Annotated in this window: 54 protein-coding genes (2 of these 54 only partly in view); 28 read left to right on the top strand and 26 right to left on the bottom strand. The window is 60.6% G+C overall.

What is annotated here, in order from left to right; all coding sequences use genetic code 11:
• The 6 genes from J5M72_RS18695 to J5M72_RS18670 form a co-directional block, all read right to left on the bottom strand.
• On the bottom strand, positions 1–725 hold the 5' portion of the coding sequence (locus tag J5M72_RS18695) for an ABC transporter ATP-binding protein (protein WP_207866749.1). The gene continues 331 nt to the left of window position 1, outside the view; 725 of the gene's 1,056 nt are visible here — the first part of the coding sequence; it begins with the start codon at positions 723–725; its stop codon lies beyond the left edge, outside the window.
• Positions 726–742: 17 nt separating this feature from the next.
• On the bottom strand, positions 743–1,591 hold the full coding sequence (locus tag J5M72_RS18690) for an ABC transporter permease (RefSeq protein WP_064599073.1): 849 nt from the start codon (positions 1,589–1,591) through the stop codon (positions 743–745).
• Positions 1,588–2,496: an ABC transporter permease gene (locus J5M72_RS18685; RefSeq protein WP_207866748.1), complete on the bottom strand. Its 909-nt coding sequence runs from the start codon at positions 2,494–2,496 to the stop codon at positions 1,588–1,590. The genes J5M72_RS18690 and J5M72_RS18685 overlap by 4 nt, the downstream gene beginning before the upstream one ends.
• Positions 2,497–2,668: 172 nt before the next feature.
• Positions 2,669–3,772: an ABC transporter substrate-binding protein gene (locus J5M72_RS18680; RefSeq protein WP_207866747.1), complete on the bottom strand. Its 1,104-nt coding sequence runs from the start codon at positions 3,770–3,772 to the stop codon at positions 2,669–2,671.
• 216 nt (positions 3,773–3,988) lie between these two features.
• Positions 3,989–5,437, bottom strand: a complete 1,449-nt coding sequence (locus J5M72_RS18675; RefSeq protein ID WP_169431666.1) for an aldehyde dehydrogenase family protein — start codon at positions 5,435–5,437, stop codon at positions 3,989–3,991.
• Complete coding sequence (locus tag J5M72_RS18670) at positions 5,437–7,074, bottom strand: 5-guanidino-2-oxopentanoate decarboxylase (protein WP_207866746.1); 1,638 nt, start codon at positions 7,072–7,074, stop codon at positions 5,437–5,439. The genes J5M72_RS18675 and J5M72_RS18670 overlap by 1 nt, the downstream gene beginning before the upstream one ends.
• A gap of 139 nt (positions 7,075–7,213) precedes the next feature.
• Here J5M72_RS18670 and J5M72_RS18665 point away from each other — a divergent pair, with 139 nt between their 5' ends.
• Positions 7,214–8,092, top strand: a complete 879-nt coding sequence (locus J5M72_RS18665; protein WP_207866745.1) for a LysR substrate-binding domain-containing protein — start codon at positions 7,214–7,216, stop codon at positions 8,090–8,092.
• Between the two features lie 228 nt (positions 8,093–8,320).
• Here J5M72_RS18665 and J5M72_RS18660 read toward each other — a convergent pair whose 3' ends face one another.
• Positions 8,321–8,935, bottom strand: a complete 615-nt coding sequence (locus J5M72_RS18660) for an NAD(P)-dependent oxidoreductase (RefSeq protein ID WP_207866744.1) — start codon at positions 8,933–8,935, stop codon at positions 8,321–8,323.
• 46 nt (positions 8,936–8,981) lie between these two features.
• Positions 8,982–9,860 (bottom strand): MBL fold metallo-hydrolase, encoded by an 879-nt coding sequence (locus J5M72_RS18655; protein WP_207866743.1) that lies wholly within the window; start codon positions 9,858–9,860, stop codon positions 8,982–8,984.
• Between the two features lie 115 nt (positions 9,861–9,975).
• Here J5M72_RS18655 and J5M72_RS18650 point away from each other — a divergent pair, with 115 nt between their 5' ends.
• Both J5M72_RS18650 and J5M72_RS18645 read left to right on the top strand, forming a co-directional pair.
• Positions 9,976–10,881, top strand: coding sequence for a LysR family transcriptional regulator (locus J5M72_RS18650; RefSeq protein WP_207866742.1), 906 nt, complete (start codon positions 9,976–9,978; stop codon positions 10,879–10,881).
• A gap of 86 nt (positions 10,882–10,967) precedes the next feature.
• Positions 10,968–11,144: a hypothetical protein gene (locus J5M72_RS18645; protein WP_007953274.1), complete on the top strand. Its 177-nt coding sequence runs from the start codon at positions 10,968–10,970 to the stop codon at positions 11,142–11,144.
• 8 nt (positions 11,145–11,152) lie between these two features.
• Here the strand turns inward: J5M72_RS18645 and J5M72_RS18640 are convergent, their stop codons facing one another.
• Complete coding sequence (locus J5M72_RS18640) at positions 11,153–12,049, bottom strand: helix-turn-helix domain-containing protein (protein WP_169431671.1); 897 nt, start codon at positions 12,047–12,049, stop codon at positions 11,153–11,155.
• A 180-nt stretch (positions 12,050–12,229) separates the two neighbouring features.
• Between J5M72_RS18640 and pobA the strand changes: the two genes are divergently transcribed.
• A complete protein-coding gene (gene pobA / locus J5M72_RS18635) occupies positions 12,230–13,423 on the top strand; it encodes a 4-hydroxybenzoate 3-monooxygenase (protein WP_207866741.1) in 1,194 nt (397 codons plus the stop codon).
• A gap of 79 nt (positions 13,424–13,502) precedes the next feature.
• Positions 13,503–15,020, top strand: a complete 1,518-nt coding sequence (locus J5M72_RS18630) for an MDR family MFS transporter (protein WP_207866740.1) — start codon at positions 13,503–13,505, stop codon at positions 15,018–15,020.
• Positions 15,021–15,138: 118 nt separating this feature from the next.
• Here the strand turns inward: J5M72_RS18630 and J5M72_RS18625 are convergent, their stop codons facing one another.
• The 4 genes from J5M72_RS18625 to J5M72_RS18610 form a co-directional block, all read right to left on the bottom strand.
• Positions 15,139–15,984, bottom strand: a complete 846-nt coding sequence (locus J5M72_RS18625; protein ID WP_207866739.1) for a cache domain-containing protein — start codon at positions 15,982–15,984, stop codon at positions 15,139–15,141.
• 132 nt (positions 15,985–16,116) lie between these two features.
• A complete protein-coding gene (locus tag J5M72_RS18620) occupies positions 16,117–16,974 on the bottom strand; it encodes an ATPase (RefSeq protein ID WP_207866738.1) in 858 nt (285 codons plus the stop codon).
• A gap of 117 nt (positions 16,975–17,091) precedes the next feature.
• Positions 17,092–18,084, bottom strand: a complete 993-nt coding sequence (locus tag J5M72_RS18615; RefSeq protein ID WP_169431675.1) for an NAD-dependent epimerase/dehydratase family protein — start codon at positions 18,082–18,084, stop codon at positions 17,092–17,094.
• A 54-nt stretch (positions 18,085–18,138) separates the two neighbouring features.
• Positions 18,139–19,032, bottom strand: coding sequence for a LysR family transcriptional regulator ArgP (locus J5M72_RS18610; RefSeq protein ID WP_169431676.1), 894 nt, complete (start codon positions 19,030–19,032; stop codon positions 18,139–18,141).
• Positions 19,033–19,128: 96 nt separating this feature from the next.
• On the opposite strand from J5M72_RS18610, the gene J5M72_RS18605 reads away from it, so the two are divergent.
• From J5M72_RS18605 to J5M72_RS18560, 10 genes are all read left to right on the top strand, one after another.
• On the top strand, positions 19,129–19,530 hold the full coding sequence (locus J5M72_RS18605) for an ACT domain-containing protein (protein WP_207866737.1): 402 nt from the start codon (positions 19,129–19,131) through the stop codon (positions 19,528–19,530).
• Between the two features lie 5 nt (positions 19,531–19,535).
• Positions 19,536–20,138, top strand: coding sequence for a LysE/ArgO family amino acid transporter (locus J5M72_RS18600; protein WP_207866736.1), 603 nt, complete (start codon positions 19,536–19,538; stop codon positions 20,136–20,138).
• A gap of 176 nt (positions 20,139–20,314) precedes the next feature.
• Entirely contained in the window at positions 20,315–20,911 is a 597-nt protein-coding gene (locus J5M72_RS18595) for a Fe-Mn family superoxide dismutase (protein ID WP_016773431.1), read from the top strand.
• Between the two features lie 353 nt (positions 20,912–21,264).
• Positions 21,265–23,316, top strand: coding sequence for a bifunctional diguanylate cyclase/phosphodiesterase (locus J5M72_RS18590; RefSeq protein WP_085709556.1), 2,052 nt, complete (start codon positions 21,265–21,267; stop codon positions 23,314–23,316).
• Between the two features lie 190 nt (positions 23,317–23,506).
• Positions 23,507–24,847, top strand: a complete 1,341-nt coding sequence (locus J5M72_RS18585) for an imelysin family protein (protein WP_207866735.1) — start codon at positions 23,507–23,509, stop codon at positions 24,845–24,847.
• Positions 24,848–25,124: 277 nt separating this feature from the next.
• The gene (locus J5M72_RS18580) at positions 25,125–26,552 is read left to right on the top strand and encodes a di-heme oxidoredictase family protein (RefSeq protein WP_169431681.1); all 1,428 of its coding nucleotides are present in this window, start codon (positions 25,125–25,127) and stop codon (positions 26,550–26,552) included.
• 26 nt (positions 26,553–26,578) lie between these two features.
• Positions 26,579–27,643: an imelysin family protein gene (locus J5M72_RS18575; protein ID WP_207866734.1), complete on the top strand. Its 1,065-nt coding sequence runs from the start codon at positions 26,579–26,581 to the stop codon at positions 27,641–27,643.
• Between the two features lie 14 nt (positions 27,644–27,657).
• Complete coding sequence (locus J5M72_RS18570; protein ID WP_207866733.1) at positions 27,658–28,758, top strand: DUF1513 domain-containing protein; 1,101 nt, start codon at positions 27,658–27,660, stop codon at positions 28,756–28,758.
• Positions 28,759–28,904: 146 nt separating this feature from the next.
• Positions 28,905–30,053, top strand: coding sequence for an efflux RND transporter periplasmic adaptor subunit (locus J5M72_RS18565; protein ID WP_169431683.1), 1,149 nt, complete (start codon positions 28,905–28,907; stop codon positions 30,051–30,053).
• A gap of 13 nt (positions 30,054–30,066) precedes the next feature.
• Positions 30,067–33,102 (top strand): multidrug efflux RND transporter permease subunit, encoded by a 3,036-nt coding sequence (locus tag J5M72_RS18560; RefSeq protein ID WP_207866732.1) that lies wholly within the window; start codon positions 30,067–30,069, stop codon positions 33,100–33,102.
• A 67-nt stretch (positions 33,103–33,169) separates the two neighbouring features.
• Here J5M72_RS18560 and J5M72_RS18555 read toward each other — a convergent pair whose 3' ends face one another.
• The 5 genes from J5M72_RS18555 to colR all read right to left on the bottom strand — a co-directional run bounded on the left by J5M72_RS18555 (position 33,170) and on the right by colR (position 36,892).
• A complete protein-coding gene (locus J5M72_RS18555; RefSeq protein ID WP_169431685.1) occupies positions 33,170–33,394 on the bottom strand; it encodes a hypothetical protein in 225 nt (74 codons plus the stop codon).
• 2 nt (positions 33,395–33,396) lie between these two features.
• Positions 33,397–34,110, bottom strand: a complete 714-nt coding sequence (locus tag J5M72_RS18550; protein ID WP_169431686.1) for a lipopolysaccharide kinase InaA family protein — start codon at positions 34,108–34,110, stop codon at positions 33,397–33,399.
• 4 nt (positions 34,111–34,114) lie between these two features.
• Positions 34,115–34,783, bottom strand: a complete 669-nt coding sequence (locus J5M72_RS18545) for a class I SAM-dependent methyltransferase (RefSeq protein WP_169431687.1) — start codon at positions 34,781–34,783, stop codon at positions 34,115–34,117.
• A gap of 125 nt (positions 34,784–34,908) precedes the next feature.
• On the bottom strand, positions 34,909–36,219 hold the full coding sequence (locus J5M72_RS18540) for a HAMP domain-containing sensor histidine kinase (protein WP_169431688.1): 1,311 nt from the start codon (positions 36,217–36,219) through the stop codon (positions 34,909–34,911).
• Positions 36,209–36,892 (bottom strand): two-component system response regulator ColR, encoded by a 684-nt coding sequence (gene colR / locus J5M72_RS18535; protein WP_085709546.1) that lies wholly within the window; start codon positions 36,890–36,892, stop codon positions 36,209–36,211. The genes J5M72_RS18540 and colR overlap by 11 nt, the downstream gene beginning before the upstream one ends.
• A gap of 203 nt (positions 36,893–37,095) precedes the next feature.
• Between colR and J5M72_RS18530 the strand changes: the two genes are divergently transcribed.
• A complete protein-coding gene (locus J5M72_RS18530; RefSeq protein ID WP_207866731.1) occupies positions 37,096–39,045 on the top strand; it encodes an LTA synthase family protein in 1,950 nt (649 codons plus the stop codon).
• Between the two features lie 52 nt (positions 39,046–39,097).
• Entirely contained in the window at positions 39,098–39,841 is a 744-nt protein-coding gene (locus J5M72_RS18525) for a phosphatase PAP2 family protein (protein ID WP_169431690.1), read from the top strand.
• Between the two features lie 90 nt (positions 39,842–39,931).
• On the opposite strand, the gene groL is transcribed toward J5M72_RS18525, so the two are convergent.
• The 4 genes from groL to J5M72_RS18505 all read right to left on the bottom strand — a co-directional run bounded on the left by groL (position 39,932) and on the right by J5M72_RS18505 (position 43,456).
• On the bottom strand, positions 39,932–41,578 hold the full coding sequence (gene groL, locus J5M72_RS18520; protein ID WP_039765873.1) for a chaperonin GroEL: 1,647 nt from the start codon (positions 41,576–41,578) through the stop codon (positions 39,932–39,934).
• A gap of 51 nt (positions 41,579–41,629) precedes the next feature.
• Positions 41,630–41,923, bottom strand: a complete 294-nt coding sequence (locus J5M72_RS18515) for a co-chaperone GroES (protein WP_011335724.1) — start codon at positions 41,921–41,923, stop codon at positions 41,630–41,632.
• 259 nt (positions 41,924–42,182) lie between these two features.
• Positions 42,183–42,659, bottom strand: coding sequence for an FxsA family protein (locus J5M72_RS18510; RefSeq protein WP_169431692.1), 477 nt, complete (start codon positions 42,657–42,659; stop codon positions 42,183–42,185).
• Between the two features lie 65 nt (positions 42,660–42,724).
• On the bottom strand, positions 42,725–43,456 hold the full coding sequence (locus J5M72_RS18505; protein ID WP_169431693.1) for a HugZ family protein: 732 nt from the start codon (positions 43,454–43,456) through the stop codon (positions 42,725–42,727).
• 162 nt (positions 43,457–43,618) lie between these two features.
• Here J5M72_RS18505 and J5M72_RS18500 point away from each other — a divergent pair, with 162 nt between their 5' ends.
• Positions 43,619–44,377, top strand: a complete 759-nt coding sequence (locus tag J5M72_RS18500) for an SDR family oxidoreductase (protein WP_011335726.1) — start codon at positions 43,619–43,621, stop codon at positions 44,375–44,377.
• Positions 44,378–44,506: 129 nt separating this feature from the next.
• Here J5M72_RS18500 and apbC read toward each other — a convergent pair whose 3' ends face one another.
• Entirely contained in the window at positions 44,507–45,601 is a 1,095-nt protein-coding gene (gene apbC, locus J5M72_RS18495; protein ID WP_207866730.1) for an iron-sulfur cluster carrier protein ApbC, read from the bottom strand.
• 159 nt (positions 45,602–45,760) lie between these two features.
• Between apbC and metG the strand changes: the two genes are divergently transcribed.
• From metG to J5M72_RS18455, 8 genes are all read left to right on the top strand, one after another.
• Positions 45,761–47,812 carry a methionine--tRNA ligase gene (gene metG / locus J5M72_RS18490; protein WP_207866729.1) on the top strand — a complete coding sequence of 684 codons (2,052 nt, stop codon included), beginning with the start codon at positions 45,761–45,763 and terminating at the stop codon, positions 47,810–47,812.
• A gap of 131 nt (positions 47,813–47,943) precedes the next feature.
• Positions 47,944–48,513 carry an Rnf-Nqr domain containing protein gene (locus J5M72_RS18485; protein ID WP_207866728.1) on the top strand — a complete coding sequence of 190 codons (570 nt, stop codon included), beginning with the start codon at positions 47,944–47,946 and terminating at the stop codon, positions 48,511–48,513.
• Positions 48,510–49,724: an electron transport complex subunit RsxB gene (gene rsxB, locus J5M72_RS18480; RefSeq protein ID WP_207866727.1), complete on the top strand. Its 1,215-nt coding sequence runs from the start codon at positions 48,510–48,512 to the stop codon at positions 49,722–49,724. Before J5M72_RS18485 ends, rsxB begins: the two co-directional genes overlap by 4 nt.
• A complete protein-coding gene (locus J5M72_RS18475; protein ID WP_207866726.1) occupies positions 49,711–50,694 on the top strand; it encodes an RnfABCDGE type electron transport complex subunit D in 984 nt (327 codons plus the stop codon). The genes rsxB and J5M72_RS18475 overlap by 14 nt, the downstream gene beginning before the upstream one ends.
• Positions 50,691–51,296: an RnfABCDGE type electron transport complex subunit G gene (locus tag J5M72_RS18470; protein WP_207866725.1), complete on the top strand. Its 606-nt coding sequence runs from the start codon at positions 50,691–50,693 to the stop codon at positions 51,294–51,296. The genes J5M72_RS18475 and J5M72_RS18470 overlap by 4 nt, the downstream gene beginning before the upstream one ends.
• Positions 51,293–51,871, top strand: coding sequence for an Rnf-Nqr domain containing protein (locus J5M72_RS18465; RefSeq protein WP_207866724.1), 579 nt, complete (start codon positions 51,293–51,295; stop codon positions 51,869–51,871). Before J5M72_RS18470 ends, J5M72_RS18465 begins: the two co-directional genes overlap by 4 nt.
• The gene (gene nth / locus J5M72_RS18460; RefSeq protein ID WP_169431701.1) at positions 51,868–52,506 is read left to right on the top strand and encodes an endonuclease III; all 639 of its coding nucleotides are present in this window, start codon (positions 51,868–51,870) and stop codon (positions 52,504–52,506) included. Before J5M72_RS18465 ends, nth begins: the two co-directional genes overlap by 4 nt.
• 107 nt (positions 52,507–52,613) lie before the next feature.
• On the top strand, positions 52,614–52,793 hold the full coding sequence (locus J5M72_RS18455; protein WP_169431702.1) for a hypothetical protein: 180 nt from the start codon (positions 52,614–52,616) through the stop codon (positions 52,791–52,793).
• Positions 52,794–52,881: 88 nt separating this feature from the next.
• Here the strand turns inward: J5M72_RS18455 and J5M72_RS18450 are convergent, their stop codons facing one another.
• Positions 52,882–53,508, bottom strand: coding sequence for a response regulator transcription factor (locus tag J5M72_RS18450; RefSeq protein WP_169431703.1), 627 nt, complete (start codon positions 53,506–53,508; stop codon positions 52,882–52,884).
• 396 nt (positions 53,509–53,904) lie between these two features.
• Between J5M72_RS18450 and J5M72_RS18445 the strand changes: the two genes are divergently transcribed.
• A complete protein-coding gene (locus J5M72_RS18445) occupies positions 53,905–54,489 on the top strand; it encodes a hypothetical protein (RefSeq protein WP_207866723.1) in 585 nt (194 codons plus the stop codon).
• Positions 54,490–54,650: 161 nt separating this feature from the next.
• On the opposite strand, the gene J5M72_RS18440 is transcribed toward J5M72_RS18445, so the two are convergent.
• Both J5M72_RS18440 and J5M72_RS18435 read right to left on the bottom strand, forming a co-directional pair.
• Positions 54,651–55,868, bottom strand: a complete 1,218-nt coding sequence (locus J5M72_RS18440; protein ID WP_007963976.1) for an argininosuccinate synthase — start codon at positions 55,866–55,868, stop codon at positions 54,651–54,653.
• A 129-nt stretch (positions 55,869–55,997) separates the two neighbouring features.
• Positions 55,998–56,906, bottom strand: coding sequence for an OmpA family protein (locus tag J5M72_RS18435; RefSeq protein WP_169431705.1), 909 nt, complete (start codon positions 56,904–56,906; stop codon positions 55,998–56,000).
• 160 nt (positions 56,907–57,066) lie between these two features.
• On the opposite strand from J5M72_RS18435, the gene pyrC reads away from it, so the two are divergent.
• Positions 57,067–57,193, top strand: partial view of a dihydroorotase gene (gene pyrC / locus J5M72_RS18430; protein WP_207866722.1) — the 5' portion only. Its footprint extends 920 nt past the window's final position; only the first 127 of its 1,047 coding nucleotides appear in the window; the start codon lies at positions 57,067–57,069; its stop codon lies off the right edge, out of view.

The following is a 57,193-nucleotide window of genomic DNA, read 5'->3' as shown; positions in this document are numbered from 1 at the left end:
GCCGGGAAGATGTTGCCGGAGCCGATAAAATCCGCGACGAATTCGTTGGCCGGGTGCCGATAGATTTCAATCGGCGTACCCACCTGCTGCACCCGATGCTCACCGAGGACCACCACGATGTCGGCCATGGTCATGGCTTCGCGTTGATCGTGGGTCACCATGATCGTGGTGATGTTCAGGCGTTGTTGCAGCTGGCGGATTTCCACCTGCATCGACTCGCGCAACTTGGCGTCCAGCGCCGACAGCGGTTCGTCGAGCAGAAGGATTTTCGGATGCGATGCAATCGCCCGGGCAATCGCCACGCGCTGACGCTGGCCACCGGAGAGTTTCGCTACCGGACGGTCGATCATCGGTTGCAGCTGGATCAGTTCCAGCAATTCCACCACCCGCGCCTGTTGATCGGCCTTGCTCACGCCGCGCAATTTCAATGGATAGGCGATGTTCTCGCCCACGGTCATGTGCGGAAACAGCGCCAGCGACTGGAACACCATGCCGAAGTTGCGCAGGTGCGCCGGGGTGTGGCCGATGTCCTCGCCGTCCAGGCGGATCTCGCCGCCGGTGAGGGTTTCCAGCCCGGCGATCATTCGCAGCAACGTGGTCTTGCCGCAACCCGACGGGCCGAGGAAGCACACCAGTTTGCCCTCGGGCAAATGCAGGTTGACGTCTTTTACCGCGCAGGCCGAGCCGTAGTGTTTCTCGACGTTTTCCAGAATCAGACCAGACATAAAATCACCTCAAGAAATCAAAAGGACACGCCACCCTCGCCCACCAGCTTCTCCAGCGCCCAGATCAGGACGAAGTCGATCAGCACGATCAGCACGGCAAACGAGAACACGGTAGGGTCGAGCGATGACACGGTGCGGCTGTACATCCAGATCGGCACGGTCATGACGTCGATGGTGTAGAGAAAATAGGTCACGGTGAATTCGTTGAACGAGACGATGAACGCCAGCAGCATCCCCGCCAGAATCCCCGATTTCATCAACGGCACCACCACGTCGACGATGGCCCGTAGCGGCGAGGCGCCGAGCATCTGCGCGGCCTCTTCGACTTCACTGCCGATGGAAAGCATGGCCGCCGTGCAGTTCTTCACCACGAAGGGCAGCGCGAGAATCACGTGGGCAATGACCAGCCGCGAAGTCGTCATGTGGAACGGCAGGCTGTCGAACACCAGCAGCAAAGCCAGCCCCAGCACCACCATCGGAAACACCAGCGGCAGCGACATCAGTTGCAGCGCCACACCCTTGCCACGGAACTCGCAACGGGTCAGCGCGTAGGCCGCCGGCACCGCGATCAGCGTGGCGAAAATCATCGTCAGGCACGCCACCAGCAAACTGGTGCCCATGGCCTGGCCGAGGCTCAACACATCGCTGGCGTCCGGCGAGACAAAGGTGTGCCACGCCGCCTTGTACCACTGCAGGCTGTAGCTGCTCGGCGGGAAGTCGAGGTTCGACGCACCGCTGAACGACATCACGATCATGGTCAGGATCGGCAACACGGCCAGGAACAAAATGATCCCGGAGAGGATGCCGGCAAACTTGCCGGTGTCGCCCGGCAGCAGCGACTGACGCTTCTTGATCAGGGCACTCATTGCGAAGCCTCCAGCAGACGGCGACGGCGGCCGGTGATGTATTCGGACAAGGTCATGATGGCGAGCGTAGTGACGATCAGCACCACCCCGGCGGCGGATGCGGCGGGCCAGTTCATCAGCGGTGCGATCTGGTCATGCACCATCACTGCGAGCATCGGCACGCGCCGACCGCCGAGCAACAACGGCACCACGAAGCTGCTGGCGTTGTAGGCGAACACCAGGGTCGCGCCGGTGATGATCCCCGGCAGGCTCATCGGCAACACCACCTGGCGGAACACTTGAAAGCGACTGGCGCCCAGCGTCGCGGCGGCTTCTTCGTAGCTGCGGGCGACACCGCGCATGGCGCTGGCAATCGGCAGCACGGCCAGCGGGAACGCGGTCTGCACCAGGCCCATCAGCACGCCGTTCTGGTTGTACAGCAACATGATCGGGCGCTTGATCAGACCGAGGCCCATCAGGGTCTGGTTGAGCATGCCGCCGGGGCCGAGGATCACCAGCCAGCCGTAGCTTTGCAGCAGCAGGTTGACCAGCAGCGGCAATAACACCGCCGCCAGAAAAATCCGCCGCACGAATGGCGAGGTCAGGCGCGACATGGTGTACGCCACCGGGATCGCCAGCACCACCGCGATCACCGCGCTGATCAGCGCCAGACGCAAGGTCAGCAGCAACGATTTGAGGTAGTAGGGTTCGAGCAACTGGGCGTAACTGGCCAGGCTGAAACCGGACCATTCCGCGCCCTTGGTGCCGACACTCATGCGCAGCACGAGCAGGCTGGCGGCAATCAGCACGCCGAGAAACAGCATCGACGGCGTGAGAAAAAACCACGCCCGGGCGGTCGGCGAAACACCGCGCGCCGAGCGCACGTCACCCGCGCCGACCGGTTGGGTCAGGGATTGATGTTCCATAGCAATGATCTCGTCAATGGAAAAACAACGGCTTCAAGCTCACCTTGGCCCTCTGTGGGAGCGAGCCTGCTCGCGAAAGCGGCGGGTCAGTCAACCCATGAAGCGACTGACAGATTGCATTCGCGAGCAAGCCCGCTCCCACAAGGTTTCTGTGGTGTCTGGAAGTACGGCGTCAGGAAGAAAAGATTTCCGTGTAGCGACGAATCCACTGGTCATGCACGGTCGCCAGGAAGGCGTTGTCGTGCATGATCGCCTTCTCCGAGATCTGCTCCGGGGTGAGGATGAACGGGCTCTTGCGCGCTTCGGCGGAGATGATCGCCTTGGCGTTGACCGGGCCGTTGAAGATGTCTTCGGCCATCTTGCCCTGCACCAGCGGGTCGAGGGAGTGGTCGATGAAGGCGTAGGCCAGGTCAGTGTCGCCCGGACGGTTCTTCGGCATCACCGAGAGCATCAGGTCGGTGTAGAAACCTTCCTTCATGCCGAACGTGGCGCCCAGGCCGTAGTTCGGGTCGCGGATCTGCTTGGGGAAAAACGCCGGGGCGTAGAGGCCGCCCATGTCCAGGGAACCGGTGCGGAACAGCTCGGCGATCTGGTTCGGGTTTTCGCCCAGGGTCACCACGCGGTCTTTCAGTTCGGCGAGTTTCTTGAAGCCCGGCTCGATGTTGTGCTCGTCACCACCGGCCAGTTTGGCGGCGATGATGATCAGGTCCATCGCCTCGGTCCAGTTCGGCGGCGGCAGGAAAATGTTCGGCGCAAGGTCAGCATCCCACAGCGCAGCGTAACTGTCCGGCGCTTCCTTCTGGGTGCGGGTGCTGTAGACCAGACTGTTGCACCACAGCAGGTAACCGATGCCGTGACCGTTGGCCCCGGTGCGGTATTTTTCCGGGACGTCGATCAGGTTGGGAATGCGGTTGAGATCGGGTTTTTCCAGCAGCCCGGCAGCGGCCAGACCTTCGGCGCCAACGCCGGCCAGGGTGATGATGTCGTACTGCGGACGGTCACCGCCGGCCTTGAGTTTGGCGACCATTTCCGAAGTGCTGCCGGTGCGGTCGGCAATCACTTTGGCGCCAGTCTTGGCTTCGAACGTTGCGGCGATATTGCGCAGTGCGGCGAGGCCCGTGTCATCGGACCAGGTCAACAGGCGCAGGGTCTTGCCGGCAAAGCGGGTGTCGCTGGCACTGGCCCGGATGAAGGGCATGCTCATGGCCGCCGCAGCCACCGAGGCCACGCCGACGGTTTTGATGAATTGACGCCTGTTCAGATCGTGCTCGCCCATTTAGGACTCCCATTTTTTTGTAAGTATGAGACTGATCGCAACCCTTGCATCTGCGTGACCGGAATTGCTCAAGCGCCCGGTTTCAAAGGGCTTGAGCGTGGTCTGCGGGTTCATCCTGAGGTCGTGCAAAACACCTGACTATCGATAAAAACTCATTGAAGCCATGACGCCGGCGCATGCCTCGTTGCGAGGCATGCGCTCACCTTTTTCGGGCATTCAGAGCGCGCGGATCACGTGCTTGATTTCCTGGAACGCCGCCAGGCCCCACGGCCCCAACTCGCGGCCGATGCTGCTCTGCTTGTAGCCGCCCCACGCCGTCTGCGGGAAGATCACCTGCGGCGCGTTGAGCCACACCAGCCCCGCCTGCAAGGCGTTGGCGACCCGATCCGCGGTCTCGGCATTACGCGTGACCACGCTGGCCACCAGACCGAACTGACTGTCGTTGGCCAGGGCAATCGCCTCGGCTTGCGTAGCGAAACTGCGAACGCAGATCACCGGCCCGAAGATCTCTTCACACCACAGCGCACTGTCGAGGGGCACTTCGGTGAAGATCGTCGGTTGCAAGAAATAGCCGCGCGGCAGATCTGCAGGACGATTGCCGCCACAGATCAACTTGGCACCGGCGCTCAATCCACGGTCGATATGACCGAGCACGCGTTGGTATTGCGCCTGATTGACCAGCGCGCCCATCTCGACTTCCGGATCGAACGGGTCGGCCACACGAATTTTTTCCGCGCGGGCCTTCAGACGAATCAGGAATTCATCGGCGATTTCATCGGCAACCAGCACTCGGCTGGTGGCCGAGCACATCTGCCCGGCGTTGAAGAAACCGCCACCGCAGGCCAGCTCCACCGCCAGATCCAGGTCGGCGTCTTCCAGGATCAGCAGCGAGGATTTACCGCCCAGTTCCAGACTCACGCCCTTCACGGTTTCAGCGGCGCGTTGCATCACTTGCACACCGACGGCGTTGCTGCCGGTGAAGGAAACCTTGGCGATGCGCGGATCCGCCGACAGCGGCGCACCGACCGCCAGACCGGTGCCGCACACCAGGTTGAACACGCCTTTTGGCAGACCGGATTCAGCGATGATGGCCGCCAGCTCCAGTTCCGGCAGCGGCGTGACTTCCGACGGTTTGAGTACCACGCAGCAACCGGCGGCCAAGGCCGGGGCGAGTTTCCACGCGGTGGTGACCATCGGGAAATTCCACGGCACGATCAGCCCGACCACACCGCACGGCTCGCGGCGCAGACGTGCGCTGAAGTCATCGCTGGGCAGCGGCACGTTGCTGTCGAGTCTGGCGTCGAGGCCTTCGGCGAGTTCGGCGTAGTACTCGAACGTGGCGATCACGTCGTCGACATCGATGCCCGCTTCAAACTGCGGTTTGCCGTTGTTGCTCGACTGCAACTTCATCAAGTGATCACGACCGTTGCGCACGCCGTTGGCGATGTTGCGCAGGATCGCGCCGCGCTCGGCACCGGTGGTTTTCGACCAGCCCTTGAAGGCTTCGGTCGCTGCCGTTACCGCTTGATTGACGGCGCTTTCGTCGCCGCCATTGACCGTGGTCAGCAGCGCTTCGGTGGCCGGGTTGATGACGCGCAGGTGTTCTCGACCGGCGGACCATTGGCCGTTGATGTACAGGCCGTCGAGTGTGGTCGGGAAATTCATCATTGGGCCACCGCCTTCATCCATTGGGTCTGGTCGATTTCGATCAGGGTCGGGCCCTGACGATCGGTGGCGGCGCGCAGTGCGCCGCGCAGATGTTCGGCCGAGCTGATCGCTTCTGCTGCACAACCCAGGGCCTTGGCCACACCGATGAAGTCCGGGGTGTAGATGTCCACGCCCACCGGCTCGATGGCGCGGTTGACCATGTATTTCTTGATCTCTTCGTAACCCTGGTTATTCCACAGCAGGATGATCACCGGCGTGCGCGCTTCCACAGCACTGGCCAGTTCCGGCAGGGTGAATTGCAGACCGCCGTCGCCGATCAGGCACACCACCGGCGCACGAGCGCCGCGTTCGAGGTTGCCGCCAAGCCATGCGCCAATCGCCGCCGGCAGGGCGTAACCGAGGGTGCCGAAACCGGTGGACGAGTTGAACCAGCGGCGCGGACGCTCCGTGTTGAAGGTCAGGTTGCCGGTGTACACCGGTTGCGTGGAGTCACCGACGAACACCGCGTTCGGCAATTCATGCAGCACGGTTTCGAGGAAACGGGTCTGGGCCAGGGTCGGCGCGTCCCAGGTTGCGGCCAGGTCTTCACGCAGACGCGCGGCGCGTACCTGACCCCAATCGTTGCGGCGCTCGGCCAGCGGTTTGTGCGACAGCGCGCTGAGCAGCGCTTGTGCGGCGTTGCGCGAGTCGGCCACCAGCGCCACGTAAGGCGGGTAGTTGCGCACGGTCTGGTCGGGATCGATATCGACGCGCAGCAACTTGCCGGGGATTTCGAAGCCGCCGGCGAAGGTCACGTCGTAGTCGGTTTCCGCCAGTTCAGTGCCGATCGCCAGCACCACGTCGGCATCGGCCACCAGGGCGCGGGTCGCCACCAGGCTCTGGGTCGAACCGATCAGCAGTGGATGGCTGGACGGCAGCATGCCTTTGGCGTTGATGGTCAGAGCCACTGGTGCATCGAGCAACTCAGCCAGTTCGGTGAGTTCGGCAGCCGCGTCGATGGCGCCGCCACCGGCGAGGATCAGCGGACGCTGGGCGCCGGCCAGCAGTTCAGTCATGCGGCTCACGGCGGCCGGCGCGGCACCGGCGCGGTCGATGTAGACCGGCACGCTGGCCAGCAGTTCGTCGGCTTCTTCGACCAGCACGTCCAGCGGAATTTCGATGTGCACCGGACGCGGACGCCCGGCCTGGAACAGCGCAAACGCACGGGCCAATACGCCCGGCAATTCGGACGCCGACATCAGGGTGTGGGAGAACGCCGCCACGCCGCCGACCAGTGCGCTCTGGTTCGGCAGTTCATGCAGCTTGCCGCGTCCGCCGCCCAACTGATTGCGAGTCTGTACGCTGGAGATCACCAGCATCGGGATCGAATCGGCGTACGCCTGGCCCATGGCGGTGGTGATGTTGGTCATGCCCGGGCCGGTGATGATGAAGCACACACCCGGTTTGCCGCTGGTACGGGCGTAGCCGTCGGCCATGAAGCCGGCGCCCTGTTCGTGGCGCGGGGTGACGTGGTTGATGCTCGAACGGGCCAGCCCGCGATACAGCTCCACGGTATGCACCCCGGGAATGCCGAACACCTGCTCGACCCCATAATCTTCGAGTAACTTGACCAGTACTTCGCCACACGTCGCCATGTCTTTGCCCTTCTTGTTCGTTGAGGCACCGGGCTTGAAAGGAACCGGTGATTGGCCTCATTGAAACGGGCGACCCGTAGCCGCAACAATCGATAAAAGCTCATACTAGCCATGTCCTCACGTCATACCTTGGATCCACATGAAACGACTGCCTCCCCTGCCCGCCCTGCACACGTTTCTGATCACCGCGCAGTGCTGCAACTTCACCCGGGCCGCCGAGCAGTTGCACATCACCCAGGGTGCGGTGAGCCGGCAGATCGCCGGGCTTGAGGAACATCTGGGTTATGAGCTGTTCATTCGCCTGGCCCGGGGCCTGGAGCTGACGGCCGAAGGGCGTGAATGGCTGCCACGGGTGCAGCAGGTGTTCAGCCTGATCGGCGACTCGGTGGAGCAGATCGGCGCCAAACGCGAGACCCTGCAACTCAAGGCGCCGAGCTGCGTGATGCGCTGGCTGTTGCCGCGCCTGCTGCAATGGCAGCGCGAGCGCCCGGACGTGCCGGTGAAACTCACGGCGTCGCTGCAACACGGGGTGGACTTTCATCGCGAGCAATTCGATGCGGCGGTGATCTACGGCACCGCGCCCCACGATTCGCCTGCGACCCTGCATCTGTTCGATGAACAACTGACGCCGGTCTGCTCGCCGACACTGCTCAACGGTGGGCCGGCCCTGCACACACCGGCAGATCTGCAACAGCATCTGCTGCTGCACCCGACCCACACGGATGACGACTGGACACTCTGGCTCGAAGCCGCCGAACTGCACTTGAACAACATCGCCAGCGGTCAGCATTTCGAGACCCTGGATCAGGCGATGTCGATGGCGTCCCACGGGACGGGGGTGGCGATCGGCGACTGGTCACTGATCGGCGACGACTTGAACGCCGGGCGACTGGTGATGCCGTTCGATCTGAAGGTGAAGACGGGATTGGGCTATTACATCGTCGCGCCGGCGTCGGAGCCGTCGGCGAAATTGCAGGAGCTGATGGGGTGGTTGGTGGAGCAGGCTCATACGCGGTGAGGCCCCCCCCTCACCCCAGCCCTCTCCCGGAGGGAGAGGGAGCCGATCGTGGGATACTCGAAAATTACGCCGACCTGAACGTGCTGTACCGAATCCATAATCGACTCGAACTTTCAGGTCGATGAATCACGTCAGACAACTCGGTCGGCTCCCTCTCCCTCCGGGAGAGGGCTGGGGTGAGGGTCAATTTTCGGATCAGACACAAACCCCGAAAACCACCCAAAACCCTCAATAACCGACAGTAAACCGCTGACGCGAATGCTTCGGCGTTTCCACTTCGTCGATCAGCGCAATCGCGTAGTCGGCAAACGTAATCGAGCTCTGACCTTCAGCACTCACCAGCAAGTCATCCTTGCCAACGCGGAATTTGCCGGTGCGCTCGCCTTCGAAGAACAGCGCCGACGGCGACAGGAACGTCCAGTCCAGTTCTTTTTCCTGACGCAGCGCATCAAGGAACGCCGCACCGGCGCTGGCCTCAGCCTTGTACTCGGCCGGGAAACCGGCGCTGTCGATCACGCGAGTGCCGTCCGGCAGCAACAACGAACCGGCCCCGCCGACCACCAGCAGACGTTTCACCCCGGCCTGTTTCACCGGGCCGATCAGCGCGCTGGCCGGCACCGTGGCGAAATGCGCGGCGCTGATCACCACATCGTGACCGGCGATTGCCGCTTGCAGCGCCGCGGCGTCCAGCACGTCGACATTCTTGCTGGCCACACCGGCACGGGCGCCGATCTTCGAGGTATCCCGAGCGATGGCGGTGACGCTGTGGCCGCGGCGCAGGGCTTCTTCCAGCAATTGGCTGCCGGCACGGCCGGTGGCACCAATGATTGCGATCTTGCTCATGACATTCTCCAGTTGGCTTGAGAGTGCTGCGTTTTTCAGAATCGGGTTACCACTTCATCTCGCCCTTGGCGACTTTGGCGCTCAGCTCCAGCGAGCTTTCTTCGCCCAGTGTCGGGTAGCGTTTTTTCATCGCGGCGATCAGCGCGGCAGAGTCCTTGGCCTTGGCGGCTTCCTCGTCGAACGCCTTGATGTAGTCGGCGGTGAATTTCACGGCCGCCAGCGAACGGGCGCTGTCACCCAGGTAGTGACCCGGCACCACGGTTTTCGGTTTCAGGGTTTCGATCGAGTGCAGGGTTTGCAGCCAGTCGGCGTGGGATTGTGCAGTCTGGGTATCGGCCATCCACACATGGATGTTCTCGGCGACGACGACACCGCCAACCACGGCTTTCAACGATGGAATCCACACGAAGCTGCGATCCGGTTGCTTGCCTTCCAGGCCGACCACCTGCAGTTTCTGCCCTTCGAGCATCAGGCTGTCGCCCTTGAGCACGCCCGGCACGATGGTTTTGGCCGGCACGTCGGCGCCCATTTTCGGGCCCCAGAACGCGAGTTTGCCGTCGACGGTTTGCTTGATGTGATCAACGGTTGGCTGCGAGGCCAGCACCTTGGCATTCGGGAAGGCTTTGGTCAGGGTGTCGAGACCGAAGTAGTAATCCGGATCACCGTGGCTGATGTAGATGGTGGTCAGTTGCTTGCCGCTGGCGCGGATCTTTTCCACCACTTGCTCGGCCTGGGATTTGCCGAACTGGGCGTCCACCAGAATCGCGTCCTTCTCACCGCTGACCAGCACCGAGGTCACCGGGAAGATCGCGTGGGTGCCCGGGTTGTAGACATCGAGGTTCAGGTTCGCGGCCGCTGCGTGGGCAGCAAAGCCGAGGGTGGCGGTGGCCAGTAAAACGCGCTTGAGGGTGGTGAAGCCGATCATGGGTTGCTCCGCTGTTCGAATGCCGTGCTTGGCGATGGGGACAGAGCTTAGTTGCCAGACTCGTTACAAAAAATGCGATGCTTGAACATAGTTTGTTTCTGAAAGCGGGCAAATCATGGATCGTCTCCAAGCAATGCGGGTGTTTGTCACAGTAGTGGATCTGGGCAGCCAGTCGGCGGCGGCCGATCACCTGGACCTGTCACGGCCGGTGGTGTCGCGGTATCTGGCGGAACTGGAAGACTGGGTCGGCGCACGCCTGATGCACCGCACCACGCGCAAGTTGAGCCTGACCGCCGCCGGCAACGAAATCCTGCCGCGCTGCCGGCAGATGCTCGAACTGTCGGGCGACATGCAGGCCGCCGTCAGCGAGCCCGACGACGCGCCACGGGGGTTGCTGCGGATCAGCGTCAGCACCTCGTTCGGCCAGGCGCAACTGGCCGATGCCATGGCGGCGTTCGTCAAGCACTACCCGGGCGTCAACATCGACCTGCAAATGCTCGATCGCACGGTGAATCTGGTGGACGAGCGCATCGACCTGGCGATCCGTACCAGCAACGACCTCGACCCCAACCTGATCGCCCGGCGCCTGACGGTCTGCCGATCGGTGGTCTGTGCCGCGCCCGCCTATCTGCAGGCACATCCACAACCGCAGCGCGTAGAAGATCTGAGCCGGCACAACTGCCTGACCCACTCCTACTTCGGCAAGAGCCTGTGGCATTTCGAAGAGGATGGCGAACCGGTGTCGGTGCCGGTGCAGGGCAATATCAGCGCCAACGAGGCCAGCACTCTGCTGCGTGCCACACTGGCCGGCGCCGGGGTGGCGATGCTGCCCACCTATCAGGCCGGGGTGCATATTCACAGCGGCGAACTAATTCGCCTGCTGCCTCACGCCGAGCCGCGGCAGATGAACATCTACGCCGTGTATGCCTCGCGCAAGCACATGCCGGCGGCGCTGCGCTGCATGCTGGATTTTCTGGTGCAGCGTTTTCCCGAAAACCCGCAATGGGATATCGGGCTGTAATCCCGTGCATAGAGCCGCTGGCAACTCCACGGCGCTGACCTATGCTGAAAGTAGTACCCAAGGGTATTCGTTCAGAGGTCAACGCCATGAACACCAGAACAAGAAGATACCTCGCGATTTTCATCACCTGCGCGGCCACGCTGGCGCTGTACGGCACCGCGGCATGGCGCGTGGAGCAGTTGCGGCAACTGCCCCGTGAGTACGCGAGCTGCAACTTCGAGCGCTGCATCCCTCACAACGCCACCCTCAACGCCCTGCGCTGATACCAGGTTCAGGCGTCGTCGTTCTGCTCGGCCTTCAAGCGGTCGCGGAACGCCTTTGGCGAGATTCCCACCCGGCGCCGGAACAGGCGCGTGAAGTTGGTCGGATCGGAAAAACCCAACACCTCGGACATCTCGTAAATGGTCATGCCGGTGTAAGTCAGCAGCCGCTTGGCTTCCAGCAACTGGCGTTCGTGCATGATCTGCAACGCCGGCTGCCCCGCCAGTTCGCGGCAGGTGCCGTTGAGGTGCGAGACGGAAATTCCCAGGCGATGAGCCAGGTCCTCAACCTTGACGTGCTGTCGGTACGTCTCCTCTACCAGTTGGATAAAGCCATTGAGGTATTCGCGCTGACGGTGTGGGCGCTGCTTGGCGTTGTGACGGTGGATCGCCTGACGGCTGACCCAGACCATGATCACGCTCACCAGCGAATGCATGAGCATTTCCCGCGCCGGTTGATGGCCGTTGTACTCGGCCTGCAACGCAGCAAACAGACTGTTGAGGTAGTCCGCATCCTTGCCCGCCGGGTAGCTTTCGGCCTGGGCCAGGGCCTGCACCGCGTTGCCCAGTTGCGCCTGCAAGTGGTTGATCAATGGCGTGGCCAGGGTGACGACAAATCCCTCGACGTCCTCGGAAAAACGGAATCCATGCACCGATAACGGCGGCAGGATCTGGATCGCGGCTTCGTTCAGTTGCGTGCGTTGGCCTTCGATTTCAAGCTCTGCCTGACCTTTGAATACGAAGAGCAACTGGCACAAATCGGCGTGGCGGTGGGGTTTGATTTCCCATTGGTGTTCGCGGCTGCGTTTGGAAATGGTTTCACAGTGCAGCAAGTCAGGGGTCGGCCAGTCCAGGCTTTCACCGTAGAGCTTGAACACCGGAATCGAAGGCAGGTCAGGCTTGTTCATCACTTCAATCCAGGCCTCTCGAGGTTTGCGGGCGATAATCGCACCGATTGGCAGAATGTACAGGTATCGGCTCAGTTTTCACCTTCAATTGACAGACCCGCAAGGGAAAAATGCAAGCACTCGAATCCTGAAAATCATTCACCGGCCGCTGTCGCGTGAAGCTTGCGAGTCATAAAAACAATGAAAACGCTGAAAACCCAAGTCGCCATCATTGGCGCCGGTCCGTCCGGATTGTTGCTCGGCCAACTGTTGCACAATGCCGGCATCGACACCCTAATTATCGAGCGCCAGACCCCTGACTATGTGCTCGGCCGAATTCGCGCCGGCGTCCTTGAACAGGGCATGGTAGAGCTGTTGCGCGAGGCTGGCGTGGGCCAGCGGATGGACGCTGAAGGGCTGGTGCACGGTGGTTTCGAACTGGCCCTCGACGGGCGTCGGGTGCACATCGATCTGCAGGCGCTGACCGGTGGAAAAACCGTGATGGTCTATGGCCAGACCGAGGTTACCCGCGACCTGATGGCCGCTCGTCGGGAGACCGGCGGACAGACAATCTACGAAGCCAGCCATGTCGTTCCCTGTGGCATGAAAAGCGACGAAGCCTATGTCACGTTTGAAAAGGACGGCGAAACCTGGCGCGTCGATTGCGATTACATCGCCGGTTGCGACGGTTTCCACGGCGTGGCGCGTCAGTCGATTCCGGCGGACTGCCTGAAGGTGTTCGAACGGGTTTATCCGTTCGGCTGGCTGGGGATCCTCGCCGATACGCCACCGATTCACGATGAACTGGTCTACGCCCGCCACGAGCGCGGCTTCGCCCTGTGCAGCATGCGTTCGGCGACCCGCACCCGCTATTACCTGCAAGTGCCGGCCGAGGAAAACGTCGACGACTGGTCGGATCAGCGATTCTGGGATGAACTGCGCAAACGTCTGCCGGAGGATCTGGCACAGAAACTGGTGACTGGCCCGTCGATTGAAAAGAGCATCGCGCCGCTGCGCAGTTTTGTGGTCGAGCCGATGCAGTACGGGCGGATGTTTCTGGTGGGCGACGCGGCGCATATCGTGCCGCCGACCGGGGCCAAGGGTTTGAACCTGGCTGCCAGCGACGTCAGCACGTTGTTCAGGATTCTGCTGAAGGTCTACCGCGAAGGTCGCACTGAGTTACTGGAGAAGTACTCGGAAATCTGCCTGCGTCGGGTGTGGAAAGCCGAGCGATTCTCCTGGTGGATGACCTCGATGCTGCACCGTTTCGACGAGCACGACGATTTCAGTCAGCGCATCAGCGCCTCGGAACTGGACTACTTTGTCAGTTCAGAAGCGGGACAAAAAACCATTGCAGAAAATTACGTCGGGCTTCCTTATGAGGCTATCGAATAGCCTGCTACCGACTTACACTGGCGAGCATCCACCCGCTCGCCTTGCCCCTGCGGGTCAATCACTGCCCGCAGGTTCGCCCGTGACCAATCTCAACCATCCCGAAACGCCCAAACCGGCCATTCGCAGCGTGCTGGTCGCGCTGATGATGGCGATTTTTCTCGGCGCGCTGGACCAGACCATCGTCGCCGTATCCATGCCGGCCATCTCCGCACAGTTCAAGGACGTCAGCCTGCTGGCCTGGGTGATTTCCGGCTACATGGTGGCGATGACCGTGGCGGTGCCGATCTACGGCAAACTCGGTGACCTGTACGGGCGGCGCAAATTGATGCTGTTCGGCATGGGCCTGTTCACCCTCGCTTCGCTGTTCTGCGGCATGGCCCAAAGCATGGAACAACTGGTGCTGGCGCGGATTTTCCAGGGCATCGGTGCCGGCGGGATGATTTCGGTGAGCCAGGCAATCATCGGCGACATAGTCCCGCCCCGGGAACGCGGACGCTATCAGGGTTACTTCAGCAGCATGTACGCGGTGGCCAGTGTTGCCGGCCCGGTACTGGGCGGCTACATGACCGAATATCTTTCGTGGCGCTGGGTGTTCCTGATCAACCTGCCGCTGGGCCTCGGCGCGTACTGGGTGGCCCGACGCAATCTGGTCGGCCTGCCGATTCCCCAGCGCAAACCGGTCATCGATTACCTCGGCACGCTGCTGATGATCATCGGCCTGACCGCGCTGTTGCTGGCGATCACTCAGGTGGGCCAGGGCCATGCGTGGCGCAGCAGCGAAGTGCTCGGGCTGTTCGCTTGTGCGGTGGCGGTGCTGGCGGTGTTCGTCTGGCATGAGCGGCGAGCCCGCGAGCCATTGCTGCCGATGCATCTGTTCACCAATCGCAGCGCTCTGCTGTGCTGGTGCACGATTTTCTTCTGCAGCTTCCAGGCGATTTCGTTGATTGTGTTGATGCCGTTGCGCTTCCAGAGCGTAACCGGTGCCGGCGCCGACAGCGCCGCGTTGCACTTGCTGCCGCTGGCAATGGGCCTGCCGATCGGCGCGTACTTCGCCGGACGTCGCACATCGATCACCGGGCGCTACAAACCGCAGATTCTCACCGGTGCGCTGCTGATGCCGATCTCGATCCTCGGCATGGCCTTCAGCCCACCCGACGCGACGCTGATCAGCAGCCTGTTCATGTTGCTCAGCGGTATCGCCGGCGGCATGCAGTTTCCGACTTCGCTGGTCGGCACGCAGAACTCGGTGGAGCAAAAGGACATCGGCGTCGCCACCAGCACCACCAACCTGTTCCGCTCCCTGGGCGGCGCGGTGGGCGTGGCGTTGATGTCGGCGCTGCTGCTGGCGTTGTTGCAGGACTCCAGTTTCGCTCACCTGACCGGCGCATCGCTGATCGGCGAAGGTCATTCCGGCAACGTGCTGCTCGATGGCCTGAACGCGGCGCCCGGCGATGCGCAGAATGCCTTGCGTGCCGAGTTGCTGGTGACGTTCCGGCATTTGCTGATGGTCAGCGCCGGGGTCTCGCTGCTCGGGCTGGCGGCGGCGATTGCCATGCCGAACCGTTTGCTGCGGGGCCGTGAGCACGGCGCAAAATAATCGCAACAATCCAGTCCATGTGGGAACGAGCCTGCTCGCGATGCGGTGTGTCATTCAACAATGACATCGACTGACATGTCCTCTTCGCGAGCAGGCTCGCTCCCACAGGGATGAGCGTTCAAGCGCTGTAATAACCGACCGCCACCAGCAGATTTCCGACCTTCTTCAGGTAGGCATGTTTGTCCTCGACCTTGCCGGTCACCGGGTTCTTCCAGCGATATTCGTACTCGCCCTCATCCTGCTTGCCGATCAACGCCAGAATCGGCTCGCCCACCGGTTTGCCTTCCGGGTCATCGACCTTGGCGAAATCGGTGTTGATCAACCGCAGGTTGGTGCCATGGGCGACGTAACGCCGGGTGTTCAAATCCACAACGAACACATACAGGTCATCCTGCAGATACCCCCCCTTCAGCGAGTTGATCGCGGACAGTGTGCCCTTCTCGTCCCTGATCAGATCGGTGGCGGCTTTGTCGAGCAAGGCCTTCGCCTGCTCTGCCGACGCACGCGGCAAGTAATAACCGACCGCCAGAATTCGCTGACCGATGCGTTGATAGTAAACGTGCTTGCGCTCGACCTTGCCGTCGGCCCAGTTCTGCCAGCGGTATTCGGCCTGCTGGATGCCGTTGCCTTCCGGCACTTTCAAGGCGTCCTTGAAGGACTTCTGCAAGTCCGGCCCGAGGACTTCGCTCACGTCGCGACCGATCAATGCCGACGACGGCCCTCCGCTGGCGAGCATCACGCCCTTGGTATCGACCACGAACACGTAGCGATCCTTGTCGACGAACTCGCCCTGTCGGCTGAACGCCGCGAACGCCTTGTCGCCGTTGTCGTGATAGTAGGCCAGTGCCTTTTCCAGCAAAGCGATGGCAGCCTTGCTGTCGTCCTTTTCCGTAGCCCCATTGGCCTGGCCGAAACTCAACAGCAGCACCGCACCGAGCCAGGCCAGTTTTTGCACAAACCCCATGACGTATCCCTCGTTCTTGTTGATGTTTCAAGAGCGTAGACGGCCTGAAGGCAGGTATGGATATTCAGAAAGGTTCTGAATGTTGCGAGGGGGTTGCGGCGAGGGAATACGCTCCCTCGCCGCAGAGGTGGCTCAAGGCCGGGCGTTGAGTTGCTGTTGCAGGTTCTGGATCTGCGCCTGCAGAGTGTTGATGTTGCGGGTCATCTGCCCGCGGAACGCATCGAACTCGGCCGTGTTGGTGCCGCCCTGGGAAGCAGCCGGGCGGTTTTCCTGCTCACTTTTGAGCACAACGATTTCCTGCTCCAGACGCTCGATGGCGGCGTTGGAACTGCCTTGTTTCTTCAGCGCCGTGATGTCCGCCCCCAGACTCTTGAACTGCGCATCGAAGCCCTTGAGTTGCGCGTCGACCTTGCTGGTGTCGGCCGGTGTGCTTTTCAACGTCGCCAACTCTGCACTCAGGGCTTTGACCTGAGCCTGCAACTGGGTATTGGCGTTTTGCTGCTCGGTGGCCTGGGCGGTCATCTGCGCCAGGCGCTTGTCCAGATCCGTCGCCTGTCCGGCCACACCCTGTTGCTGCCTGCTCTGATCCTGAAGCGCGTTTTGCAGCTGTTTGATCTGCAGTTTCAGGGCTTCACTGTCGGTGTTGACGTTGGTCTGGCTGGCCACGACCTTGCCGGAAATGTCCTGCAGTCGCCCCGCCGCTTCTTCACTGATCCGCGCGAAACTTTCCTGGGTCGCCACCAGTTGCTGCTCCATCAGCGAGATCTGCTGGAAACTCCACCAGGCCAGGCCGATGAAGGCAAAGAACAGGGCGCCGACCAGCGCCCACAATGGCCCGGTGCTCGCAGACTTGACCTTGACCACCGGCGGCGTGCGCGAGTGTACGGACGTACGGGCAGTGGTGGGAAAATCATCGTCATCGAGGGTGTCGGCACGCAGACTGGGTACATCATCGAAATCGTCGTCGTGGGCATCGTTACGCATGGACATTGAGGCAACCTTTGTGAAACGCGGTAATGGCTGATTGCGGCGCAGTATAACCCCCCGCAGCCGCAGGGATTGACCCTCTGGCGGCGACGGGGTTCACGATCAGCCGGTCGACTTGTTTCAATGAATGTCTTGAGCCTTCCACCAGCCGCAGAACTCATCGAGGGCCGCCCACAGGCTGACCTTCGGATCGTAGTCGAGATAATGCCGGGCGCGGCTGATGTCGAGGGTGAAATTTTTGTTCATCACCTGCATGCCCAGGCGCGACAGGGTCGGCTCGGGACGGCCCGGCCAAAGCTTGCAGGCCGCTTCGTTGAGTGCCGCGACACTGTAGGCCAGCCCGTAGGAACGGTACCTGGTGACTTGTGGGACTTCCATTTTGCGCATCACGTAATTGACCACATCCCACAGCGGCACCGGGGCGCCATTGCTGATGTTGTAGGCCTTGCCCAGCGCCGAACCGGCAGCCAGCAGGCTGCTCAACAACGCTTCGTTGAGGTTGTGCACGCTGGTGAAGTCGACCTTGTTCAGGCCGTTGCCGATGATTGCCAGACGCCCTTTGCGCTGCATCTTCAGCAGGCGCGGAAAAATGCTCATGTCCCCGGCGCCGGTGACGAAACGCGGGCGCAGGGCCAGGGTTTCGAGGCCGAATTCCTGAGCGCCGAAGACTTTCTGCTCCGCCAGATACTTGGTCGCCGCATAGTGATGCTTGAAACGCTTGGGCACCTGCTCTTCGGTCAGGCCGAGGTGGTCGCGGCCGTCAAAGTAGATCGACGGCGACGACAGGTGCACCAGGCGCCGCACCCGCTGTTTGAGGCAGGCTTCGACCACGTTTTCGGTCACTTGCACGTTGCCCTGATGAAAGTCCTGATAACGGCCCCACAACCCGACGGATCCGGCGCAGTGCACCACGGCTTCGACATCGCTGCACAGCGCACGCACCAGGTCCGGGTCGCTCAAGTCGCCTTGAACGAACTCGGCACCGCGACGTACCAGATGCTCGACACCCTCGGCCCGGCGACCGTTGACCCGCACGTCCAGGCCCTGCTCCAGGGCGAAACGCGCAAAGCGTCCGCCAATGAAGCCGCTTGCGCCGGTGACCAGAATTTTCATGTAGAGCTCCGCTGTCTTTCGTTTTGCCTGATTCGTGAGTCTTGACGCTGGCCGTCAGTCCAACGGCACCAGCCATTGCGCCGACGAGCGCACCAGTTGCTCGGTCAACAGCCCGAGCAACTGACCGCCATTGCGCCAATGATGCCAGTACAACGGCACGTCGATCGGTTTATCTGGCAACAGTTCGCGCAACAGGCCGCGTTCCAGTTGCTCGCGCACCTGCAATTCGGGCACCAGTCCCCAGCCGAGCCCGGCTTCGGTCAGGCGGATAAAACCTTCGGAGGATGGACACAAATGGTGTTCGAAACCGCCATCGACGCCGAGGGACGCAAGGTAGCGATGTTGCAGAAAGTCGTCCGGACCAAACACCAGCGCCGGGGTACGCGGCAGTTGTGCAGCCTGCACGCCGTCGGGGAAATGCCGCTCGATGAACGCCGGGCTGGCCAGCGCCCGATAGCGCATGGCGCCGAGCAATACGCTGCGAGCGCCGGCCACCGGTCGTTCACTGGCACACAGACATGCGGCGACTTCACCGGCGCGCATGCGCTTGAGGCCGACGGTCTGGTCTTCGACGATCAGATCCAGCAACAGGTGTTGTTCGGCGCAGAAGTCGCCCACCGCCTCAGCCCACCAGGTGGCCAGGCTGTCGGCGTTCAGCGCGATGCGCAGCCGTTCCGGCAAGCCCTCCTCGTCCAGCGCCGGCACCAGCGTCTGCAGATCCCGTTCGAGCAGGCGCACCTGCTGCACATGGTTGAGCAGCCGCCGGCCGATCTCGGTGGGTGACGGCGGCGTGCCGCGCACCAGAACCGGCTGGCCGACCCGCGCCTCCAACAGTTTGATCCGCTGGGAAATCGCCGATTGCGAAAGGCCCAGCACCTGAGCCGCCCGTTCGAATCCGGCCTGCTCGACCACGGCGGCCAGAGCGGAAAGCAATTTGTAGTCGAACATCAGTTTTCCTAATGAGCGATCAGCACTATTGGTTTTTCTTATACAGCGTCTGCCCGGAGAATAGCCAGTAAGCACTCTTTATCAAGGACCACCCCCATGGCTGGCGAAACCTCGTTGACCACCCTGCTGCGCAGCATGAGCCCGCAGCTCAATGCCGGCGAATACGTGTTCTGCACCTTGCGCGACGGCCAATTGCCGAGCGGCCTGGAGATCGTCGGCAGTTTCCGTGAACAGGAAGGCCTGACGGTGATTCTCGAACGGTCCCAAGCCGAGCGCGCCGGTTTCAGCTTCGACTACGTCGCAGCCTGGATCACCCTGAACGTGCATTCGGCGCTGGAAGCCGTCGGTCTGACCGCCGCTTTCGCCACCGCACTGGGCAAGGCTGGTATCAGCTGCAACGTGATTGCCGGCTATTACCACGACCATTTGTTCGTCGGTCAGGCCGACGCCGAACGCGCCATGCAAGTGCTGCGCGATCTCGCAGCCAACGCGGAGTAACCGTCATGTGGCAAAGCTATACCAACGGTTTGCTGGTAGCGTTCGGGCTGATCATGGCAATCGGCACGCAGAACGCTTTTGTCCTGGCCCAGAGCCTGCGGCGAGAGCATCACCTGCCGGTCGCGGCGCTGTGCGTCGCCTGCGATGCGTTGCTGGTGGCGGCAGGGGTTTTCGGTCTGGCCACGGTGCTGGCACAAAACCCGACCTTGCTGGCGGTCGCCCGCTGGGGCGGCGCGGTGTTCCTGATCTGGTACGGCAGTCAGGCGTTGCGCCGGGCCTGCTCGAAACAGAGCCTGCAACAAGGTGAAAACCAGACCGTGCGCTCGCTGCGGGCAGTGATGCTCAGCGCCCTGGCGGTGACCCTTCTCAACCCTCACGTTTATCTGGACACCGTTCTGCTGATCGGTTCTCTCGGCGCACAACAGTCGGTGCCCGGCGCGTATGTCGTGGGCGCGGCAAGTGCTTCGTTGCTGTGGTTCTTCACCCTGGCGTTCGGCGCGGCATGGCTGGCGCCGTGGCTGGCACGGCCGAGTACGTGGCGGATTCTCGATCTATTGGTGGCAGTGATGATGTTCACGGTGGCGGGACAATTGATAATCGCCAGCTGAATTATTCCAAAAGGCTCTGGAACCTCTATCCCACACAGTTGTTGCGTGGTTAAGCCGCACCCCCGGTGCTATGATCCGAACCCTGCGCCGCAAAGAGTAAAAACTCGCCGGTGCATTTCTGGCCGCCCGTGATCGGCCTTGCGCTCACCGCAACAGACCTGATTAGGAGAATCATCATGGCTTTCGAATTGCCGCCGCTGCCTTACGCACACGATGCCCTGCAGCCGCACATTTCCAAGGAAACCCTGGAATTCCACCACGACAAACACCACAACACCTACGTCGTGAACCTGAACAACCTGGTGCCAGGCACCGAGTTCGAAGGCAAGACCCTGGAAGAGATCGTCAAGACTTCCTCGGGCGGCATCTTCAACAACGCCGCTCAGGTCTGGAACCACACTTTCTACTGGAACTGCCTGGCGCCAAACGCCGGCGGTCAACCAACCGGCGCGCTGGCTGATGCCATCAACGCAGCTTTCGGTTCGTTCGACAAGTTCAAGGAAGAGTTCAGCAAAACCTCGATCGGCACTTTCGGTTCCGGCTGGGGCTGGCTGGTGAAAAAGGCTGACGGTTCCCTGGCCCTGGCCAGCACCATCGGCGCCGGCAACCCGCTGACCAGCGGCGACACCCCGCTGCTGACCTGCGATGTGTGGGAACACGCTTACTACATCGACTACCGTAACCTGCGTCCTAAGTACGTCGAGGCGTTCTGGAACCTGGTCAACTGGAAGTTCGTGGCCGAGCAGTTCGAAGGCAAGACCTTCACCGCTTAAGCTGCACGCCAGACAAAAACCCGGCTATAGCCGGGTTTTTTCTGCCCGCATAAATCATCGGGGGCGCGTCTCATCACAAACAGGGCCTTTTCCCACACGCAAAGCAGCCCTTCTCGCCTTGCTCCCAAGCCACGGCGAACTAACATCAAAAGAGGAAAAATTGTCCGACGCCCTCAAGTTGGAGGCCAAAACTACCGACACAGTACAACCAGGGCAAATACCCCATGCAGCAGCATTTCGGCCAACGCCACGGACAAATTTTCCGCGGCTCGATTGTCCCTTTGACTGCCAACACGGGATTGCCAATACTCATGGCAACTTGACGCTACCCGCACGGAACAAGGAATAACCCTTTGAAGCTGGAACTCAAGAACAGCTTGTCGGTGAAGTTGCTCCGGGTCGTGCTCCTGTCGGCATTGATCGTCGGCGTAGTCTTGAGCTGTGCGCAGATCGTTTTCGATGCCTATAAAACACGCCAGGCCGTCGCTGGCGACGCCGAACGCATCCTCGACATGTTCCGCGATCCCTCGACCCAGGCGGTCTACAGCCTGGACCGGGAAATGGGCATGCAGGTGATCGAAGGCCTGTTCCAGGACGATGCCGTGCGCCAGGCCTCCATCGGGCATCCCAACGAAGCGATGCTCGCGCAGAAATCCCGTGAATTGCAGCAATCCAGCAGCCGCTGGCTGACCGACCTGATTCTCGGCCAGGAACGCACGTTCACCACCCAACTGGTGGGGCGCGGTCCCTACAGCGAGTATTACGGCGACCTGAGCATCACCCTCGACACCGCCACTTACGGCCAGGGCTTCATCGTCAGTTCGGTGATCATCTTCATTTCCGGCGTGCTGCGCGCCCTGGCCATGGGCCTTGTGTTGTATCTGGTCTATCACTGGCTACTGACCAAACCACTGTCGCGGATCATCGAGCACCTCACCGAGATCAACCCGGACCGCCCCAGCGAACACAAGATTCCGCAGCTCAAGGGCCACGAGAAAAACGAGCTCGGGATCTGGATCAACACCGCCAACCAGTTGCTCGAGTCCATCGAACGCAACACCCATCTGCGCCACGAAGCGGAAAACAGCCTGCTGCGCATGGCCCAGTACGACTTCCTCACCGGCCTGCCGAACCGCCAGCAACTGCAGCAGCAACTGGACAAGATTCTGGTGGATGCCGGCAAGCTGCAGCGGCGGGTCGCCGTCCTTTGCGTAGGTCTGGACGATTTCAAAGGCATCAACGAACAATTCAGCTATCAGACCGGCGACCAATTGCTGCTGGCCCTGGCTGATCGACTGCGCGCCCACAGCGGCCGCCTCGGTGCCCTCGCCCGTCTGGGTGGCGACCAGTTCGCTCTGGTGCAGGCCGACATCGAACAGCCTTACGAAGCGGCGGAACTCGCGCAAAGCATCCTCGATGACCTGGAAGCGCCGTTCGCCCTCGATCATCAGGAAATCCGCCTGCGCGCGACCATCGGCATCACTCTGTTCCCCGAGGACGGCGACAGCACCGAAAAGCTGCTGCAGAAAGCCGAGCAGACCATGACCCTGGCCAAGACGCGCTCGCGCAACCGCTATCAGTTCTATATCGCGAGCGTCGACAGCGAAATGCGCCGCCGTCGCGAACTGGAAAAAGACCTGCGCGATGCCCTGCTGCGGGATCAGTTCTACCTCGTCTACCAACCACAGATCAGCTACCGCGATCACCGTGTGGTCGGCGTCGAGGCCCTGATCCGCTGGCAACATCCGGAGCACGGACTGGTGCCGCCGGACCTGTTCATTCCGCTGGCCGAACAGAACGGCACGATCATCGCCATCGGCGAATGGGTGCTGGATCAGGCCTGCAAGCAACTGCGCGAATGGCACGATCAGGGTTTCGTCGACCTGCGCATGGCCGTCAACCTGTCCACCGTGCAACTGCACCACGCCGAGCTGCCGAGAGTGGTCAACAACCTGTTGCAGATGTACCGCCTGCCACCGCGCAGCCTGGAACTGGAAGTCACCGAAACCGGCCTGATGGAGGACATCAGCACCGCCGCCCAGCACCTGCTGAGCCTGCGCCGTTCCGGCGCACTGATCGCCATCGACGACTTCGGAACCGGCTATTCCTCGCTGAGCTATCTCAAGAGTCTGCCGCTGGACAAGATCAAGATCGACAAGAGCTTCGTCCAGGACCTGCTGGATGACGACGATGACGCGACCATCGTTCGCGCCATCATTCAACTGGGCAAGAGCCTGGGCATGCAGGTGATCGCCGAAGGCGTGGAAACCGCCGAACAGGAGACCTATATCATCTCCGAAGGCTGCCACGAAGGTCAGGGATATCACTACAGCAAACCGCTGCCGGCGCGGGAACTGAGCGTCTATCTCAAGCAGGCGCAACGCAGCAACGCAGCGATTCTCTGAAACCTCCGGCAACGGACTCCCCGCCACTGATACCGGGAAGAACCCACACCGTTGATCCCGCGCACCCCGGTGCAAACAGGAAATATTTCCAGCTACAACCCTTTACACATAATGCGAAAGATTTGCATTATGTCGCAGCTTTTGCGCCCCCCGCGCCTGTCCACTCAATTACCGAAGCAGGATGTTCGCCATGATTCGTATGCCTCTGGCTACCGCCAGTCTGCTGGCCATCGCCATTTCCCTCGCCGGTTGCGGCGAAGGCAAAGACAAGGCCGCCGCTCCAGCTGCGCCGACGCCAGCCGCCAGCACCGCCGCACCGGCGGCTGCCGCTGCCGGCAAAGTCGACGAAGCCGCTGCAAAGGCTGTGGTCGCGCACTACGCCGACATGGTCTTCGCCGTCTACAGCGATGCCGAATCCACCGCGAAAACCCTGCAGACCGCTATCGACGCATTCCTTGCCAAGCCTAACGCCGACACCCTGAAGGCTGCTCGTGAAGCCTGGATCGCCGCCCGCGTTCCTTACCTGCAAAGCGAAGTGTTCCGCTTCGGCAACACCATCATCGACGACTGGGAAGGTCAGGTTAACGCCTGGCCGCTGGACGAAGGCCTGATCGACTACGTCGACAAATCCTACGAACACGCACTGGGCAACCCGGGCGCCAACGCCAACATCATCGCCAACACCGAAGTTCAGGTCGGCGAAGACAAGGTCGACGTCAAGGACATCACTCCGGAAAAACTCGCCAGCCTGAACGAGCTGGGCGGTTCCGAAGCCAACGTCGCCACTGGCTACCACGCCATCGAATTCCTGCTCTGGGGCCAGGACCTGAACGGCACCGGCCCTGGCGCCGGCAACCGTCCGGCGTCGGACTACCTGGAAGGCAAAGGCGCCACTGGCGGTCACAACGACCGTCGTCGTGCCTACCTGAAAGCCGTGACCCAGCTGCTGGTCAGCGACCTGGAAGAAATGGTCGGCAACTGGAAGCCGAACGTGGCCGACAACTATCGCGCCACCCTGGAAGCCGAACCGGCTGAAAGCGGCCTGCGCAAAATGCTGTTCGGCATGGGCAGCCTGTCCCTGGGCGAGCTGGCCGGCGAGCGCATGAAGGTGTCCCTGGAAGCGAACTCCCCGGAAGACGAACAGGATTGCTTCAGCGACAACACCCACAACTCGCACTTCTACGATGCCAAAGGCATTCGTAACGTCTATCTGGGCGAGTACACCCGCGTCGACGGCACCAAGATGACCGGCGCCAGCCTGTCGTCGCTGGTGGCCAAGGTTGACCCGGCTGCCGACACCGCGCTGAAAGCCGATCTGGCCGCTACCGAAGCCAAGATCCAGGTCATGGTCGATCACGCCAACAAGGGTGAGCACTACGATCAGTTGATCGCCGCCGGCAACACCGCTGGCAACCAGATCGTCCGTGACGCCATCGCCTCGCTGGTCAAGCAGACCGGCTCGATCGAAGCGGCTGCCGGCAAACTGGGCATCAGCGACCTGAACCCGGACAACGCCGATCACGAGTTCTGATCGACACTGTCTGACTGAACAAGGCGACCTTCGGGTCGCCTTTTTTATTCCTGCCATACACAAAACCTGTGGGAGCGAGCCTGCTCGCGATAGCATTTTCTGCTTCAACACTTTCAGAAAGACGAATGCCACAATCGCTAGCAGGCTAGCTCCCACAAGGTTTTCAGCGATCCTTCACAATTGCCACAAATCAAGCAAACGATAATTCCTCTTATTCAAACCCCCTCGCCCTGTTAGACTTTGCGCCTTTAAATTCGCCCCTCTTGCAGGAAGTCTGATGCCGTCGCTGCCTCTTCGCTTGTCCGCGCTGTTTCTGGCCCTTGGCCTGAGTGCCTGCGATGACGCCCCGCGTTTCACCAAGGCCGAGCCCGGCGAAGCCCGCTCCGGCGGCGCCGCGACCGTACGCAAGACGGATCAGAATGCGTTCTCCCTGCCCTCGGCCAACCTGCCACCTTCGCGTCGGGTGGATTTCAGCGTCGGCAACAGTTTCTTTCGCAGCCCCTGGGTGATCGCACCGTCGACCACCACCGCCCGCGATGGCCTCGGCCCGCTGTTCAACACCAACGCCTGCCAGGGCTGCCACATCAAGGATGGTCGCGGACATCCGCCGCCCCCGGACGCGCCAAACGCCGTATCGATGCTGGTGCGTCTGTCGATTCCCGATGCGCCACAGTACGCCGGATTGATCGAGCAGGTCGGCGTGGTGCCGGAACCGGTTTACGGCGGGCAGTTCCAGGACATGGCCATCCCCGGCGTCGCACCGGAAGGCAAAGTGCGGGTCGATTACACGCCAGTACCGGTGCGCTTCAAGGACGGCACCGAAGTCGAGCTGCGCAAACCGGTGTTGCAGTTCACTCAGTTAGGCTACGGTCCGATGCACCCGGACACACGTTTCTCCGCACGCGTTGCACCACCGATGATCGGCCTGGGTCTGCTCGAAGCGATCCCCGAAGCAGCGATCCTCGCCAACGCCGCCGCGCAGGCCAAAGAGAAAAACGGTATCAACGGCCGGCCCAACCGGGTCTGGGACGACGCGCAGCAAAAGACCGTGATGGGCCGATTTGGCTGGAAAGCCGGACAACCGAACCTCAATCAACAAAATGTTCACGCGTTTTCCGGTGATATGGGCCTCACCACGAGCCTGAGACCGTTTGATGACTGCACCGACGCACAAGTGGCCTGCAAACAGGCCCCGAATGGCAATGGCCCGGACGGCGAACCCGAAGTCAGCGATAACATTCTGCGCCTGGTGTTGTTCTATACCCGCAACCTCGCCGTTCCCGCTCGCCGTGACGTCAACGATGCTCAGGTGCTGGCCGGTAAGAGCCTGTTTTTCCAGGCGGGTTGTCAGTCCTGTCACACGCCGAAATACACCACCGCCGCCAACGCGGCCGAACCTGAACTGGCCAATCAAGTGATTCGTCCGTACAGCGATCTGCTGCTGCATGACATGGGCGAAGGCCTGGCCGACAACCGCACCGAGTTCCAGGCCAGCGGCCGCGACTGGCGTACGCCGCCGCTGTGGGGCATCGGCCTGACGCAGACGGTCAGCGGCCACACCCGGTTTCTGCACGACGGCCGCGCCCGCAACCTGCTCGAAGCCGTGCTCTGGCATGGCGGCGAGGCGAAAGCGGCGCAGCAACAGGTTTTGTCTTTCAATGCCGAGCAGCGTGCCGCGCTGCTGGCGTTCTTGAATTCACTTTAAACACTTAAAAGAATCGGGAGCCCGACATGTTCCGTCCCAAGCTGTTGTTCACCAGCCTTGCCGCACTGGCCCTCGGCGCGTGCTCGCCGCAGGATCCACAAGCCGTGACCTCGGCTGCCATCGCCAAATCGGTGATCCTGCCGACCTACACCCGCTGGGTCGAGGCCGACAGGCAACTGGCCGTCAGCGCCCTCGCCTATTGCCAGGGCAAAGAAACCCTGGATACCGCCCGTGCCGACTTCCTGCATGCACAGAAAGCCTGGGCCGAGCTGCAACCGTTGCTGATCGGTCCACTGGCCGAGGGCAACCGTTCGTGGCAGGTGCAATTCTGGCCGGACAAGAAAAACCTGGTCGGTCGTCAGGTCGAGCAACTGGTCACCGCCCAGCCGCAGATCGACGCCGCTGCCCTGGCCAAGTCCAGCGTCGTGGTACAAGGCCTGTCCGCTTACGAATACATCCTGTTCGACGCCAAGCCTGACGTGGCCAATGACGCGCAGAAAGCCAAATACTGCCCACTGCTGGTGGCCATCGGCGAGCGTCAGAAACAACTGGCCGAAGAGATTCTCAGCAGCTGGAACACGACCGACGGCATGCTCGCGCAGATGAGCAAATTCCCGAACCAGCGCTATGCCGACTCCCACGAAGCGATCGCCGATCTGCTGCGGGTACAGGTCACCGCTCTCGATACCCTGAAGAAAAAACTCGGCACGCCGATGGGCCGCCAGAGCAAGGGCGTACCTCAGCCGTTCCAGGCTGACGCGTGGCGCAGCCAGTCGTCCATGGAGGCGCTGGAAGCCAGCCTCGCGGCGGCCAGAACCGTCTGGGAAGGCGTCGACAACAAAGGTCTGCGCGGCCTGCTGCCGGCTGAGCAGAAACCGTTGGCGGACAAGATCGATGCCGCCTACGCGGCGTCGCTCAAACTGTTCGACAGCACCCAGCGCTCGCTGACCGAAATGCTCAACGATGACGCTGGTCGCCAGCAGCTCAACGACATCTACGACAGCCTCAACGTCGTCCACCGCCTGCACGAAGGCGAACTGGCCAAGGCGCTGGGCATCCAACTGGGCTTCAACGCCAACGACGGTGACTGATGAGGGCAAGTGCCATGCTGCGACGCCAGGCTCTGACTTTAGGTAGTTTGCTGCTGGGAGCAGTGACACTGGGCGGCTGGACGCTGTTCAAGCGCAAGGATCAGAGCCCGCTGCTGCTGTCGGCGCGGGACGACACCGACGGCAAGCACTATGCCGTCGGTTACCGGCTGGACGGCACCCGGGTGTTCGCCACCGAAGTCGGCCAGCGCTGCCACGACATCATCAATCACCCGACGCTGCCGATCGCGCTGTTCGTCGCCCGCCGTCCGGGCACCGAGAGCTACCTGATCGACCTGCGCGACGGCGCACTGCTGCAAACCGTGACCTCGCAGCCGAACCGGCATTTCTACGGCCACGCGGTGATCCATCACAGCGGCGATTACCTGTATGCCACCGAGAACGACACCACCGATCCGGGCCGCGGCCTGCTCGGGGTGTACACGTTCGAAGGCGAACGGCTGGTGCACAGTGGAGAGCTTTCGACTCACGGGCTCGGCCCGCATCAGGTGTCGTGGATGCCCGACGGTGAAACCCTGGTGGTGGCCAACGGCGGGATCCGCACCGAGGCTGAAAGCCGGGTCGACATGAACCTCGACGCCATGGAGCCAAGCCTGGTCCTGATGCAACGCGACGGCACCCTGCTGAGCAAGGAAACCCTCGCCCAGCCGATGAACAGCGTGCGCCACCTGGGGATCGCCAGCGACGGCACCATTGTCGCCGGCCAGCAATTCATGGGGCCTTCCCACGAGCGCTCGGAGCTGCTGGCGATCAAACGTCCCGGCCAGCCATTCGTGGCGTTCCCGGTGCCGGACCATCAGTTGCAGTCGATGGGGCACTACACCGCCAGCGTCGCCGTGCACAGCGAACTGCGTCTGGTGGCGCTGACCGCACCACGGGGCAACCGCTTCTTCATCTGGGACCTGGACAGCGGCGAAGTGCGCCTCGATGCACCGTTGCCCGACTGCGCCGGCGTCGGTGCGGTGAAGGACGGCTTTGTCGTGACCTCGGGGCAAGGACGTTGCCGCTATTACGATTGTCGCCAGGATGAACTGCTGGCCAAACCGCTGGATCTGCCCGCAGGGCTCTGGGACAACCATCTGCACCTGATGGCCTGAAGATCGCCGCCGACTGTCCCGTCGGCGGTGCTCCCCTCCTCCACTTTATCCCCTCATACCCTGTAAAAACTGGCAGTTGGAATCCCTGCCGGAGTCGGGGTAATGTTCCCGCCTGTCTCGCCTGATTTTCTCCAAGGAACTGGAATATGCTGCGTCGCCGCATGTTGATCATGTTGGGTGTTGTACTGCTGATCGTTCTGCTCCTCGCCGGTTACAAGGCCTTCTCGATCTACACGATGATCCAGGGCTTTTCCAAACCGAAACCGCCGATCAGCGTCGCCGTGGCCACAGCCACCGAGCGCCCGTGGCAGATGCGCCTGCCCACCGTCGGCACATTGAAGGCGCTGCAGGGTGTCGAGCTGAGCCTGGAAGTCGCCGGCACCGTCACCGAGCTGAAATTCGAATCGGGACAGAAGGTCAAGGCCGGGCAACCGTTGCTGCAACTCGACAGCGCCGTCGAGTCCGCATTGCTGGAAACCGCCAAGGCCGACCTCGGTCTGGCACAGCTGGACTTCGGCCGCGGCAGCCAGCTGGTGGGCAGCAGTGCCATCTCCAAGGGCGAATTCGACCGACTGTCGGCGGTGCTGCAAAAGAACCGGGCCACGGTCAATCAGCTCAATGCGTCGCTGGCGAAAAAACGCATCGTCGCGCCGTTCAGTGGCACCATCGGCATCCGTCAGGTCGACGTCGGCGACTACCTCGCCAGCGGTACGAAAATCGCCACCCTGCAGGATCTGAGCAGTCTCTACGCGGACTTCTACGTGCCCGAGCAATCGGTGCCGAAACTGGCGATCGGCCAACCGGTACAGCTATCGGTGGCCGCCTATCCCGGCCAGAACTTTGCCGGCGCCATCAGCGCCATCAACCCGATCGTCGAAAGTACCACTCGCAACATTCTGGTTCGCGCCACGCTGGCCAACCCCGATGGCAAGTTGCTGCCGGGCATGTTCGCCAGCCTTGAAGTCCTGCTGCCTGATCCCCGCAAACACATCGTCGTACCGGAAAGCGCGATCACCTACACCCTCTACGGCAACTCACTGTACGTGGTCGGGCAGAAGAAAGCCGAGGACGGCAGCGTCGAGAAGGACGACAAGGGCCAACCGGTACTGATTGCCGAGCGCCGCTTCATCGAGACCGGCGAACGCCGCGATGGCCTGGTGATGATCAACAAGGGCGTACAGAGTGGCGAACAAGTGGTGACGGCCGGCCAGATCAAACTGGACAACGGCGCCCACATCGCCATCAGCGACGACAAGACCCTCGGCGAGCAGAACAGTCCGCGCCGCGTCGACTGATCAAGGAATTCCCATGGCCTTTACCGATCCGTTCATCCGTCGCCCGGTGCTTGCCACCGTGGTCAGCCTGCTGATTGTGCTGCTGGGCTTCCAGGCCTGGAGCAAGCTGCCGCTGCGCCAATACCCGCAAATGGAAAACGCCCTGATCACGGTGACCACCGCTTACCCCGGGGCGAATGCCGAAACCATCCAGGGCTACATCACCCAGCCGATGCAACAAAGCCTGGCGAGCGCCGAAGGCATCGACTACATGACCTCGGTCAGTCGCCAGAACTTCTCGGTGATCTCGATCTACGCGCGCATCGGCTCCAACAGCGACCGCCTGTTCACCGAACTGCTGGCCAAGGCCAACGAGGTGAAGAACAAACTGCCTCAGGATGCCGAAGACCCGGTACTGAGCAAAGAAGCCGCCGATGCCTCGGCGCTGATGTACATCAGCTTCTTCAGCAAGGAACTGAACAATCCGCAGATCACCGACTACCTGTCGCGGGTGATACAGCCGAAACTGGCGACCCTGCCGGGCATGGCCGAAGCGGAAATTCTCGGCAACCAGGTGTTCGCCATGCGCCTGTGGATCGACCCGGTGAAACTCGCCGGCTTCGGCCTCAGCGCCAGCGACGTGACCAACGCGGTGCGCCAGTACAACTTCCTTTCCGCTGCCGGCGAAGTGAAAGGCGAGTACGTGGTCACCAGCATCAACGCCAACACCGAACTGAAGTCCGCCGAGGCCTTCGGCAAGATCCCGCTCAAGGTCAGCGGCGATAGCCGCGTCCTGTTGAGCGATGTGGCGCGGGTGGAAATGGGCGCCGAGAACTACAACTCCATCAGTTCCTTCGGTGGTACACCCTCGGTGTACATCGGGATCAAGGCAACCCCCGGCGCCAACCCGCTGGAAGTGATCAAGGAAGTGCGCAAGATCATGCCGGAGCTGGAAGCCCAGCTACCGCCCAACCTCAAGAGCGAGATCGCCTACGACGCCACGCTGTTCATCCAGGCCTCCATCGACGAAGTGGTGAAAACCCTGTTCGAGGCGGTGCTGATCGTGATCGTGGTGGTGTTCCTGTTTCTGGGTGCCCTGCGCTCGGTGGTGATCCCGGTGGTGACCATTCCGCTGTCGATGATCGGCGTGATGTTCTTCATGCAGATGATGGGTTATTCGATCAACCTGCTGACCCTGCTGGCAATGGTGCTGGCCATCGGGCTGGTGGTGGACGATGCCATCGTCGTGGTGGAAAACATTCACCGGCATATCGAGGAAGGCAAGACCCCGCTGGAGGCCGCGCTCGAAGGCGCCCGGGAAATTGCGATGCCGGTGGTGTCGATGACCATTACCCTGGCCGCGGTGTATGCACCGATCGGTTTCCTCACCGGGCTGACCGGGGCCCTGTTCAAGGAGTTCGCGCTGACCCTCGCCGGCGCCGTGGTGATTTCCGGCATCGTCGCCCTGACGCTGTCGCCGATGATGTGCGCGCTGCTGTTGCGCCACGAGGAAAACCCCACTGGCCTGGCCCATCGACTCGACCTGATCTTCGACAGCCTCAAGCGTCGTTATCAGAGCATGCTGCATGGCACCCTCGATACGCGCCCGGTGGTGCTGGTGTTCGCAGTAATCGTGCTGTGCCTGATTCCGGTGCTGCTCAAGTTCACCAAATCGGAACTGGCACCGGACGAAGACCAGGGCATCATTTTCATGATGGCCAACGCACCGCAACCGACCAACCTCGACTATCTGAACACCTACACCGACGAATTCGTGAAGATCTTCAAGGAGTTTCCGGAGTACTACTCATCGTTCCAGATCAATGGCTACAACGGTGTGCAGAGCGGCATCGGCGGTTTCCTGCTCAAGCCATGGAACGAGCGCAGCCGCACCCAGATGCAGATCCTTCCCGAGGTACAAGGCAAGCTCGGCAGCATTCCCGGCCTGCAGATCTTCGGTTTCAACCTGCCGTCCCTGCCCGGCACCGGCGAAGGCCTGCCGTTCGAATTCGTGATCAACACCGCCAACGACTACGAGCCGCTGTTGCAGGTGGCCGACCGGATCAAGAAGCGTGCGATGGAGTCGGGCAAGTTCGCGTTCGTCGACCTGGACCTGGCCTTCGACAAACCGGAAGTCGTAGTCGATATCGACCGCGCGAAGGCGGCGCAGATGGGCGTGTCGATGCAGGATCTGGGCGGCACGCTCGCCACCCTGCTGGGTGAGGCGGAGATCAACCGGTTCACCATTGAAGGCCGCAGCTACAAGGTTATCGCCCAAGTGGAACGGGCCTATCGTGACAACCCGGACTGGCTGAACAACTACTACGTGAAAAACACTCAGGGCGAGCTGCTGCCGCTGTCGACCCTGATCACCGTGACCGACCGGGCACGACCGCGACAGCTTAACCAGTTTCAGCAATTGAACGCGGCGAAGCTGTCCGGGTTTCCGCTGGTCAGCATGGGCGAAGCCATCGACAGCGTGTTGCAGATCGCCCGGGAAGAAGCCCCGGCCGGTTTTGCCTTCGATTACGGCGGTGCGTCGCGACAGTTCGTGCAGGAAGGCAGTGCGCTTTGGGTGACTTTCGCCCTGGCGCTGGCGATCATTTTTCTGGTGCTGGCCGCGCAGTTCGAGAGTTTCCGCGATCCGCTGGTGATCCTGGTGACGGTACCGCTGTCGATCTGCGGGGCGCTGATTCCGTTGTTCCTGGGCTGGTCGAGCATGAACATCTACACCCAGGTCGGGCTGGTGACGCTGATCGGCCTGATCAGCAAACACGGGATTCTGATCGTCGAGTTTGCCAATCAGTTGCGCAAGGAAAAAGGCCTGACGGCACGCGAGGCCGTTGAAGAGGCGGCGGCGATTCGCTTGCGGCCGGTGCTGATGACCACTGCCGCCATGGTGTTTGGCATGGTGCCGTTGATCGTGGCCAGCGGTGCAGGCGCAGTAAGCCGCTTTGATATCGGCACGGTGATCGCCACCGGGATGTCGATCGGGACGTTGTTCACGCTGTTTGTCCTGCCTTGCGTCTACACCTTGCTGGCCAGGCCCGATCCAAAGCCTTCCAGTTGATGCCGCCATAAAAAAGGCCTCGCAACTGCGAGGCCTTTGGCTCTTGTAGAAAGAGGCTTCAATCGATTCAACTCTGCGGCCTCATCCGTTGAGAAAGACCGAACATGAACAGCAGCAAATCATGGTCGGGTTGAGTCGCCACGGTGGCCTTGGCCACCCGTGGCATCGGGCAATGGGCATCGGTTGATTTGCCGATCACCTGCATCTGTGGCTGTTCCCAGGCCGCCACCGCCAATGATGCAACTGCCAAGGCTCCTACCAGAAACAAACCTCGTGCAATTTCTAGTTTCATCGCTATAAACCCTTGATAGCGCTGCCAAACGCCGTCTCATAAAAATAGACGAGTTTTTTCCAGTCCGTAGGGCTGAACGACGAGTGGCGACGCAATTGTTTCATGTCGTGGGACGCCGCACGATGAGCGGTCAGGCGCTGGCGGCATTTTTCCAGATCGATCAGAGCCACTTCGACCTTGGCCGACTCACCCTCGCCAGTGACACTGACAAAAACGTGCTTGATATAGATGCAGCTGTGCTGCCAGCGACCCTTGTGCATCCGGGCCAGGTTTTCGGCGAGGTCCTTGAGCACGCGTTCATACACGGCTTCACCGTGCCGCTCGCGGCCGCCTCCCGCCTCCCACTGTTCAAGCTCCTGGAAACCGTCCAGCGACTTGGTGACCAGCAGCGCCCGCCATTTGTGCTGTGGATCGGGCTGAGCACCGCAGAACACGATTTCCGGTACACGGACACCCAACCGGGACACACCGGTCAGCGCGTCCAGTTCACGCAATACGGTCGGCCGCCCGAACGGGTGCAGCCAACTGCGATAGATATGACCCGTCTGGCGCTTGGCATACAGCAGTTGCCCATCGCGCCCCACCACTCGCTGCACACCACTTTCGCCACCACGACGCACGTTGGGTTCTTCTACCCACTCACCGCGCTGGTTCCAGTAATAGTCGAAGCGATCCTGGGGAGCGACTTCCGTCTCTGCTGCAAATTGCACTGCCATCCTCTTACCTCTTGCGTAATACGTAAACTCGCCACATGGCATAGAGCGGAATGAAGTCCAGTTGTTCCTGGATCCTGAATCCCGCCGCTTCGAATTCCTTTTCGACCGTAGCGGCCGGTAACACAAACCGGTTCTGGTAACCTTCCTGTCCGCGCCGTTTCTCGGCGCGCTTGCGTTTCCAGGCCTTGAAATTGCCGTCTACCCACAACGAAATGATCACACTGTCCCGGGTCACGCGTTCGAACTCACGCAAAATTGCCTGCCGATGCTCGGCTTCGCCGATGTGGTGCAGCAGACGCATGCAGAAAATGCTGTCCACGGCATTGTCAGGCAAGGCAATGTCGAACGCCGATGTGTGCAAGGGTTGTACCCGCTTGACCACATCCGCCGGTTGGGCCTGCATCGCCGTCTTGATCATGGACTCGGAATTGTCCGCCCCGATGATCACCCGATTGGGTTTTTCTGCCAGTAACGGCCAGAAACGCCCGGCACCGCACGGCAGATCGAGCACCAATCCCGGTTCGCCGACCAGGGTCAACGCCTTGCGGGCCAACTGCTGATCACGCCAGTTGGACAGACGACGTCCCAGACCATCCTGGTGCTTGCGCAGGTATTTCTGCGCGTGGTTATCGTCGTACTTCTCGGAAAAATCGAGTTTGATCGGGCCGGCCATCATCGGGACTCCTGAATTGCTGATATCCCCCACCTTATGCAGGGGTGTGTCAGCGTCAGGTCATCCCTTTGTGAAAAAAACGTCGCGTAAACCCCCAAACTATTTCAAGGTTATACAGGTTTCGTTCAGGTTGGCAGCTTTTTCGTGCCATTGGGGAGGGATTGGTGTTTGCCCAGATCTACCTCGAAACGGCAGCCATTGGGCTCCATCGTACTCAAAGTAACGCTCCAGCCCTGGTTTTCACAGATGCGCTGCACCAATGACAACCCGAGGCCAAGGCCTTCTCCGCGTTTTTCGTTGCCGCGCACGAACGGCTTGAACATCTCCTCGCGCTTCTCCTCGGGAATGCCTACGCCCGAGTCCTCGACCACGAAGCCGTTGTCATTGAGCGCCAACCGAATGAACCCCTGCTCGGTGTAGTGCAGGGCATTGCGCAGCAGGTTACCCATCACGGCATTGAGCAATGTGGCGTTGTAAAGAGTGTCCGGCGGGTTGCCCGGCTCGAAAATCAGCTTCAGGCCCTTGGACTCGATCGGCTCGCGCCACACGCCCAACAGATTGTCCGCCACCTGACCGAGACTGTGCCGGGGTGCGGCCCCCGCATCTTCGCGCTGGGCACGGGCCAGCATCAGGAAGGTCTGCACCAGTTCGCGCATTTCTTCGCTGGCACGGGCAATCCGTTCGACCTGGGCGCGGCCGCGCTGATCGATGCCCGGGTTTTCCAGCAGCAGTTCACAGGAACTGGCCAATACCATCAACGGCGTGCGCAGCTCGTGGCTGACGTCACTGGTGAAGAGCCGCTCGCGAGTCAAGGCCTGGCGCAGACGGCCCAGCGTCGCATCGAAGGCCACCGCCAGTTCACCCACTTCATCGGCGGCGTAGTCCGGCGCCAGCGGCGGTGCCAGCCCCAGCAACTGATCGCGGTGACGCACCTGACGTGCCAGCCGGACCACCGGCGCCATCACTTTGCGCGCCAGTACCCAGCCAAGAAATACCGCCAGGGCGAGGCTCAGCACGAAGCCCACCAGTACCACGGCGAACAGCACGCGCTCACGCTCTTCGAAATCGCTCTGATCCTGTAGCAACACGTAGCGCCGACCGTCGACGATTTCGACCATCGCGTGATACGACAGCTGTTCGCGGAAGACTTCGTGGAACCCCGAATCCAGGTGCCGCAGATCCTTGGGCAGCTCGAAATCCCCCGGGCCGCCGCTGAAATAGAACAACTGGTCCGGCTCCGGCCGATGGCTCCAGTCCGAAACGTTGTCCATCAGCAACAGGCGCTGCAGGTCGCCGCCCAATCCAGCGGAAATCAGTTTTTCTTCCACCAGGTGCACGGTCGCGACAATGCCCATGGCGAATGCCCCTGCCACCAGTGCGCTCATCAGTGCGAAAGCGATGATGATCCGCTGGGCAAGGCTCTGCTTAAACTCCATCGCGGCCCTCGGCCAGGCGATAACCTACGCCATGTACGGTGTGCAGCAACGGTTTGGCGAACGGTTTGTCGATTACCTGACGCAACTGGTGGACATGACTGCGCAGGCTGTCGCTGTCCGGACAATCATCGCCCCACAGGGCTTCTTCAAGAATTTCCCGACGCAGGACGTGCGGGCTCTTCTGCATCAGTACCGCAAGCAGTTTCAGGCCGACCGGGTTGAGCTTGAGCAGTTTGCCTTCGCGGGTGACTTCAAGGGTGTCGAGGTCGTAGCTCAGGTCGCCGACCTGCAGGGAACGGCGCCCGCCGCCCTGGGTGCGGCGCATCACTGCCTCGATTCGCGCCGCCAGCTCCGACAATGCGAAAGGTTTGACCAGATAGTCGTCGGCCCCGGACTTGAAACCCTGCAAGCGGTCATCGAGCTGATCGCGGGCGGTGAGCATGATCACCGGCGTGTCGCGACGGGCGTCTTCACGCAGGCGTTTGCACAGGGTGTAGCCGTCGATGCCCGGCAACATGATGTCGAGCACGATCAGGTCATAGTGCTCGGTGGCGGCCAGATGCAGGCCCGACAGACCGTCCTGGGCGCAATCGACGGTGTAGCCCTTCAGGCCCAGGTAATCGGCCAGGTTGGCCAGGATATCGCGGTTGTCTTCAACCAATAGAATTCGCATGGGCACCTCTTCCGTACACAGTAACGGCCGTCATGGCCCGCGCAGCTTAAGGCCTGTCTCGGCTCAGGGCTAGGGTTGGCGCCCCGACAGATGAAATTGCCCGGACGAAATAAATCTTTAACAAAGTTTTCACTATCGATTCACAACCTGATTACAGTGGCGCCGCGAAACTCCCGCACCATTGATAAAAGGAAAAGAACACAATGGGTTCTCTCAAGACAGCGCCGATGCGCTATCTGTTGTTGGTCACCGGCGCCTGGCTGGTGGTGTTTCTCCTCACCCGCATCGCACTGCTGCTGACTCATCTGGATGAGGCCGGCGGCGGGGCGTTGTCCGTGTTCGGTATCGGCCTGATCTACGACCTGGGCTTTCTCGCCTATGCCGCCTTGCCGTTGGGCCTGTACCTGTTGCTGTGCCCGCCGGCCCTGTGGCGCCGTCGCGGTCACCGCTGGTTCCTTCAGGGATTGCTGACGGTCAGCCTGTACGCCATGCTGTTTACGGCGGTGGCCGAGTGGCTGTTCTGGGATGAGTTCGGGGTTCGCTTCAATTTCATCGCCGTCGATTATCTGGTGTATTCCGACGAAGTGCTGAACAACGTGCTGGAGTCCTACCCGATCGGCAAGTTGCTCAGCATCCTGGCAGTGCTGGCCATCGTGTTGAGTTTCGCGCTGCGCAAACCGTTCAACGCAGCGCTGGATGCACCGCTGCCGCCATTGCGCGGGCGTCTGCTCAATGCACTGGCTCTGCTGGTGGTCGCGGGTCTGAGCCTGCAACTGATCAGCCAGGACGCACCGCGCGCCCAGGGCGGCAACGCCTATCAGAACGAACTGGCGAGCAACGGCCCTTATCAGTTCTTCGCCGCGTTCCGTAACAACGAGCTGGACTACAGCCAGTTCTACAAGAGCCTGCCAGCGGACAAAGTCGCCGGCCAGATTCGAGCCGAGCTGAACGAGCCCAATGCCCGTTTCGTCGGCAAGGATCCTCAGGACATCCGTCGCGATATCGACAACCCGGGCGTCACCCGCAAACCGAACATCGTGCTGGTGACCATCGAGAGCCTCAGCGCCAAGTACCTGGGCAGCAACGGTGACGGCCGCAACCTGACGCCGAACCTCGACGCCTTGCGCAAGCAGAGTCTGTACTTCAACAATTTCTACGCCACCGGCACGCGCACCGACCGGGGTCTGGAAGCCATTACCCTGGCCATTCCACCGACGCCGGGCCGTTCCATCGTCAAGCGCATCGGTCGCGAGAGCGGTTTTGCCAGCCTTGGCCAGCAATTGAGCGCCGTCGGCTATGACAGCGTGTTCGTCTACGGTGGCCGTGGCTACTTCGACAACATGAACGCGTTCTTCAGTGGCAACGGCTATCGCGTTGTCGACCAGAGCAGCGTCGACGAGTCGGAGATTCACTTCAAGAATGCGTGGGGCATGGCCGACGAGGATCTGTACAAACAGACACTGAAGCTGGCGGACGCCGACTACGCCAAGCAACAGCCTTTCCTGCTTCAGCTGATGACCACCTCCAACCACCGCCCGTACACCTATCCGGAAAACCGCATCGACATCAAATCGGGCAACGGTCGTGATGGTGCGGTGAAGTACACCGACTACGCCATCGGTCAGTTCCTGGAGCAGGCGCGGCAGAAACCGTGGTTCGACAACACGATCTTCATCTTCGTCGCCGACCATACTGCCGGCAGCGCGGGCAAGGAAGACCTGCCGATCACCAACTACCAGATCCCGCTGTTCATCTATGCACCGAAGCTGATCGAGCCACGGGAGAACGCGCAACTGGCCAGCCAGATCGACCTCGCGCCGACCCTGCTGGGTTTGTTGAACCTGGATTACCAATCGACGTTCTTCGGCCGCAACCTGCTGGCGGACAACCCGCTGCCACCTCGGGTGGTGGTGGGCAACTATCAGCACCTGGGGCTGTTCGACGGCAAGGATCTGGCGATCCTCAGCCCACGCCAGGGCCTGCGCCGGCATGACGATGCGCTGACCGAAAGCCGCGAGTCCCGGGTCGGCAGCGACGACCCGATGGTCAGTCGCGCCATCACGTATTACCAAACCGCCAGTTATGGCTTCAAGCAACAGCTGCTTGGCTGGAAAGCACCCAAGGAGGGTGCCGAGCAAGTCAGCGATCGTTAATCGAGGCGCCCCGGACTGATGCTCCGGGGCGTTTTCCCGTTCTGGATCCCTCATGTCATCAAATGTTGTACGTCCCGCCCCTCGCCCGCTGAACTTCTGGCTTTGCTTGGGGATTCCCGCCGTCGCCGCCACCCTTCTGGTATTGCTCGAACTGACCGATCTGGACATGAATCTGGCGCGAATGTTCTACGACCCCGCCGCCGGCGACTTCATCGGGCGCCACAGTTACTTTCTGGAAAACATCCTTCACGACCGCGCCAAGCAGGTGGTGATCGCGTTTTCGGTGTTCGCCGTCATCGGTTTCATCGGCGCGTTTTTCATCGACCGGATCAAACCCTACAAGCGTGAACTGGGCTGCCTGGTGCTGTCCCTTGGCCTGGCGACCTCATTCGTGACACCGATGAAAGCTGTGACTGCCGTGCAGTGCCCATGGAGCCTTGAGCAATTCGGCGGTCATGAAACCTACAGCAAACTGCTGGAACATCGCCCGCCTACCGACAAGCCCGGCCGCTGCTGGCCCGGTGGTCATGCGGCAACGGGGTTCACCCTGTTTGCGCTGTTCTTCGTGCTGCGTGATCGTCGCCCGCGACTGGCGCGGCAGGCGTTCATCTTTGCCTTTGCGCTGGGTTCGGTGTTCTCGATCAGCCGGATGATGCAGGGCGCACACTTCTTTTCCCACAACGTGTGGACGGCGATCTTCTGCTGGCTGATCTGCCTGGGGTCGTATTACTGGGTGCTGTATCGCCCGACCGTCAAAGCAGAAGCGGCCATGAAGGCACAACCGGTAAACGCCTGATGACTTGAAGGCCGGACAATAAAATCAGGGCAATAAAAAACCCCGTCTGCTCTCGCAGACGGGGTTTTTCGTTACAGGGGTAAGGCTGGCTTACATCATGCCGCCCATGCCACCCATGCCGCCCATGTCTGGCATACCGCCGCCAGCTGCACCTTCTTTCTTCGGTGCGTCGGCAACAGCGGCTTCGGTGGTCAGGATCAGACCGCCGATGGACGCTGCGGCTTGCAGAGCCGAACGGGTCACCTTGGTTGGGTCCAGGATGCCCATTTCGATCATGTCGCCGTATTCGCCGGAAGCAGCGTTGTAACCGAAGTTACCTTTGCCGTTTTTGACTTCGTTGACGACTACGCTTGGCTCGTCACCGGAGTTGGCAGCGATCTGACGCAGCGGCGCTTCAACAGCGCGACGCAGCACAGCGATACCGACGTTCTGGTCAGCGTTGTCGCCGGTCAGTTCGGTCAGGGCTTCCAGAGCACGGATCAGCGCAACGCCACCGCCAGGTACCACGCCTTCTTCAACGGCTGCACGGGTTGCGTGCAGGGCGTCTTCAACGCGGGCTTTCTTCTCTTTCATTTCGACTTCGGAACCGGCGCCAACCTTGATCACTGCAACGCCGCCGGACAGCTTGGCCAGACGCTCTTGCAGTTTTTCACGGTCGTAGTCCGAGGAAGTTTCGGCAACCTGGGCACGGATCTGAGCGATGCGGGCTTCGATGTCGCCTTGAACGCCAGCACCGTCAACGATGATGGTGTTTTCCTTGGACAGGGTGACGCGCTTGGCGTTGCCCAGGTGTTCCAGGGTGGTGCTTTCCAGGCTCAGGCCGATCTCTTCGGAGATCACGGTACCGCCGGTCAGAACGGCGATGTCCTGCAGCATGGCCTTGCGACGGTCGCCGAAGCCTGGAGCCTTGACGGCTGCGACTTTAACGATGCCACGCATGTTGTTCACAACCAGAGTCGCCAGGGCTTCGCCTTCAACGTCTTCGGCCACGATCAGCAGTGGACGGCCGGCTTTGGCAACGGCTTCCAGTACTGGCAGCATTTCGCGGATGTTCGAGATCTTCTTGTCGACCAGCAGGATCAGCGGGCCGTCGAGCTCGGCGACCATGGTGTCCGGCTTGTTGACGAAGTACGGAGACAGGTAACCACGGTCGAACTGCATGCCTTCTACAACCGACAGTTCGTTTTCCAGGCCCGAGCCTTCCTCAACGGTGATCACGCCTTCTTTACCGACTTTCTCCATGGCTTCGGCAATGATGTCGCCGATGGAGTTGTCGGAGTTGGCGGAGATGGTGCCAACCTGAGCGATGGCCTTGGTGTCAGCGCATGGCTTGGACAGGGCTTTGAGCTCTTTGACGATCGCGATGGTCGCTTTGTCGATACCGCGTTTCAGGTCCATCGGGTTCATGCCGGCAGCGACGGCTTTCAGGCCTTCGTTGACGATCGACTGAGCCAGAACAGTAGCGGTGGTAGTACCGTCACCGGCGTCATCGTTGGCACGGGAGGCAACGTCTTTGACCAGCTGCGCGCCCATGTTTTCGAAGCGATCTTCGAGTTCGATTTCTTTGGCGACGGACACGCCGTCCTTGGTGATGGTCGGAGCGCCGAAGCTCTTCTCGAGGATCACGTTACGGCCTTTCGGGCCCAGGGTTGCTTTTACCGCGTCAGCCAGAACGTTGACGCCTTTGAGCATTTTGGAGCGAGCGGCATCGCCGAATTTAACTTCTTTAGCAGCCATGATCGATATTCCTTAAATACTTTGTAGTAGCGGGAAAATGAACGGGGGTAATCAGCCTTCGATAACGGCGAGGATTTCGTTCTCGCTCATTACCAGCAGGTCTTCGCCGTCGACTTTCACAGTGTTGCTGCCGGAGTACGGACCGAACACAACCTTGTCGCCTACCTTCACGGACAGTGCGCGCACTTCACCGCTTTCCAGTGCCTTGCCCGGGCCTACAGCCAGAATCTCACCGTGGTTGGCTTTTTCAGCAGCCGAACCTGGCAGGACGATACCGCCAGCGGTTTTCTTTTCTTCTTCGCTGCGACGGATGACGACGCGGTCATGCAGAGGACGAAGCTTCATTGTCGATCTCTCCTAATTGTGGTTTTCATCGGCCGGTGTAGTCCCGGCGGGTTTAACGAATCCGGCCTGCGCCGGTTGCGGTTCGTCGAGCGAGCCGCGGAAGTCTGTCCGGTTCAAATACCGGAAACCTTTCGGTGACCGATACATAAGGGCGCATAAGCTTATTACAAGGGCAGGCCCAAAATTTTTTCATCGCGGCTTGTCATAAGCGCGGCCGTAAACGAACACGGCACCCGAAGGTGCCGTGTGAGTGAGGAGGTCAGTGGGTGTCGCGGTGTTCGAACTCGCCTTCGATCACATCGCCTTCGCGGCCCAGAGGCTGGCGCGGTGCGGGACCGCCGCGAGGTTGCAGGTCATCGGCGAACGCACGCTGACGCATGGCCTGTTCTTCGGCGCGCTGGCGCATTTTGTTGGCGAACAGGCGTCGGCTGAACGGCAACAGCAGCACCAGACCGACCACGTCGCTGATGAAGCCCGGCAGGATCAACAGGCCACCGGCCAGGGCCAGCATCAGGCCTTCGAGCATGGTTTGCGCAGGCAGCTCGCCGCGGTTCAGGCTTTCACGGGCACGCAGGGCGGTTGCCAGTCCGGCGATACGCAGCACAAATACGCCGAACATCGAGCCGAGAATGATCAGCAGCAGGGCCGGGAAAAATCCGATCGATCCTGCCACTTTGACGAATACGAACAGCTCCAACACCGGGAACAGCAGAAAGAGCAACAAAAAAGGGCGCATCAAAGTTTCCTCAACGCAAGAAATGCCTTGCAGTAAGCCTTAGATGACGTCGCCCTTTCGTGAATTCAAGCGTCGGCCACCGCATTTTTTGGCCAGACCTCGGCGTGAGCCAGAGAAACCAAGGCTTCGCGCACTTGTATCGGCGTGTGACAAGGCGCTTGAAACGGCAGCCAGTACAGCGCCTGACCGATGCGCAGATGCATGCCTTCAGTGTCGATCCCGGCCATTTGTGCCGGAACGGTTTTCGGCAGCCCGGCGAGGTCGACGTAATGCGCGATGGCCTTGGCGTGGTCGCTGTTCATGTGCTCGACCATGCTGATCTCGGCCTTGCCGGCGAACGGGTTGGCCAGGGTCAAGTGATCAATCCAGTGGATTGCGCCGAAACCGCCGATGTAACGATGGCGCACCGGTTTGAGCACCCAGAAATCGAAGTCATGGGCCTTGTGGTAATTCTGCGAATCGGGGAAATAACGGTAGTAGCGCTCGGCGGCAGCTTCGATGGCTGCGGCGTCTTCGAGCTTTTCCGCTTCGGCCAGATAGGTCAGGCGACCAACGGCTTGCACATCGTCAGCCTCGCGCTCACCCACCAGCAGCGAACATTTCGGATCTTTCTGCAGGTTGTGAGTGTGCTGGGCGATACGGCTGATCAGGATCAGCGGCCGGCCCTGCTCGTCCAGGCAGTAGGGAACCACGGAGCCAAACGGAAAACCGGGCATTGATTTTGAGTGGGTCGACAGCACGCCACGGTATTCCTTGAGAAGCAATTCTCGGGCATTCTTAGCCGCTTCAACGCTCAATTTATGACTCCTTAAATAGAATCCGTCGAAAAAACGGACGGGCAACCTGGATACGTCCCGGTCGCCATCGGGGCAGTTCTCATGTGCAGCCAGGCCATGTCGGGCGCAGATCGAGAGGCTCTCTAAAGGACACCACTCTTACCTGCTCTCGGGGGCATGCGAATGCAACTCAACGACAAAGTAATCATTATCACTGGCGGTTGCCAAGGTTTGGGCCGCTCGATGGCCGAGTATTTCGCAGGCAAGGGCGCGAAGCTGGCGCTGGTCGACCTGAACCAGGAAAAACTCGATGACGCGGTCGCGGCCTGCAAGGCCAAGGGTGTCGAGGCGCGCAGCTATCTGTGCAACGTCGCCAACGAAGAGCAGGTGACACACATGGTTGCCCAGGTCGCCGAAGACTTCGGCGCGATCCACGGCCTGATCAACAACGCCGGGATCCTGCGCGACGGCCTGCTGCTCAAGGTCAAGGACGGCGAGATGACCAAGATGAGCCTGGCCCAGTGGCAGGCGGTGATCGACGTCAACCTGACCGGCGTGTTCCTCTGCACCCGTGAAGTGGCGGCGAAAATGGTCGAGCTGAAGAACAGCGGCGCGATCATCAACATCTCGTCGATCTCCCGCGCGGGCAACGTCGGCCAGACCAACTACTCCGCCGCCAAGGCCGGCGTCGCGGCGGCGACGGTGACCTGGGCCAAGGAACTGGCGCGCTACGGCATTCGCGTGGCGGGCATTGCACCGGGCTTCATCGAAACCGAGATGACCCTGGGCATGAAGCCCGAAGCACTGGAGAAAATGACCTCAGGCATTCCGCTCAAGCGCATGGGCAAGCCGGAAGAGATCGCCCATTCGGCGGCGTACATCTTCGAGAACGACTACTACACCGGCCGGATTCTGGAGATGGATGGCGGGTTGCGCATCTAACTGACAACACAAAACCAAATGTGGGAGCGGGCTTGCTCGCGAAAGCGGTGTGTCATTCAACCTATTCGTTGTCTGATCCACCGCTTTCGCGAGCAAGCCCGCTCCCACAATTGAATGTGTTTCAGACCATCAATCGTCGCTGATGGTGATGTTCGGCATCGCCGGCGAGGCCGCTTCCTGCAACACGATCCGCGCACCGACGTGGCGGGCCAGTTCCTGATAGACCATGGCGATCTGGCTGTCCGGCTCGGCAATCACCGTCGGTTTGCCGCCATCGGCCTGTTCGCGGATCAGCATCGACAGCGGCAACGAAGCCAGCAGCTCGACGCCGAACTGGTTCGCCAGCTTCTCGCCACCGCCCTCACCGAACAAATGCTCGGCATGCCCGCAGTTCGAGCAGATGTGCACCGCCATGTTCTCCACTACGCCCAGCACCGGAATGTTGACCTTGCGGAACATCTCCACGCCTTTGCGCGCATCGAGCAGCGCCAGATCCTGCGGCGTGGTGACGATCACCGCGCCGGCCACCGGCACTTTCTGCGCCAGGGTCAGCTGAATGTCGCCGGTGCCTGGCGGCATGTCGATGACCAGGTAATCCAGGTCGCCCCAGGCGGTTTGCGTGACCAGTTGCAGCAGTGCGCCGGAGACCATCGGCCCGCGCCAGACCATCGGCGTGTTGTCGTCGGTCAGGAAGGCCATCGACATCACTTCGACGCCATGGGCCTGAAGCGGCACAAACCACTTCTGGTCCTTGATCTGCGGGCGGGTGCCCTCGGGGATGCCGAACATGATGCCCTGGCTCGGGCCGTAGATATCGGCGTCGAGAATCCCGACCTTCGCACCTTCACGGGCCAGCGCCAGGGCCAGGTTGGCGGCGGTGGTGGATTTGCCCACACCGCCCTTGCCGGATGCCACTGCAACCACGTTCTTGACGTTGGCCAGCCCCGGAATCTGAGCCTGGGCCTTGTGCGCGGCGATCACGCTGTTGACTTCGACCTTGGCCGACACCACGCCGTCGAGGTTTTCGATGGCCAGTTGCAGCATTTGCGCCCAGCCGCTCTTGAACAGACCGGCGGCATAACCGATTTCCAGCTGCACGCTGACGCGGTCGCCGGCGATTTCGATGTTGCGCACGCAACCGGCGCTGACCGGGTCCTGGTTCAGGTAGGGGTCGGTGTATTGGCTGAGGACGGCTTCCACCGCTGCGCGAGTGACGGCGCTCATGGGCAACTCCGATAACAAGACTGGGAAAAGAAAGATGGCGGGTATCCTACCCCTTCTGTCCTCCGGACGGCATGCCCGGCAACGATTTGCAGGGGTGAAATATCTTTCCCGGCGCTTTATAGTGGCCGACCTCCGTTTCATCAAGTAGCGAAGCCCCACATGTCCGAACCACGCAAGATTCTCGTCACCAGCGCCCTGCCCTACGCCAACGGTTCGATCCACCTTGGCCACATGCTGGAATACATCCAGACCGATATGTGGGTGCGCTTCCAGAAGCATCGCGGCAATCAGTGCATTTATGTCTGCGCCGACGACGCCCACGGTTCGGCGATCATGCTGCGCGCGGAAAAGGAAGGCATCACCCCGGAACAACTGATCGCCAACGTCCAGGCTGAACACAGCGCCGACTTTGCCGAGTTCCTGGTGGACTTCGACAACTTCCACTCCACTCACGCCGAAGAAAACCGTGAGCTGTCGAGCCAGATCTACCTGAAGCTGCGTGACGCCGGGCACATCGCCCAACGTTCGATCACCCAGTATTTCGACCCGGAAAAGAAAATGTTCCTGGCCGACCGCTTCATCAAGGGCACCTGCCCGAAATGCGGCACCGAAGACCAGTACGGCGACAACTGCGAAAAATGCGGCGCGACCTACGCACCGACCGACCTGAAGGATCCGAAGTCGGCCATCTCCGGCGCCACCCCGGTGCTCAAGGATTCCCAGCACTTCTTCTTCAAGCTGCCGGACTTCCAGGAAATGCTGCAGGCCTGGACCCGCAGCGGCACCCTGCAAGACGCCGTGGCCAACAAGATCGCCGAATGGTTGGACGCCGGCCTGCAACAGTGGGACATCTCCCGCGATGCGCCGTACTTCGGCTTCGAGATCCCGGGCGAGCCGGGCAAGTATTTCTACGTGTGGCTGGACGCACCGATCGGCTACATGGCCAGCTTCAAGAACCTGTGCAACCGCACGCCGGAGCTGGACTTCGACGCGTTCTGGGGCAAGGACTCCACCGCCGAGCTGTACCACTTCATCGGCAAGGACATCGTCAACTTCCATGCCCTGTTCTGGCCGGCGATGCTCGAAGGCGCGGGTTTGCGCAAACCGACCGGGATTAACGTACACGGCTACCTGACCGTCAACGGTCAGAAGATGTCCAAGTCCCGCGGCACCTTCATCAAGGCCCGTACCTACCTGGATCACCTGTCGCCGGAATACCTGCGCTACTACTACGCGGCCAAACTCGGCCGTGGCGTGGACGACCTCGACCTGAACCTCGAAGACTTCGTGCAGAAGGTCAACTCCGACCTGGTCGGCAAAGTGGTCAACATCGCCAGCCGTTGCGCCGGTTTCATCCAGAAGGGCAACGCCGGCCTGCTGGTGGACAAAAACGCCGCACCGGAACTGACCGACGCATTCCTGGCCGCTGCGCCGAGCATCGCCGACGCCTATGAAGCCCGCGACTTCGCCCGCGCCATGCGTGAAACCATGGCACTGGCCGACCGTGCCAACGCCTGGATCGCCGACAAGGCGCCATGGTCGCTGAACAAACAGGAAGGCAAGCAGGATGAAGTCCAGGCGGTCTGCGCCACGGCGATCAACCTGTTCCGCCAGCTGGTGATCTTCCTCAAACCGGTGCTGCCAGTGCTGGCCGCCGATGCCGAGGCGTTCCTCAACGTCGCCCCGCTGACCTGGAACGACCACACCACCCTGCTGGCCAACCACCAGTTGAACGAATTCAAGCCGTTGATGACCCGCATCGACCCGGTAAAAGTGCAAGCCATGACCGACGCCTCGAAAGAAGACCTGACCGCCAGCCAGACCGACACCGGCGCCGCCGCGCCTGCCGGCAATGGCGAACTGGCCAAGGACCCGCTGTCACCGGAAATCGATTTCGACACCTTCGCCGCCGTCGACCTGCGCGTGGCACTGATCGTCAAGGCCGAACATGTTGAAGGCGCGGACAAGCTGCTGCGTCTGACCCTCGACATCGGTGACGAGCAACGCAACGTGTTCTCCGGAATCAAGAGCGCTTACCCGGATCCGTCGAAACTCGACGGTCGCCTGACCATGATGATCGCCAACCTCAAGCCACGGAAAATGAAGTTCGGCATCTCCGAAGGCATGGTGATGGCTGCCGGCCCTGGCGGTGAAGAAATCTACCTGCTGAGCCCGGACAGCGGCGCCAAGCCGGGTCAGCGCATCAAGTAAGGTTCCGCCCTGATCGATCCCACAGGCGTGCTCCGTGCGCCTGTGGGATTTTTCATATCTGGCCCGCCCTCCACGGCTGCCGGATAATGCCTAACCTTAAATGACACGCGCCCGTTGCCACCGGCAGAACCATGACCGAACTCGTGCTTACGCTTTTCAGTGCTGCGCTGCTCAACAACTTCGTGTTGCACTGGCCGCTGGGCGTCGATCCGCTGCTGGCGGGCGAACGCCGTCAGGTGCATGCGCTGGGGCTGGCGACGTTGTGTCTGATGTTGATTGTCGGCGTGACGGGTTACGCGATCGGGCATTGGCTGCTGGTGCCGTTGCAACTGGAGTTCCTGCGGATGCTTGTGTTCCTGCCGCTGAGCGTGCTGCTGATCGCACCTTTGCTGAAGTTGCTGACGCGATGGCGACCCGATATGCCTTTTGACGGTTTGTGGCCGCTGCTGCTGGGCAACGCGGGTGTGCTGGGGCTGACACTGATCAACGCGCAAGCAGATAAAGGCCTGTTTCATGCGACAGCGCTGAGCCTGGGTGCCGGACTGGGTTTCTGGCTGGTGTTGAGCCTGTTCAGCGATTTGCGTGAGCGCACGGCCGACAACGATATTCCCCTGCCCTTTCGTGGCCTGCCGATCCAGTTGATCGGCGCCGGACTGATGGCCGTGGCTTTTCTCGGATTCAGTGGACTGATCAAAACATGAGTCTGATTCAACGCATCGACGCCTTGCTGCCGCAGACCCAATGCGGCAAGTGCGGTCATCCCGGATGCAAACCCTACGCTGAAGGCATCGCCGCCGGTGAGCCGATCAACAAGTGCCCGCCCGGTGGCGACGAAACCATCGCGGCGCTGGCCGAACTGTTGAAAATCCCGGTGCTGGAACTGGACATCAGCCGCGGTTCGGCGCCACCGCAAGTGGCCTATATCCGCGAAGCCGAATGCATCGGCTGCACCAAGTGCATTCAAGCCTGCCCGATCGACGCCATCGTTGGTGCGGCGAAACTGATGCACACGGTGATCATCGACGAGTGCACCGGTTGCGATCTGTGCGTGGCGCCCTGCCCGGTGGACTGCATTGAAATGCACCCGCTACCGCTGGGCACGCTGCCGGTGGTTGGAGGCCTGGCCAACAGCCTCGAAGAACAACAGGCACGCACCAAAAAGCGCGATCACGCCCGCCTGCGCTTCGAACGGCGCAACGCTCGTCTGCAACGCGAAGAACAGCAGAAACAGGCCGAACGCGAGGCTCGAGCGCAGCGCGCGGCACAGGTTGAAGTTGCGTCCGCCACGCTTGATCCGGTGCAGGCGGCACTGGAGCGGGTGCGTGCTCAGAAAGCCGTAACCGCCGACGCCGCGCTGAAAAAGGCCAAGATCGACGTGGCGATGAGCCGAGCTCAGTTGCACAAGTCGCTGAAAGCCTTCGGTCATCCGCCGACCTTCGAACAGCAGTCGCAACTGATCGTGTTGCAGCAGCAATTCGAAGCCGCCGAACACGCCCTGGCGAAACTGGAAAGCAGCGCCACACCTGCGCCGGCGGTGGCAGCCCCAGCAAAAGACGCCGACCTGAAACGGGCGAAAATCCAGCTGGCGATGCGCCGTGCCGAGCTGAAAAAGGCGCAGACCGCAGAGGCTCCGCCGGAGCAGATTGCAGCACTGGAACAAGCCCTGCGTGACGCCGAACAAGGGTTGCACGACGCCGAAGCCGCGAGCGACCAACCGCTGCCCGACCTTGTACGCGTGGAGAAACGTCCGATCGACAACCAGCTTCGTCAGCTGAAAACCGAATTGGCCTACGCGCGCGCCGAGCTGAACAAACTGCAACGACGCGAAGGCACTCCAGTCGAAGTCCTCGACAAGGCCCGCACCCGCCTGCAAGAGGCCGAGCGGCAGGTACAAGCCCATGTCATTCATTGAAACCAGAGACGAGCGCCTGCAACAGGCAATGAAGCAGGTTCTGCTGGCGACATTGCCGGGGTTGCTGGCGTTGTTCTGGTTTTACGGCTGGGGCGTGTTGATCAACCTGATCCTCTCCGTCGTCACAGCCTTGAGCGTCGAAGCCGCCGTGACATCTCTGCGCCGGCAACCGCTGCAATCCACATTGACCGATGGCAGCGCAGTGGTCAGCGCCACGCTGCTGGCCATCGCCCTGCCGCCTTACTGCCCGTGGTGGCTGACGGTCACAGCAATCGGCTCAGGCCTGCTGTTGGGCAAACACTTGTACGGTGGCGTGGGCCGAAACCCTTTCAATCCGGCCATGCTCGGTTTTGCCGTGGCGATGGTGATGTTCCCGCAGCCGATGACCCATTGGCCGGCCCATGGGATGGATCTGACGGCGGCTGTTGGCCAGGTGTTCAACCTGGGCACGCAGCCGGACGCCTGGGTCCAGGCCACGGCGCTGGACAGCCTGCGTATCAACAAAAGCCTGACTATCGATGAATTGTTTGCCACCCACCCGGCATTCGGCCGTTTCGGTGGACATGGCGTGGAGTGGGTGAACCTGGCGTTTCTCGCCGGTGGACTGTTTCTGCTACAACGCCGGGCGATTGGCTGGCACGCACCGGTCGGCATGCTCGCCAGCCTGTTCATCATCAGCCTGCTGTGCTGGAACGGCTCGGGGTCGGATTCCCATGGCTCGCCACTGTTTCATCTGCTGAGCGGCGCAACCATGCTGGGGGCATTCTTCATCGTCACTGAACCGGTTTCCGGTGCAAAAAGTCCCCTCGCTCGCTTGCTGTTCGGCGTGGGCGTCGGCCTGCTGACTTATCTGATTCGTACCTGGGGCGGTTATCCCGACGGCGTGGCGTTCGCGGTGTTGCTGATGAACCTCTGCGTGCCGGCGCTGGAACGCCTTGCCGCTGCCCGTCAGACGCAGGTGACGCCATGAACCGCGCGAGCAGCCTGATGACCTTGGTGCTGCTGGCGACTGCAGGCGTCGGCGTGACTTACATTGTGCAACGCAGCAATGCCTCGCACATCGCCGCCGAACAGCGCCAGCTCGAAAATCGCAAATGGCTGGATGTGCTTTCAGTCGATGCGTACGACAACCAACCTCTGGAACAACCTTTGGCGCTGACTGGCACCGACCTGAGTCACAGCCTGCTGCTGGGCGGTTATCGTGCGACCAAAGCCGGTCAACCCGTGGCGGTGCTGCTCCTCAGCCAGACTGAAGGTTATGCGGGGAGCATCGAGTTGCTGATTGCCATCGATGCCAATGGCCGATTGCTCGGTGTGAAAACCCTTGAGCAATCTGAAACGCCGGCACTGGGCGAGCATATCGGTGACTGGCCAAATAGCTGGTTGCAGGCGTTTATCGGCAAATCCGGCAGCCAACCGACAGATGCCGGATGGGCCTTGAAAAAGGATCAGGGGCAATTCGACCAGATCGCGGGCGCAACCATGACCTCCCGCGCGGCCATCAACGCCATCCACGATGCCCTGCGCTATTTCGATGATCACCGCACGACCCTGCTGGGGAGCGCGCCATGAACACGTCAGCGACACTGTCGAATTCAATGATGCTGGTGCTGTTGATCGGCGCCACCGACGCCGTGGCCGGTGCGCTGGCGACTCTGTTGCTGTTCACCGTTGTGGTGAGCGCGTATGGCTTGTGCATGGCAGCGCTGCGCGTACGCCTGAGCAACGAGAGCCTGTTGCCGGTCAGTCTGGTGCTGGCCGCGACCCTGGCCGGCTGCGCCGATATTCTGCTGCAAAGCGCGTCGGTGCAGTGGCATCAGCAGATCAGCCTGTACACGGGACTGATCGGCCTGCAATGCGTTGTACTGGAACACAATGGATTTTTTCGCCTGCCGATCAATGGAAAACTGAAACTGTGCGGGCTGTTTGCCGCGCTGATGACAGTGCTGGCCGTGTTGCGCGAACTGATCGGTCAGGGCAGCATCGGCCATCATCTGTTTGAACACTGGCAAGGCTTGATCCCGTTTGCCGACGGCCTGCATTTCGCGACGCTGGCGCCTGGCGCCTTCATACTGCTGGGATTGTTGCTCGCTGCCCGTCAGGCCTGGACCCGCCCCGCCCCATCCGAGGAAACGCATCACCCATGAATGCCGCCAAACGCCTGGAGATCTTCCGCAGGTTTCACGAGGACAATCCCGAGCCCAAGACTGAACTGGCCTATTCTTCACCTTTCGAGCTGTTGATTGCGGTGATCCTGTCCGCGCAGTCGACGGATGTCGGGGTGAACAAGGCGACCGCGAAACTGTTCCCGGTAGCCAATACGCCAGCGGCCATTCACGCGTTGGGCGTGGAAGGCTTGTCCGAGTACATCAAGACGATCGGTCTGTATAACAGCAAGGCCAAAAACGTGATCGAGACCTGCCGCCTGCTGATGGAACTGCACGATAGCCAGGTCCCGCAGACACGCGAAGAACTGGAGGCCCTGCCCGGCGTAGGCCGCAAGACTGCCAACGTCGTGCTCAACACGGCTTTTCGTCAGCTGACCATGGCTGTCGATACGCACATTTTCCGGGTAAGCAACCGCACGGGCATTGCCCCGGGCAAAAATGTGGTCGAGGTGGAAAAGAAATTGATGAAGTTTGTACCAAAAGAGTATCTGCTGGACTCCCACCACTGGCTGATTCTGCACGGGCGCTATGTATGTCTGGCGCGCAAGCCGCGCTGTGGCAGCTGCCGGATCGAAGATCTGTGCGAGTACAAACACAAAACCTCTGACGATTGATCGGCTATTGGATTTATCGATTCGTCGATTGAAAAAATCTTTTTTACCCGTAGCAGGAATATCGATATAAGGAGCGCCAAAGGCAGTCTTAGCCTGGAGTTAACCTTATGACTGACAGCAAAGAACAACTGGACGTAGATGACGACTTCGTCGCTGCAGATGCCGACGACGCCGAGCCTGTGGTCGAAGTCGCCAAGACCAACCTCAGCAAGCGCCGCACCATCGATAACCTGCTCGAGGAGCGCCGACTGCAGAAGCAATTGGCCGATTACGATTTTGATCTGTGACATTTGAAAGCCTCCCGCAACGGAGGCTTTTTATTTTTTGCTGCAAGTCGATACCGATCCGCCCATGATCCCTCGACGGTTGAAGCCGTCAGACCAGCCCATTACGCTGGGCCAGCTCGATCAGATCCACCAGAGAGCGCGCATTGAGTTTCAACAGCAAGCGGGTCTTGTAGGTGCTGACAGTCTTGTTGCTGAGAAACATGCCATCAGCGATTTCCTTGTTGGTCCTGCCCCTTGCCAATTGTTGCAGCACCATCATCTCGCGCCCGGACAGGCGATCAACCATGTCGGCCTCACTGGCGTTGCCCAGACTGGTCCGCACAGTATGCAAGGCCTGATTGGGAAAGTAGCTGTATCCGGACAGCACAGCCTTTATTGCGCTGAGCAGCTCGGTCAGATCCTGTTGCTTGCAAACATATCCCGCAGCCCCCGACTGCATGCAGCGCATGGAAAAATGGCCCGGGGCCTGAGAGGTCAGCACCAACACTTTCAAAGGCATCGCGCTCGTCGTCAGACGCGCAATGACTTCCAGTCCATCAAGTTTTGGTATGCCGATATCCAGAATGACAATATCGGGCATCTGGTCGCGGGCCAGTTGTAATGCATCCACTCCATTATCCGTTTCTGCAACGACTTCGTAGCCATGACGTTCCATCAGCATACGCACAGCAAGACGAATGACGGGATGATCATCCACGATCAACACTTTATTCATGGGCAAGTCCAGTTTCGCTGTTCGATTTTTTAGAACCGGCACAATAACGTAGTCGTTTCATGCTTGGCATAGCAAAGTTCCTTTGCACCTGCAGCGAGAGACGCCTCCTACAGGCAATAAAGATTTATCCTACAGAAAAGACTCATAAACGCCCAACAACAGACTAGATTAAATAAGCATTTAAACTTTCCGGACCTGCAATTCAAAAACCGGAAGCAATGAGATCTGCAAAGGGCAGATCAAACAAACAAAAAAACCGAAACAACATACCGATATCCATCCGGCTATTTTTAATATAGATACCAGATACCGAACACTGAAATCACTTCGGCCGGACTCTACAAGCAGCGCCAATAACCAACATGACGAGAAAGACCCTACCCATGAGTAAAGAACATGTTAAAGATCAATCAAAAAATCACCAACCCCATCACCGTCATTGCCATATTCGCTTTCATCTCAGAAACGTCTGCGGCGGTATCCTTGCCATTTCTCGACAATGCCGAACGTGAAATCTATATCTGGTTTTTGATCAGCTTCCCGTTCTATTTACTGTTCCTTTTCTTCATCACCTTGAACTTCAACTATCGTTCCCTGTATGCCCCATCGGACTTCGACAATGACAACAACTTCCTCAAGGCTTTTGAAGATACGGAGCCTCATTCATCCGAAGAACCATCAGATCGGGAAGAGCCGGAAACACATGTAATAAAACTGCCGAAACCCATGAGCACACTGTGCATCGGTTTTATTCGAGGAACGAACGCCGAATCTCAAATAGACTCGATGAAGAAAAAAATTCTGCAACCGATAAAGCACTCACCCAGAATACTCCTCGTTCTGATCGATGATATGCCAGACACTTTCCCGAAAGAAAACATCATCAAATCGCTCAGACAAGGCAATAAAACAACAGGAACGACATACTGTATTATTTACGACATTCGCTCGCCGAACATCACGGTATCGGGAAAAATTTAAAGTGAGGCAGGGGGATGAATATTACTTCAACGCAATATTCGAAGTCATAAAGATGAAAACAGGAACGCTGACCGGCAACGATCAGGTCAACAGAAGGGTATTGCGGCATAGCGGCCTTGTCACAACGACAAGGCCGCCATTTGACGTCAGTTCCGAGGGGCTCAGAACAGCTTGCGGCCTTTGTTGGCAGCAATACGCATGCGCAGCGCGTTGAGCTTGATGAAGCCTGCGGCATCGGCCTGGTTGTAGGCGCCGCCGTCTTCTTCGAAAGTCGCGATGTTGGCGTCGAACAGCGAATCGTCGGACTTGCGGCCGGTCACGATCACGTTGCCCTTGTACAGCTTCAGGCGCACGACGCCATTCACGTTGACCTGGGAGGCGTCGATCATCTGTTGCAGCATCAGACGCTCCGGGCTCCACCAGTAACCGGTGTAGATCAGGCTGGCGTACTTCGGCATCAACTCGTCTTTCAAGTGAGCGACTTCGCGGTCCAGGGTGATCGATTCAATGGCGCGGTGAGCGCGCAGCATGATGGTGCCGCCCGGGGTTTCGTAGCAGCCACGGGATTTCATGCCGACGTAACGGTTCTCGACGATATCCAGACGGCCGATACCGTGTTGGCCGCCGATCTTGTTCAGGGTCGCCAGTACGGTGGCCGGAGTCATTTCGACACCGTCCAGGGCGACGATATCGCCGTTGCGGTAGGTCAGTTCCAGGTACTGCGGGGTGTCGGGAGCCTTCTCCGGGGAGACGGTCCAGCGCCACATGTCTTCTTCGTGCTCGGTCCAGGTGTCTTCCAGCACGCCGCCTTCATAGGAGATGTGCAGCAGGTTGGCGTCCATCGAGTACGGGGATTTCTTCTTGCCGTGGCGCTCGATCGGGATCGCGTGCTTCTCGGCGTAGTCCATCAGTTTCTCGCGGGACAGCAGGTCCCACTCGCGCCAAGGGGCGATCACTTTCACACCAGGCTTGAGCGCGTAGGCACCCAGCTCGAAACGGACCTGGTCGTTGCCCTTGCCGGTCGCGCCGTGGGAAATGGCATCGGCACCGGTTTCGTTGGCGATTTCGATCAGACGTTTGGCGATCAGCGGACGCGCGATGGAAGTACCCAACAGGTACTCGCCTTCGTAAACGGTGTTGGCACGGAACATCGGGAACACGAAGTCACGCACGAATTCTTCGCGCAGGTCGTCGATGTAGATTTCTTTGACGCCCATGGCCTGAGCCTTGGCGCGAGCCGGCTCGACCTCTTCGCCCTGACCCAGGTCAGCGGTGAAGGTCACGACTTCACAGTTATAAGTATCCTGCAGCCACTTGAGGATCACCGAAGTGTCCAGGCCGCCGGAATACGCCAGAACGACCTTGTTTACGTCCGCCATGCCATCACTCCACGGGGTTCTACGGAAAGCCGAGGAGTCTACCGCTCAAACGCGATAATTTACAGAGGCGCGACAGCTTAAGACGACAAAGCGACAGAATCTGTCGAGAGCGCGACGATGACCGGCAGGTCAGGAAGTCGCCGCTGCGTTGGCCGGCGTACTGGCTTGAGGCGCTGGAGCAGTGACCGGGGCCACCCGGGCCAACTTCACGCTGACCCGACGGTTCTTCGCCCGGTTGGCGGCATTGGTGTTGGGGACCAGTGGGTATTGCTCACCGTGGAAACGCACAGTGATCTGCGATTCGGCGATGCCGTTGGCCTTGAAGAAATCGACCACCGCCAGCGCGCGACGGCGCGACAACTCACGATTGGTCAGACGATTGCCGCTGTTGTCGGAGTAGCCATCGAGCTCAATGTGATTGACCGTAGGATCGGCCTTCATGAACTCGAGCATCACTTGCAGTCTGGCTTTCGCGGCAGCGTCCAGATCGGTGCCCTCGCCCGGAAAGCCGACCTGCGAGTTTTTGACCTGATCGAAATTCTGCGGGAGCAGTTTCGCCACACAGGTCTGATAGTCGTTGAACGCCTTGCTGAACTTGACCGGCAGCAGACGCACTTCGGAGACCCGTCCATCACCGGAGGCACGCCGCACCACCGGGCTGCGACCTTCCAGCAAACCACTGATCAACCCGCCGGCCTGCGACTGCGAACTGTTGAACAGCACGTTGCCGGTGCCAATCCTGACGCTGCCCAGATTGATGTCATTGCGTCCCGGCTGCCAAGGCGCTGCCGCCGCCAGCAAGGTTGCCGAACCGCCGCCCAGCATCGCGTTGTAGGCGTTCAGGCGAAAAATCGCCTGCTCGCCGGCCTTGCGCACGAACTGGCCCGAGCCGAAGTCGGTGATCGGCTGCGTCAGGCGGCATTCGAACTTGTCGCCTTCGACCGTCCACTCAATGTTCTCCAGACGGGTCTGGTAGGTCAGTGCCATCGCGGGAAGACTGGCAAACACACTGAGCAAGACTAAATAACGCTGGCGCACGGGAGGCTCCATTGGCTTCTACAACAAAAAAGACCGATACATACATGTTTACGGCATACCTATGGGATATCGGACGCTCGTCGCAAAACTTGATAGCGAGTGCCTGCAAGAGTCTTTTCCGGTAGCATTCGCCTCAGTTTGACCCGCCTGGAATCCCCTCATGTCCGACCGCCTGACCCTGCTGCGTCCCGACGACTGGCACATTCATCTTCGTGATGGTGCCGTGTTGACCAATACCGTTGCAGATGTTGCGCGCACCTTTGGTCGCGCCATCATCATGCCCAACC

Origin of the sequence: Pseudomonas sp. 58(2021) (genome assembly GCF_017491585.1) — a bacterium.
Lineage (GTDB): Bacteria > Pseudomonadota > Gammaproteobacteria > Pseudomonadales > Pseudomonadaceae > Aquipseudomonas > Aquipseudomonas fluorescens_BT.
Note: the sequence above shows the minus strand (reverse complement) of the source record. Positions and strands in the feature narration are given on the sequence as shown.

Excerpts from the sequence above, each read along its gene's own strand:
- J5M72_RS18690 (WP_064599073.1), bottom strand. The coding sequence starts at position 1,591 with ATGAGTGCCCTGATCAAGAAGCGTCAGTCGCTGCTGCCGGGCGACACC.
- J5M72_RS18585 (WP_207866735.1), top strand. The coding sequence starts at position 23,507 with ATGATTCGTATGCCTCTGGCTACCGCCAGTCTGCTGGCCATCGCCATT.
- metG (WP_207866729.1), top strand. The coding sequence starts at position 45,761 with ATGTCCGAACCACGCAAGATTCTCGTCACCAGCGCCCTGCCCTACGCC.
- J5M72_RS18530 (WP_207866731.1), top strand. The coding sequence starts at position 37,096 with ATGGGTTCTCTCAAGACAGCGCCGATGCGCTATCTGTTGTTGGTCACC.
- J5M72_RS18470 (WP_207866725.1), top strand. The coding sequence starts at position 50,691 with ATGAACCGCGCGAGCAGCCTGATGACCTTGGTGCTGCTGGCGACTGCA.
- J5M72_RS18625 (WP_207866739.1), bottom strand. The coding sequence starts at position 15,984 with ATGGGGTTTGTGCAAAAACTGGCCTGGCTCGGTGCGGTGCTGCTGTTG.
- J5M72_RS18685 (WP_207866748.1), bottom strand. The coding sequence starts at position 2,496 with ATGGAACATCAATCCCTGACCCAACCGGTCGGCGCGGGTGACGTGCGC.
- rsxB (WP_207866727.1), top strand. The coding sequence starts at position 48,510 with ATGAGTCTGATTCAACGCATCGACGCCTTGCTGCCGCAGACCCAATGC.
- J5M72_RS18655 (WP_207866743.1), bottom strand. The coding sequence starts at position 9,860 with ATGATCGGCTTCACCACCCTCAAGCGCGTTTTACTGGCCACCGCCACC.
- J5M72_RS18450 (WP_169431703.1), bottom strand. The coding sequence starts at position 53,508 with ATGAATAAAGTGTTGATCGTGGATGATCATCCCGTCATTCGTCTTGCT.
- J5M72_RS18510 (WP_169431692.1), bottom strand. The coding sequence starts at position 42,659 with ATGCGCCCTTTTTTGTTGCTCTTTCTGCTGTTCCCGGTGTTGGAGCTG.
- J5M72_RS18620 (WP_207866738.1), bottom strand. The coding sequence starts at position 16,974 with ATGTCCATGCGTAACGATGCCCACGACGACGATTTCGATGATGTACCC.
- J5M72_RS18515 (WP_011335724.1), bottom strand. The coding sequence starts at position 41,923 with ATGAAGCTTCGTCCTCTGCATGACCGCGTCGTCATCCGTCGCAGCGAA.
- J5M72_RS18445 (WP_207866723.1), top strand. The coding sequence starts at position 53,905 with ATGTTAAAGATCAATCAAAAAATCACCAACCCCATCACCGTCATTGCC.
- pobA (WP_207866741.1), top strand. The coding sequence starts at position 12,230 with ATGAAAACGCTGAAAACCCAAGTCGCCATCATTGGCGCCGGTCCGTCC.
- J5M72_RS18525 (WP_169431690.1), top strand. The coding sequence starts at position 39,098 with ATGTCATCAAATGTTGTACGTCCCGCCCCTCGCCCGCTGAACTTCTGG.
- J5M72_RS18645 (WP_007953274.1), top strand. The coding sequence starts at position 10,968 with ATGAACACCAGAACAAGAAGATACCTCGCGATTTTCATCACCTGCGCG.
- groL (WP_039765873.1), bottom strand. The coding sequence starts at position 41,578 with ATGGCTGCTAAAGAAGTTAAATTCGGCGATGCCGCTCGCTCCAAAATG.
- J5M72_RS18465 (WP_207866724.1), top strand. The coding sequence starts at position 51,293 with ATGAACACGTCAGCGACACTGTCGAATTCAATGATGCTGGTGCTGTTG.
- J5M72_RS18545 (WP_169431687.1), bottom strand. The coding sequence starts at position 34,783 with ATGGCCGGCCCGATCAAACTCGATTTTTCCGAGAAGTACGACGATAAC.
- J5M72_RS18555 (WP_169431685.1), bottom strand. The coding sequence starts at position 33,394 with ATGAAACTAGAAATTGCACGAGGTTTGTTTCTGGTAGGAGCCTTGGCA.
- J5M72_RS18640 (WP_169431671.1), bottom strand. The coding sequence starts at position 12,049 with ATGAACAAGCCTGACCTGCCTTCGATTCCGGTGTTCAAGCTCTACGGT.
- J5M72_RS18500 (WP_011335726.1), top strand. The coding sequence starts at position 43,619 with ATGCAACTCAACGACAAAGTAATCATTATCACTGGCGGTTGCCAAGGT.
- J5M72_RS18670 (WP_207866746.1), bottom strand. The coding sequence starts at position 7,074 with ATGGCGACGTGTGGCGAAGTACTGGTCAAGTTACTCGAAGATTATGGG.
- J5M72_RS18680 (WP_207866747.1), bottom strand. The coding sequence starts at position 3,772 with ATGGGCGAGCACGATCTGAACAGGCGTCAATTCATCAAAACCGTCGGC.
- J5M72_RS18660 (WP_207866744.1), bottom strand. The coding sequence starts at position 8,935 with ATGAGCAAGATCGCAATCATTGGTGCCACCGGCCGTGCCGGCAGCCAA.
- J5M72_RS18610 (WP_169431676.1), bottom strand. The coding sequence starts at position 19,032 with ATGTTCGACTACAAATTGCTTTCCGCTCTGGCCGCCGTGGTCGAGCAG.
- J5M72_RS18595 (WP_016773431.1), top strand. The coding sequence starts at position 20,315 with ATGGCTTTCGAATTGCCGCCGCTGCCTTACGCACACGATGCCCTGCAG.
- colR (WP_085709546.1), bottom strand. The coding sequence starts at position 36,892 with ATGCGAATTCTATTGGTTGAAGACAACCGCGATATCCTGGCCAACCTG.
- J5M72_RS18540 (WP_169431688.1), bottom strand. The coding sequence starts at position 36,219 with ATGGAGTTTAAGCAGAGCCTTGCCCAGCGGATCATCATCGCTTTCGCA.
- J5M72_RS18675 (WP_169431666.1), bottom strand. The coding sequence starts at position 5,437 with ATGAATTTCCCGACCACACTCGACGGCCTGTACATCAACGGCCAATGG.
- J5M72_RS18475 (WP_207866726.1), top strand. The coding sequence starts at position 49,711 with ATGTCATTCATTGAAACCAGAGACGAGCGCCTGCAACAGGCAATGAAG.
- J5M72_RS18650 (WP_207866742.1), top strand. The coding sequence starts at position 9,976 with ATGGATCGTCTCCAAGCAATGCGGGTGTTTGTCACAGTAGTGGATCTG.
- J5M72_RS18440 (WP_007963976.1), bottom strand. The coding sequence starts at position 55,868 with ATGGCGGACGTAAACAAGGTCGTTCTGGCGTATTCCGGCGGCCTGGAC.
- J5M72_RS18570 (WP_207866733.1), top strand. The coding sequence starts at position 27,658 with ATGCTGCGACGCCAGGCTCTGACTTTAGGTAGTTTGCTGCTGGGAGCA.
- J5M72_RS18565 (WP_169431683.1), top strand. The coding sequence starts at position 28,905 with ATGCTGCGTCGCCGCATGTTGATCATGTTGGGTGTTGTACTGCTGATC.
- J5M72_RS18665 (WP_207866745.1), top strand. The coding sequence starts at position 7,214 with ATGAAACGACTGCCTCCCCTGCCCGCCCTGCACACGTTTCTGATCACC.
- J5M72_RS18485 (WP_207866728.1), top strand. The coding sequence starts at position 47,944 with ATGACCGAACTCGTGCTTACGCTTTTCAGTGCTGCGCTGCTCAACAAC.
- J5M72_RS18560 (WP_207866732.1), top strand. The coding sequence starts at position 30,067 with ATGGCCTTTACCGATCCGTTCATCCGTCGCCCGGTGCTTGCCACCGTG.
- J5M72_RS18600 (WP_207866736.1), top strand. The coding sequence starts at position 19,536 with ATGTGGCAAAGCTATACCAACGGTTTGCTGGTAGCGTTCGGGCTGATC.
- J5M72_RS18575 (WP_207866734.1), top strand. The coding sequence starts at position 26,579 with ATGTTCCGTCCCAAGCTGTTGTTCACCAGCCTTGCCGCACTGGCCCTC.
- J5M72_RS18615 (WP_169431675.1), bottom strand. The coding sequence starts at position 18,084 with ATGAAAATTCTGGTCACCGGCGCAAGCGGCTTCATTGGCGGACGCTTT.
- apbC (WP_207866730.1), bottom strand. The coding sequence starts at position 45,601 with ATGAGCGCCGTCACTCGCGCAGCGGTGGAAGCCGTCCTCAGCCAATAC.
- J5M72_RS18550 (WP_169431686.1), bottom strand. The coding sequence starts at position 34,110 with ATGGCAGTGCAATTTGCAGCAGAGACGGAAGTCGCTCCCCAGGATCGC.
- nth (WP_169431701.1), top strand. The coding sequence starts at position 51,868 with ATGAATGCCGCCAAACGCCTGGAGATCTTCCGCAGGTTTCACGAGGAC.
- J5M72_RS18455 (WP_169431702.1), top strand. The coding sequence starts at position 52,614 with ATGACTGACAGCAAAGAACAACTGGACGTAGATGACGACTTCGTCGCT.
- J5M72_RS18580 (WP_169431681.1), top strand. The coding sequence starts at position 25,125 with ATGCCGTCGCTGCCTCTTCGCTTGTCCGCGCTGTTTCTGGCCCTTGGC.
- J5M72_RS18605 (WP_207866737.1), top strand. The coding sequence starts at position 19,129 with ATGGCTGGCGAAACCTCGTTGACCACCCTGCTGCGCAGCATGAGCCCG.